This is a genomic window from Colwellia sp. MB3u-41 (assembly GCF_014076845.1).
In the GTDB taxonomy this organism is placed as follows: Bacteria; Pseudomonadota; Gammaproteobacteria; order Enterobacterales; family Alteromonadaceae; genus Colwellia_A.
In genome coordinates, this window is the sequence record NZ_JACGUT010000048.1 from 1 (window position 1) to 57671 (window position 57671).

Sequence of the window (57671 nt, forward strand, 5' to 3'; positions counted from 1 at the left end):
AAAGAAAGAAAAAAGAGCTAGAGAAAAAGGCTGCAGACTCGGCTGCAAAACAAGCACTTACTAAAGCTAATGCAGCAGAAAAAATACGCAAGAAAAAAGAAGAAGAACAAAAAGTGGCTGAGAAAGCCGCGGCCGACGCAAAAGCTAAACGTTTGAAAGAAGAGAGAGCGGCAAAAAAAGCTGAAGACTTACGTAAGAAAAAAGCGGCAGATCGCAAGCGTAAAGAACAAGAAGTTAAAGAGCGAGCACAACGACAAAAGATCATAGAGCAACAAATGGCGGAAGAAATGGCGGTTAGACAACAAGCACGTCATCAACAAACGATGACAGAAGTTGGTCGATTTACTGCCTTAATACGTCAAACCATTCAAGGAAATTTAATGACGGACCGCAGTACTATGGAAGGTAAGTCTTGTAAATTAACCATAAGTCTTGCACCATCAGGTTTTGTGACAAATGTTGTGATAGGTAAGGGGGATAAGGTAGTTTGTAGTGCTTCAAAAACAGCTATTTATAAAGCAGGGACATTACCTGTTTCGAAAGACCCAGAAGTCTTTAAAAAGATGCGCACGATTAGTCTAACTGTAGTACCTGAATTTTAATCGTAATGGCTTATATTTAATAAAAACAACCCATGACTGAGAAAATAGTAAATATATGAATAAATTTAAAGTAGCATTCATTTTCTTTATCGTACTGATATCAAATAGTGCATTTGCAACGCTTGAAATTGTGATCACCGAGGGAATTGATAGTGCCAGACCTATCGCTGTCTTGCCTTTTAAGTGGACAGGTGCAGAGCCACTTCCTGAAAATATTTCGAGTATCATTAGTGAAGACTTATTACGTAGTGGTAAATTTAACCCTATAAAAAGTGATCGTTTTCCTCAAAGCCCTTATTCAGATCAAGAGATTGACTATTCCGCATGGGCGAACGAGGGGGTAGAAGCTGTCGTTGTTGGGAATATAAATCAAATAGGTCTTGGTCGTTACAAAATTAGTTACCAACTTGTGGATGTTATTCGTGGACAGATCACGGGTGGGCAATCACAAATGCTAAGTAATGGAGAATTAGTTAAAACCTCTGATCATGTCTATGCCGAAGGTGCATTCGAAATTAGTGCAAATCAATTTCGTCGTTACGGGCATCATATCAGTAATGTTATTTATGAAAAATTAACAGGAAGTAAAGGCGCATTCCTAACAAAAATTGCTTACGTTATCGTTCGAGATAAAGGGGAGTTTCCTTTTCAATTGGTTATGGCTGATTATGATGGTGTTAATGAACATGTTTTATTAAGTTCTAAAGAACCTTTAATGTCGCCATCATGGCACCCAAGTGGTAATCAATTAGCGTATTCAACATTTGAGAATAACCAACAAAAAATATATATTATAGATATTTATACAGGTATGCGTACGATGATTAGTGACTCTAAAGGTATAAATAGTGCGCCACGTTGGTCACCCGATGGTAAAAAAATTGCGATGATGTTATCAAAAGATGGCAACTCTGAACTCTATATAATGGAAATTGCAACTAAAAAGTTACGTCGGATCACACGTCACCGTGCCATTGACGCAGAGCCAAGTTGGAGTCCTGATGGAAAATCCTTGGTATTTAGTTCAGAACGGGGTGGTAAACCTCAGCTTTATCGCGTAAATTTAGTCGATGGTCGAGTAAAACGACTAACATTTGATGGTGAAATGAACCTTGGCGGTTCGATTACACCAGACGGTCGACAGTTAATTATGGTGAATAGAACGCGAGGAAATTATCATTTGGCAAAACAGGAGTTAACGTCAGGGATTTTTCAAGTACTGACCAAAACACGTTTAGATGAGTCACCGAGTATTGCTCCTAATGGTGGCATGATAATCTACAGTACATTACACAATAACAGGCAAGTGCTTAGTTTAGTTTCTGTAGATGGAAGATTTAAAGCGCGTTTACCCGCGGTTGATGGTGAAGTTAAAGCACCTGCTTGGTCACCATTTTTGTAAAAAATTAAACATTAATTTAAAACATAACTTTAGAATAATAAGGACAAATATAATGCGTTTGAATAAAACTGTGAAAGCTCTTGCGATTGTTTTGCCAATTTTGGCTTTATCTGCTTGTAGTTCAAATTCAGAAACTGATGAACAAAGCAACGTCGCTACTAATGCTCAAGAATCTTCAGTAACTGATAATACTACCAGTGCTGATGTTCAAGTAAGTGCGGTACAACGTGCTGCTGAAATTGAAGAACAGCAACGTCAAGAATTAGAAAAACTTCGTGCAGAGCACATTGTTTATTTTGATTTTGATACCTCTACAGTGAGTCGCGATTTTTCGGCTATTCTAGACGCACATGCTAAATTTTTAAATAATAGCGCAAACACTAAGGTACTTGTTGAAGGTCATGCCGATGAACGCGGTACACCTGAATACAACATTGCCTTAGGTGAGCGTCGCGCGAAAGCCGTAGTGACTTACTTAGAAAACATGGGTGTTTCATCTATGCAGTTAAGTGTTGTTAGTTATGGTGAAGAAAAGCCGATGATTAAAGATCGCAGTGATAATGCATTCGCCAAAAACCGTCGTGCGGTATTAGTTTACTAATCAGGGATATAAATGAAACTGAATAAAGTTTTATTCGGGATGTCCTTTGCTGTTACTACCTTTGCGGTAGTAGCGGCAGAATCTGCTCCCGTTATCGATATAACCAAGTCCGGTTCAAATAATAATAACCCTTTGCAATATGCCTCAGCGCCACCACAAACTATTGCCGAGCAGTTAACTAACCTTGAACGTAAACTTGATGCTCGTAATCGCGCCCAAGTTAATGTACAACGTCAACTTGACGAACTTCAAAATGAAGTGAATGAACTACGTGGTGTTACCGAGCTACATACTCATCAGTTAAGCCAAGTTTTGAATCGACAGCGAGAGTTGTACCAAGAACTTGACCGTAGGGTAACAGAAGCATTAAAACTTGAAAATAACGTTCCTGCGGCGATTACAGCCCCAGCAACATCAATTTCAGATGTTTCTATAAATTACTCAACTAATTTAACTGAAAATCAAGCTTATGATCGTGCTGTAAATTTAGTATTAAAAGATAAGCAATACGACAAAGCCATACCTGAATTCCAAGCGTTTAACCAAAATTTCCCAAATTCTAGCTACGCACCTAATGCACATTATTGGTTGGGGCAGTTATTATTTAATAAAACTGAATATCTACAAGCAAAAAATGAATTTAATTTAGTGGTTGAACAATATATTGATTCAAATAAGCGAAGTGACGCAATGTTAAAGTTAGCAATGGTTGAACAAAAGCTAAATAACAGCGCAGCAGCAAAAATTTGGTATCAAAAAATAATCACTCAATACCCAGAATCAAGTGCTGCACAACTTGCAAAACCTAGGTTAGAAAATTTATAACCTATAAAAGCGACGACAAGTTACACGAACTGCTTTTTTTTTATGCAAACAGTCAGTTATTAAGAAATAAGTTGAATTTATGGTTGCACTAAAAAAATTAATGAGTATTATATGCGTCGCGTTGAGGCACTACTGCAACGCAGTGTGAATTAGCACTTATGTCGGCCGTTAGCTCAGTTGGTAGAGCAGTTGGCTTTTAACCAATTTGTCGAAGGTTCAAATCCTTCACGGCCGACCACTTCTTTATAATGAATTTTTATAAAGAAAAAGAAGTACCTTGTAAGAATCGAAATTTATTTCGAAAAAGAAATTATGGCGGCCGTTAGCTCAGTTGGTAGAGCAGTTGGCTTTTAACCAATTTGTCGAAGGTTCAAATCCTTCACGGCCGACCAATTTCTTTCTCATTACAAGTATAATGTAATTTTATTTTGCATTCGTTGATGACCAACATCAACATTAAAATCTATATGTCGGCCGTTAGCTCAGTTGGTAGAGCAGTTGGCTTTTAACCAATTTGTCGAAGGTTCAAATCCTTCACGGCCGACCACTTCTTATAATATTCAAATAATACAATCATATTAAAGCAAAGGCTTTTAACCGTGTATTTTGAAGCTTTATATCTTTTGTTAACGACCACTTTCTTTTATTATAAGTATAATGCAATTTAATTGTGCATTCGTTGATGACCAACATCAACATTAAAATCTATATGTCGGCCGTTAGCTCAGTTGGTAGAGCAGTTGGCTTTTAACCAATTTGTCGAAGGTTCAAATCCTTCACGGCCGACCACTTCTTGAATATTTTGATAGTCAGTTCATATTAAAGCCAAGGCTTTTAACCGTTAAACCGTTTATCTCGAAGGTTCAAATTCTTCACGGACGACCACTTCTTGAATATTTTGATAGTCAGTTCATATTAAAGCCAAGGCTTTTAACCGTTAAACCGTTTATCTCGAAGGTTCAAACCTTTCACGGCCGACCACTTCTTAAATATTTCAATAGTCAGTTCATATTAAAGCCAAGGCTTTAAACGTTATTAATTTTATTTCTTTTTTATCACTATTTTTACTCACTAATATCAAAAAGTCTTATACACATCTTTTCATCTATACCGTATAATTACTGTGTTTTTAAAAGAGATCAACAGAGATAAATAATGTCGCAAAGCAATTTAGCCGTAGAATTTGATTTTCAATTTCCTGCCAAACCAGCACCACTTTCAGTCGATGAACGAAGCCAATATAAAGATCGCATTAAACTTTTATTAAAAGAAAAAAATGCGGTACTTATTGCGCATTATTACACCGACCCTGAAATTCAGGCGTTAGCTGAAGAAACGGGTGGCTGTGTCGCCGACTCTCTAGAAATGGCGCGCTTTGGTAACAATCATCCAGCAACAACGCTAATTATCGCTGGTGTTCGTTTTATGGGTGAAACCGCAAAAGTACTAACGCCAGAAAAAACAGTGGTTATGCCAACACTCGAAGCAACCTGTTCTTTAGATTTAGGCTGTCCTATTGAAGAGTTCTCTGCTTTTTGTGATGAAAACCCCGACCGTACTGTTGTTGTCTATGCAAATACTTCTACAGCTGTAAAAGCAAGAGCAGACTGGATCGTCACTTCTTCTTGTGCGTTAGAGATTATTGAACATCTTGACGAACAAGGTGAAAAAATTCTTTGGGGACCTGACCGACATTTAGGCGCATACATTCAAAAGCAAACGAGTGCTGATATGTTAATGTGGCAGGGCGCTTGTATCGTTCATGACGAGTTTAAAAGTAAAGCGTTAAAGGATATGAAGGCTTTGCATCCTGATGCGGCTATATTGGTGCACCCAGAGTCTCCTGCAGAGATTATTGATCTTGCTGATGCTGTTGGTTCAACCAGCCAGTTAATTAAAGCCGCACAAGATATGCCAAATATGAAATTTATTGTGGCAACAGACCGTGGCATATTTTATAAAATGCAACAGCTTTGTCCTGGTAAAGAATTCTTCGAAGCGCCAACCGCAGGTGAGGGAGCAACGTGTAAAAGTTGTGCTCATTGCCCTTGGATGGCGATGAATGGTCTTAAAGAGATTGAAGACGCATTAATTAATCCTATAGGTAAAGAAGTGTTTGTTGATATGAAACTTCGTGAGGGTGCCTTAAAATCACTAGATCGGATGTTAACGTTTAACGCAGCTTTAGCTGAAAAATAACGCGCAAGTAGATTTTTTGCCGATAAAGTAAGCAGTTGATCGTTTTATATTAAAATTAAGTTGTGTTGGCAATTAAATTTACCTAACATAGCATGACTTCAACGTCCGCATTGTGTGTAAGTTTAAAGACTTAATAAGAATATATTTTATAGTATTAAATGATGGTATAGCGTTTATACATTCGTCCTATAAATGTCCTTAATAGATAAAATTACTTTATACATTAATTTTTAAATAAAAATGTTAGCGTGTTGATTAACAAATTGGTGAGCTGGCCGAGTGGCTGAAGGCGCACGCCTGGAAAGCGTGTAAAGGTTTATCCCTTTCGAGAGTTCGAATCTCTCGCTCACCGCCACATTTATTCTTTTAAACCAATGGGTTGCAAGGTTTTTTTGGCCCTTTGGTTTAAAAGGTAACTATCTGATCTATATCGCTTATATATTTGCCACTTGCACGTAGAACCGCTATATCTGGTAACTATTTGCTTGAACAAGCAGATATCACTCTCCTGAACGTATTTATTGATTAGTTTTTAAGTATTGATGATAAAGTTATGCACCTCTCTATATTCTAAATTACTTGTAATGTCCCTTAGATTTTCACTCTGTTGAGTGCATGATTCTACGTCGATTCTGTTTGCGTTCATGATCTTTAATGATTTTAGTGTTTTTTTATACAGACTGTGTAGGTCGCTGTGACCAAGCTGCTAAGCAAATCCTATGTGATACAAACGTATGACACATTTGATAGGGGTAACGGTACTTGAAAGCAACATCATCTAACGTTTCTTTCCCAGAACAGCGAAAGGTTAAATGTTCACTGGCCCACAGCTCATGTGTATAAGGATTATGATAAATAAAAGGGCTTTGTAGCTCTTAGGACTTTAATTGATTTTTCAATGCGACAATGGCTTGTGTGGTTAAATTGATCATTAACTTCAGTTTTCGTTTCCTTATTCTGCCCACAGCATCAGACACGTTGAACGTGAAATGTACCCTAGTCAAAGTTAATATCTGTCCATTTTAATACGATTAACTCTTCTAATCGCTCTCCTGTTAAAAATCTTACTGTGAACATGTTATGTAACTGCGAAAATTTATATGTGTCGAGAACTACCTAATTTCTATCACTCATGGCAATGAAAAAAAGGCAAATATCTAAAATCTGAGCTAAAGTCTATTTTAGATATTACGAAAAAGACGTTTATTTCACCTATACCCCTCGCAGTTAAATTGATGGGGGCCACTTATATGTTGCTAGGTAATAAACAAAAGTCCAAGCAGATTATGACGTGAGTAGATAGGCTATGTATAAGTCCAAAAATAAAATCCAGTGAATTATTCGTATCATTGATTCTAAGTGCTATGTTGATTAATGAGTTATATGTATGGGGGTATATATGGCTGTTGAAAAAAATTCAGGTTGGGTAGAACAGGTCTTTAGTTTATTTAGACTTTTTCACCGAAAGTTGAGTGTAAGACAGATCTTTATCCTCGGGCTGTTGTCGCTGTTTGGCTTGTTAGGCAATGTCTTGTATTACGAACTTTTTTTTAGCGTTGATTTAATTTTCGGAAGCATCGCAACGATTATTGCTGTAAGACTTGCAGGGGTGCTGTGGGGCTGCGTAGTTGCGGCACTGGTAAGTTACTACACCATTGTTATATGGGGTCACAGTTACGCCTTATATATTTTTATTGCTGAGGCTTTATGGATTGGCTTCAGTATTCATGGGCTCAGAAAATATAATATCATTATTGCTGATCTAACATTCTGGTTGTTCTTGGGGATGCCGATGGTCTTTTTGTTCTATGGCGAATTCATCGGTTTAGAAAGGGTAGCGACCGAATTAATCGCTTTTAAACAGGCAATTAACGGATTGCTTAACGCTGCTGTCGCATATTTGTTGTTGTATACCTTTCGTCTTAACTCGCGGTTTAAAGGGGAAAGTGCTTTATTACACTCCACTGTAAATATAGAGCAAACGTTAAGCATTCTTCTGGCATTATTTATTTTGACTCCGGCAGTGATAGTCACCGGTATAATAGCCAACCAAGAGCAAGATCGTACAAAAAAGATGATTGCAAGCCGAGTTAAAGGTGAGGCTTTAGATTTGTCGTCCGGTCTGCAATTTATATTTGAACGTCAAGCTATATCAATTAATAGCGTGATACAAACGTATGTTGGCAAGGCGGTCTTAATTAAAGATTGGGAAGGGGGAATTAAAGTGTTGTCAAGCCTTCTGCCGAATATGATCAATATACAGATACTTGACACTGATGCTCATATTATCTACGGGAGCGGTTCTGTTCCCGATGACATTCAACAATTGATTCAGTTGGCAGTGGGGGGCGAACTAGTCCTATTTGCGGGAGGCAAAGATTCGCCAACGGGTAGTATGTTTTTTCTTTACCGAGTAGGTGATCAGTTCATACACTATGAATCTAGTATGACTATGGTACAAGAATATTTAAAAAAAATGTCTTATGAGGGAAAACGATCAATGTTACTAATTGATGCCCTAGGGCAACTAATAAGCGCAAATAATCCTGACCGCTTTTCTGAAACGTTCATTTCGCTTTCTGATGGTGAAAATCTAATAGCAGCTGAAAAAAACAAGCTTTCTGCAATGCAGGTTTGGAGTGAGTCAAACTGGGTCGAACTCGATAAACACACTGGCTGGGCGGTAGCGGTTGTCGAACCTATAAAAGAATATGTTGCTAACGTACAGAAAACCTATCGAGACAATATGATAATCATGTTAAGTGTTGTTTTTATTGCGTTATTGTCTGTCAGTCGAGTGGCCAGGGGGTTGATGGCCCCATTAAAAGCGTTAGCTACCAGCATAAAAACGTTGAATATCGATAATAATAAAAATTTAAATGAACATCACTTTGATGTACAGAGTAATTCCAAAAATTGGTTGTATTGGGGCTATCAAGAAATTGACTTGATAAACGAACAGTTCAATCAAATGCTTGAGACTATTGATACTGCAATAGCTCATTCTTCCCTTGCTGCTCGAGAATTAGAACAACTAATCGACACAGCTAACGTGCCTATTTTTGGCATCGACGAGAAGGGCATAGTCAATATTTGGAATCAGACTACGGAGCGGCTCACTGGTTTCAACAAAGCCAATGTTATTGGCAATGATTTTGTCAGCAATTTTATTACTGATGATTTTAAGTTATCAGTAAAGATTGTTTTGGACAAAGCGTTGCGGGGCGAGCAGACAGCTAACTTCGAATTTCCACTGTTTACCAAAACGGGTAACCGAGCAGACGTATTGTTAAACACAACCACTCGGCGTGATATTGAGGGGCGAGTTATCGGCGTGATCGTTATAAGCCAAGATATTTCTGAGTTGAAAAATGTTCAGGAACAGGTCATTCAATCATCCAAACTAGCAACTTTAGGAGAAATGGCAACCAGTGCTGCACATGAGTTAAATCAACCTCTGAATGTTATTCGTATGGCTGCAGGGAATATACGGCGAAAAATCACCCATGAACCGATAGAAAAAGCATACATAGAAGTTAAGCTTGCTCGTATTGATGAACAAACAACACGTGCGGCCGCAATTATCGATCATATGCGGATGTTTGGTAAGAAAGTAACGGGGCCAGCTGGACAGTTCAATCCTAGTGAGATAATTGATAACGCTCTGGAGTTGGTAGGAGAGCAACTCAAAATAGATGAAATTGATGTTACTACTGCGTGCGAAGACTTTAGTGGATGTGGCAAGGTACAAGGTCATGGTATCCAGATGGAGCAGGTGATTATCAATCTTTTGACTAACAGTCGTGATGCCGTATTAAATAACATCGGTTCTAAATGGATTCGACTGTCAATAGCTTTTAAGGATAAACACGCAGAAATCAGCATTCAGGATAACGGCCACGGTATTCCACTAGAATTGATAAACCGGATCTTTGAGCCGTTTTACACGACCAAAGAGGTGGGTAAGGGCACTGGGCTAGGTTTATCGGCAAGCTATGGTATCGTGCATGAAATGAATGGGACTATTACTGCGTCAAATACAACTGATGGCGCTTGTTTTACTATTAGACTTCCCTTAATAGAGTCTTACGATCACTGTCAGCGGCTGAACTAATTATTAATAAGCGGTGAAATATGGGGCTCTCTTAGTCTTTCTAAACCTAACAACTATTTGAGCAAACCTGAGATTGCTGATCTATAATTAAAATGTTTTAATGCGACTATAGTGTCAGGCCAAAATATGTGGATATATTATTTTATAAGTCAAGCACGTGAGAATGGATTCTATAGATAGATATGATAGAGGACAATTCATGATAAATGATGCTGATGTGATGAAGAAACAGAGTAATATAATTGTATTTATTACAATTATGGGCGTGTTCATTTCGTTTGCTTTGTTTATTTTTGTCAATAGCTTAGCGTTTCAAAAACAAGAAATTACTCTAGCTCAAGTCACTGAACGTCAATTAAACGCGATACAAGAAAAGTTTAACAATGCAGTAAAATCAATTAATGCGATCTCGGCACTTTTTGCAGCATCTAACGAGGTCAGCAGAAAAGAATTCTCTATATTTGCATCCATTGAGTTAATTGATTCTCCTAATGTTTTAGCCCTTGAATGGATACCCAAAGTTAAGCATTCAGAGCGCGCCAGTTTTGAAAGTGCGGCTCAAAAAGATCGAGTCACTAATTTCACTTTTACAGAAGAGAATCTCCAAGGTGAGCTGGTTGCAGCGAGTGAACGCGATGTATACTATCCCGTTTATTTTGTTGAACCGCTTAAAGGTAATGAGACACTTTTAGGTTTTGATCTGTCAACCCATCCGCAAAGACTTCAAGCAATACAAGAGGCGCGCGATACAGGTGCTTTTATCGCTAGTGGTATCGTCGAACTCGTTCAAACTCAGCAGCATGATGCTGGTCTTTTGGTAGTAAAGGCAATCTATTCGAATGGTTTGGTACCAGAGTCGTTAGCTGAAAAAAGAGCGTTACTCAAAGGCTACAGTCTCGGGGTCTTGAAACTACAAGACCTCTTTAAGACTCAAATCTTATCAGGCAATAATCATCTTCAATCAAAAATATTTGTTTTTGACAATAATGCAGCAGTTGGTCAAAAAATTCTTTATCCACTCATGTCACCCTACCAAAATTTAGAGGAAGCAAAAGAAGCACAGAATGGACTGTGTCTATTAAAGCCTTTGTTATTGGCCAATCAAGAGTGGACGCTATATCAATGTGTGTCCAATAATATAATGGATTACTTAGGTAATATTGAGGCCCTGATCGTTTTATTCTTTTCTTTGATATTGACGTTTGTAACGACGAAATACTTGATAGTGCAGCAAAAACAAAGAATGCACGCAAACAAACTTTTACTTGAACTAAGCAACAATGAATTTTATCTGAATGAGATTTTCAACAATGTCGATGATGCGATTGTCTCGACTGATATGTCCGGGCGAATTAGTTCAGTAAACCATTCACTTATTAAGTTATTTGGATATACAGAGCAAGAATTGATTGGTCAATCGGTTGAACTCATTGTGCATAATTACACTTCCAAAGATCTAGTTGTTGGTTTTTCTATTTTTTCTAACATTGAGCAATATCAAGCTTTAGGAAAAAAGCGGGTTGAGCTGCGAGCGAAACACAAAAATAGCAAAGAGTTTCCAATTGAAATTTCTATTAGGCAGATAAAATATCACGGAAGAGATATCGTTATTGGTATGTTAAAGGATTTGTCGATGGTCGCTGAGCGTGAACAGGCACAACTGGAGATCAGCAAAAATGCCACTGAATTGAGGCAGTTAATCGATACGGCCAATGCCCCTATTTTTGGGATTGATGCCGCGGGTCTGGTGAACGAATGGAACCAGCGCGCCGAGCAACTCACTGGCTTTGCTAAGATTGATGTCATGGGAAAAGATCTGGTGGCCGGGTTTATCACCGATGATTACAAGGCCTCGGTTAAAGGGATATTGGATAAAGCCCTGCAAGGTGAAGAGTCGGCTAACTATGAATTTCCGTTGTTTACCAAAACGGGCGACCGGGTGGATGTGCTGTTGAACTCAACTTCACGCCGAGATGCCGCAGGTCATATTGTGGGGGTTGTGGGGGTTGGACAAGATATCACCGAGCTCAATAAGATCCGTAAGGAGCAAGAAAGTGTCGCCCATGATTTAACCCAGTTAATCGATACGGCCAATGCCCCTATTTTTGGGATTGATGCCGCAGGTCTGGTGAACGAATGGAACCAGCGCGCCGAGCAACTCACTGGCTTTGCTAAGATTGATGTCATGGGCAAAGATCTGGTGGCCGGGTTTATCACCGATGATTACAAGGCCTCGGTTAAAGGGATATTGGATAAAGCCCTGCAAGGTGAAGAGTCCGCTAATTATGAATTTCCGCTGTATACCAAAACAGGCGATCGGGTGGATGTGCTGTTGAACTCCACTTCACGCCGGGATGCCGCCGGTCATATTATGGGGGTTGTGGGGGTTGGACAAGATATCACCGAGCTCAATAAGATCCGCCTTGAGCAGGAAAGTGTCGCCAATGATTTAACCCAGTTAATCGATACGGCCAATGCCCCTATTTTTGGGATTGATGCCGCGGGTCTGGTGAACGAATGGAACCAGCGCGCCGAGCAAATCACCGGCTTTGCTAAGATTGATGTCATGGGAAAAGATCTGGTGGCGGGGTTTATCACCGATGATTACAAGGCCTCGGTTAAAGAGGTACTAGATAAGGCTCTGCAAGGTGAAGAGTCGGCTAACTATGAATTCCCGCTGTATACCAAAACGGGCGATCGGGTGGATGTGCTGTTGAACTCCACTTCACGCCGGGATGCCTATGGCCAAATTATTGGGGTCGTGGGCGTAGGACAAGATATTACAGAAGCTAAGAAATCACAGGCTCAGGTAGTTCAGGCTTCAAAACTGGCCACGCTTGGCGAAATGGCAACCTCTGTTGCTCATGAGTTAAATCAACCTCTTAATGTGATACGAATGGCTGCAGGTAATAGTCGTCGAAGAATTAAAAGCCAGAAAAGTAACAAAGACACTGAGTATATACTTGAAAAATTAGTGCGTATTGAAGGGCAAACGTCTCGCGCAGCTGCAATTATTGATCATATGAGAATGTTCGGTCGTAAGGCCGAGGAAAAATCAGAAATGGTGGATCCTCGCGAGGTTGTTTCTAATGCCCTCGATTTACTGGGAGCACAACTCAAACTAGCGGGTATTCAAGTAGTCACTAATTTCCCTGAAAAATGCAGCAAAGTGATGGGACATACTATACAGATGGAGCAAGTTATTCTGAATCTTTTGGCCAATGCAAGAGATGCGATGAAAGACAATATATCGGGTTCAAGGATCACGCTTAGTATTACTGAAAAGGATGAGATAATTACCATTTCTTCTCAAGATACTGGTGGCGGAATTCCTGAACATATACTTTCTCGAATTTTTGAACCTTTTTTTACAACAAAGGAAATGGGCAAAGGAACCGGCTTAGGCTTATCTGTGAGCTACGGAATTATATTGGAAATGGGCGGCGCTATCATTGCGGAAAATATTACTGATGGCGCAAAATTTTCTATCACACTTCCGACAACAAATAACATCATTCAAAAAATAGATCTGATGGGGATTTAAATGAAAAGAATAAAAATGTTAATTGTGGATGATGAACCCTTCATACTTGAAGAGGCCTCAGAAGCATTGGAATTTGAAGGCTATGATTCTCTAACTGCAAGCAATGTATCGGATGCACTAAAAATAGTGCGTGACAATCCTGATATTGCCCTAATATTAACAGACTTGAGAATGCCTGGACAGTCGGGGTTAGATCTAGTCGACATTCTAAAGGAAGAGTTTAATAACAAGCTTTGTTTTATAGTCATGTCTGGGCATGGCAGCTCTGACGTTGAAGATAGTGTCATAAAGCAAGGTTTTGCTTTTATACGTAAACCATTAGATATTGATGAACTGATAGATACTATTAAATTAAGGCTTGAAAATTAAATCTAAGGAAAATTCACCTTGATAACAAAAATTTTAATAGTCGACGACGAAGCATATATTCGTGAAGAACTACTCGAAACGATCAGCGCGGAAGGATATGAATGTTGTGAAGCAGCCAATGGAGAAGAAGCGCTCAATATTCTTCGAAGTGATAATGAGATTGCTATTGTCCTTACAGATATTCAAATGCCGGGGAAGGACGGTATTCAAATGATCCGCGAGGCTAAAGAAGAAAACTGCAAAAATCGTAATGTGGAGTTTATCATTATGACGGGACACGGTGGGTCAGCAGAAGCTATTTCTGCATTGAAATTGGGTGTTTTGGATTTTATTGAAAAACCGATTGATATTGAACACCTTTGCCATGTCGTCCGTCGAGCAGAAGAACTGGTCATTTTGAGGCGCACAAAAGAGTATTACCAAGCTAGTCTTGAAGCTGATGTACATGCAAAAACGATTAAGGTTCGCAACCTTCTAAAGGATGTTGAAGATGCGTATGACGAAGCGTTGACATGCCTTGCTGTGGCAGCCGAATTCAAAGATCCTGAAACGGGTTATCATATAAAGCGAATTGGTGAGTATTCCAAATTTATGGCTCAACAACTTGGCTGGTCAGAAGAGCGTCAACATATGATGTTGTTAGCCGCCCCACTGCATGACATAGGCAAGATCGGCACGCCCGAAATTATTTTATTGAAACCCGGAAAACTCGACGCTGATGAAGTCGCAATTATGAAAGAGCATTCACAAAATGGTTATAATATTTTGTCTCATGCAGAACATTCAGTCATGAAAATGGCAGCAACGATTGCAAAAAATCATCATGAACGTTGGAATGGAGGAGGTTACCCTAGAGGTCTCAAAGGAACAGAAATCCCCATTGAAGCTCGTATTGTCGCTGTGGTTGACGTTTATGACGCGCTTAGGTCAAAACGTCCTTACAAACCGGAGTTTGATCAAGAAAAAGCGTTGTCAATCATGCTTGATGGTGACGGTCGAACTGATCCGTCGCATTTTGACCCACAAATGTTGGACATTTTACGTAATAATTCTGAACAGTTCGATGCAATTTATAAAGGTCTTGCTGATTGAAAACAGGGTAAAACATTTATCAGGTCTTAAAGATAAGAGGATATATTATGTACGGAATGGTTAATAAAGCAGTGGAAGATATGGTCTGCACGCAATTTGGCGAGCCGGTATGGGAAGATATTAAGTCCTGTGCAGGGGTCGACATAGACGTATTCATGAGCAACTAAGCGTACCCAGACGAAACGACTTTCTAGTTGGTGAGCGCGAGCGCGGCAAGTAAGGTACTGAAGATGACCGCAGAGGCTGCAACGAAAGACACCCATTGTAAAACTGAGTGCTATTTTTCAATTGAACTACGCTTATAGGGTGTTTCATTTCTAATCAGGTAGATGGCTTATGCCCCAGCCTCGAAAAAGCCAAGTCAGTTTAATTGATACTCCTTATTATCATTGTGTTTCTCGTTGTGTTCGCCGTTCCTTCCTGTGCGGTGTGGATAAGTATTCTGGCCAAAGTTACGAGCACCGCCGTGGTCGGGTAGAAGAGCGATTGCTGTTCTTAGCCACGTTTTTTGCCATTGATATCTGTGCCTATGCGGTGATGAGTAACCATACGCATGTGGTGGTGTATGTGGATAAAGCGCTAGCTGACAGCTGGGATATCAAAACGGTGTTAAGCCGTTACCATCAGTTACACAAAGGCACATTGCTCACTCATAAATACCTCAAGGGCGAGATACTTAGTCCGGGAGAGTTAATCACCTTTGATGAAACCGTTGAGCGATATCGGCAACGCTTATACGACATCAGCTGGTTTATGCGTAATCTGAACGAGTACATTGTAAGCCCCTAACCAACCGCCTTATTGATATTCCAAGGTAGTAATGCTTCAACCTCTTCTACGGTTTTTGCCTGAGGAAATAACGTGAAGACGGTTTTTAAATAAGCTGACGGCTCTAGGTTGTTCGCTTTTGCGCTTTCCACCAAGCTGTATAAATTAGCACTCGCCTTGACTCCCTCTACGCTCACAGAGAATAGCCAGTTTTTTCGACCTACCACAAAAGGCCTAATGCAATTTTTAGCATGATTATTATCCATCGGCCACGCGCCATTCTCCGTATACTGGCTCAGTTTGTACCACTGATTGCTTAAATAGGTGAGTGCCTTGGTTAACTTCGCTGATTTTACCGGATGCTTTAACGATTTATCGAGCTACTTCTTTAACGCCGCTAATATAGGGACGCTTTCTTTTTGCCGAACGGCATATTTTTCATCGGTTGTGACTGCTTTTATTCCTGCTTCAATACGAAAGAGTTTTTGAATGTAAGACAGCGCTTCCTCAGGTTTCCCCGAGGTACCTTTAGGTTGTGCATCACTCGCTTCCTTAAAATAACGCCTAGCATGTGCCCAACAACCTAAATGCGTTAAGCCATTGGTTTTAGCAACCGCGTCGTAAACGGCATAACCATCTGTCATTAACGTACCACTAAAGTCACCTAACATCAGTGCAGCTACGCTGGTTTCTCTGGTGGGGCTGTAATGAAACAAGACCATCCGCTGCTCGGTATTATTGGTCATTATCCACATGCGACTTTGTTGGCTCGCGCGACGCTCTTCTTCTTTGAGTACTTGAGTCACGGTTTCATCCATGAAAAGCACGTCTTGCGCCCTTAATACATCAAGTCCTAAATTAATCAGGGGTTGCACTAATTGGCCACACTTAATCATCCAGTTCGCCATACTGGTTGAGTCTAGCTCGACGCCTAGGCGTTTAAAAATGAGGTTGCTTTGACGATAAAGTGGTAAGCCGTCACAATATTTATGCGTGGCGATTTGCGATAATAATCCTGGACTGGCAATAGATTTTTCAATCGGTTGCGCGGGCTTTTTAGCGGTAACAAAATAATCATTACAACACGGACACCTATATTTACGGCGTACGTGGTTTAAAACGGTTACCTTAGCAGGGGTATAATCGAGCTGCTTATGGCATTCATCACCAAAATGTCTTAGCACTTGATTATCATGCGGACAAAACTTTTCATCTTCCGCTAAGTCATGAATAATATCGGTAACGGGCAAATCATCAGGGATTGATAGGCGTTTCTTTTTACGCTGGTGAGCAGGCACAAGCGTTGTACTTTCTTGTGCGTCATCTTCATCACTTAATATTTCAGCTTCGTCGAATAAACCTAGTTGGTCGGGAGACCACTTTTCATTCGACGCACCAAAACGTTGCTGAGTCATGTAACGAATGTATTCTTCTAAGGTGGCGATTTTATCTGATTTCTTAGTAAGCTGGGCGTCTTTTTTGTTAAGTTGAGCGTCTTTTTTTAAGAGTGATTTTTCATTATCATCAAGCACACTTTTCTGCTCAGACAACTGAGCTTCTAGCGATAAAATACGCTGAGTTAATTGCTCGTTATTGAACGTAAGCGGTTTATTTGAATGGAAATATTATAAAAAACACCTGGAAAGCCGAGTCAAGCTCGATGTTTTTATGGGGTTTTATCGCACTTAATATCAACGCCTCGCAGCAACCAATGCAACTGTTCTTCATCAATGTTAATCGTCGCTAAATCATGTTTTTTAGGCCACTTGAACTTATCTTTTTCAAGGCATTTGTACCACAAACAAAACCCCGTTTTATCCCAGTAAAGTAGCTTCAATTTATTGCGTTGTTTCGAGCAGAAAACAAATAGAGCGCCCGAGCCTAATGACTCCTTCATCGTTAATTCAACAATGGCGGCAAGGCCATCAATTTGTTTTCTAAAATCAACGGGATCACGACGTAAATAAACGGCAGAAGGCTGAATAAACATCTTCATGCGAGTTGCCCCATTAAATTGACGAGCCAATTCACCTCAGTTTGACTGTCGAGTGTCAGCTCAATGTTACCGATGTTTAGTTTAATATCACGTAGGGGGTTGGTATTTTTCAGCACAGGCTCGGCCAAGTGAACTTGAGAACAAGGTGATGTCATGACTGTTGCCTCTCTTGCAGCTATTGATGTTACAGGTGTTGCCACTGCTTTTTGTTTGTAAAAGCTAGAGGTCGGTATACCTTGCTCAAGGCAAAATTGTTTTATTGATAAATGGCTTTCCCTTTGGGTTTCAAAAAGTGTAAGCCATTGCTGTGGTGTTCGTCGCATGATGATCTCTTTAAATAATTAAAGTGATCATAAGTGAATGTTATTGATGGGGGAATAATGCGGTTTATAAGGGGCTTACGATTAATAGACGAAAATAGCCGACTTTCACTCCTTTAAAAATATAAAATAGATGTCAATATGGAAAGTATGAGGCATCCTGTATTTTGATTTTATGAAAAATGAGGTTTTATTTTACTTATACTCCGAACACCCGGCAGAAGGATCTTAAAGCGGGCACCATTATCGATGTTTTCAACGACAATGGTGCCGTTCATATCACGAATAATCCCATAACCTACAGACAGTCCTAAGCCCGTACCCTTGCCCATCTCTTTTGTTGTGAAGAATGGCTCGAAGATGCGCGGCAGAATCTCTTCGGGAATACCCCCGCCGGTATCCTCAGTGCAAATATGGACACCTTCATCGTCGAAAAATACCCGTAATGTAATCTTCGCCTCGCCCTCTCTTTGAACAATGGCATCTCTGGCATTAGTGAGAAGGTTCAAGAGCACTTGTTCCAACTGAATAGTATGACCCAAAACAAAGGGACAGTCTTCGGCAAGCTCGGTCACCAGCTTAATTCCAGCCAACCTCAATTGCTCTCCCATGAGGTTAAGCGAATTCGTTACCACCTTTCGAGGATCAACTGGCGCTGGGTCTTCCTCTGCCTTGCGCCCGAACATCCGCATGTGATCGATGATTGCAGCTGCTCGAGCAGTCTGCTGCTCAATGCGGCTCAGTTTACCGTATAGGTATTCGGTGTCAGCGGTGCCGGTAGAAACTTTGCGGCGGCAATTCTCAGCAGCCATGCGAATGATGTTTAGTGGTTGGTTTAGTTCATGCGCGACTGATGTCGCCATTTCACCGAGTGTAGCTAATTTTGATGCTTGAATGATTTTGGCTGAGGAGGCTTTGCGTTCGTTCTCATGGAGTTCCATGGTGTTTAGCATGGTATTAACCCATGCTATGATGTCGCCGAATTCGTTGTTTTGATCTGTAGCAAGTCGCTTATGGTATCTTTTATGCTTTGTGACATAGTGGACCAAACTAATCAAGTCTCTGATCGGGGTGTTCAGTCTTTTTTGCAGTGTCCAGTTCAGTAAAGAGGCCAATATAAAACTACCTAAAAGAGTCAAAACTGAGATCAGGAGGAGATGGTCTTTTTGAGCAGCTAAACCCTCTGTGCTTGCAGACATCACAATAAGACCGAGATATTCTCCGTTCTTCATTATTTTATAGTTTAGATAAATATTATTATTTTTGAACTCTACAGCCTTATCAAAATGCTCAATAACCGTGTCATTAATCATTTCAGGATGTCTATATTGAGCAAATAATTGATTGTCGGCATTATAAATTTGTGTGTACTGGATAGTTTCATTCAGCTCGAGTGTTGATAGCACTCTTTCCCCAGCTTCAGCATCATCAAACAATAATGCGGACTCGCTAGTTGTTGCCAATAACATGATCTGGTTGTTCATCAACGCTATTAAATTACTTTTGTAATCACTCATAATATATGAGTATAACAGTCCAGAAAGGACGAGAAGCGGGAGAACATTAATTGCAAGCACAGCGATAAGTCGTCTATAAAAAAATCCAATCCTATTTTTTTTCGGAGGACTCATCACTTGATCCTTGCCAGCTTTAATAATTCCGAGCTAATATCAACATTCAAAGAATCGATTTTCTTTAGATTAACTTCAAAGCGTAGTTTTTTATTTTCTATGTAAAAAATTATGGATGCATCGGGAAAATAAATACTGGATGTATCGGCTACGATGACAGTACTGCCACTCAGACTCTGGGCATCAATAAGCTTCAATGCTGTTTTTTTGTTCGCATACCTAACGTAAATTAACTCACATTTTCTTGCGGTATTGAGTTGCAATACTACGATTGACCGTTCCAAGTCTCCAGCTTGCCTGCTTCCAACTACTTGGCGAAAAAATGCCAAAAAATTATTCGGTCCGTCTATACAAACTCGTATTTCATAAGGCCGCTTGACCGACTCTAATTCTCGCCAATTAATAAAACTGATGAAGTGCCATATATAGGCCATTTTTAATTTATCTTCCTTACTTAAGGAATCCTCGGCGTTGATTGAAAAACATAATAAAAGGCAGAATATGCCTACGAAGAGCTGTCTGAATAGCGCTTTCAAAGGTTGGCTAAATAGGTTCAACACAGCTAATAACATCACAGTACGCTTGAAATATTAATAGTCATTTGCCAATTCTCTTTTGGCTGTGGCCCATTGAGTTTTTTATAAAGAGGCGCGCCAATTTCTACTGTGAGTCGATAGTCCTTGGCCAGACGCCATAAAAGGCCAAGCTTAAGATGAATTGTTTTGCCGCCAAAAAGTTTTGGGTTTGTGATTGAGGCAGGATAAGGAGAAACAGGCAGTCCAAGCATTATTAGAGAATCATCCTGCCCATGAATTTTTTCGCTGTACTCAAAGTCCGCCCCGATAAAGGGTTGGAGTCTTGGAGATAGGTCAAATTGATAACGGCCATTCAGACTATAATTGTTACCCAGACGATAGTCCCTATCATTCGTGCCGGTCCGTATTCTAGCCGACAGACCGACGCTGATGTCATGTGCACCACCATATTGATAATTTATTGCAAACGGGAAATCATAGGTGCCTGAGCCCAGTTGCATGGTATATGGAAGCGGCTCCTTATCATCCTCGGTCGGGCGTGGCGTATCTCCCTCCTCATCGATAGAACCGGTTGGCAGGGACACGCCAAACGAAAATCCCCAAACTCCCTCATTGGAACTGTACCAGCGGTAGAGCGCTACAGCCGCAACATCCCCTATTCCGCTGGTTTTAATTTTGAAATTACTGTAGCCGGGAACACTGCTGATGTGGTCAGTTTCTTGATTAATATAGGGGACCGATATACTCCCCTGCCATTGAGAACTTAACTTATAACCCAGTGATAAAACAGTGGCATTTTGAGTGATGACAGTGGGTACAACGGGGAAGTTTTGAGCCGTTCGCGGTTCAACACCCATCGGTCCATCCCATAGCACCTCGTCATTGCCTACCGGTCGGGTACCATCAAGATAGCCTTGAAATCCCACGGCTTTGAATTGAGCGGCCAATGTCCATGGTGAAGTCGCACCGACCTCATAAATATTTTCAAAAAAAAGCTCCTGGAGGCTCATTTCAGCCATTTCAGACGGTGTACTTTGTGCAAAACAATTAGCACTAAAAATAATTAACATCAGCTGTATATATTTCATTTTAAATACCTCATAGACTACTCAATACGCTAATGGATACATTAGCCCTCCAGAGTATTACTTGAGGATACGAAAGGCATATTAGCCAGTGTCAATTTCAAATTAAAGGAACTGAAGCCTATACCCCACACGGCGCGTATAAAATACCTCCAAGTAATGCTCTTACTATGCTATGGCTCAATAAGCCACCTATCCTTAGTCAACACAATAAGTTTATTATAGGCAGCAATTTAAGAAATTGACATTCTGGTTCAGAAATGTAGAGACAAAAAAGCGGCGAATCGATTCTTTAGAAAATTTCTCAAAGGCCAGCGGATCGCGCCAATCAAGATAGTCACCGGTAAATTGCGCAGTTATTCAGCGATGCCAGAACAGAGGGGATGGTAAAGTATGAACGTCATGAACCAGAGAAACCTGTGAGAAATGCGGTGATGGGAGGTTATTGCGAGCATTGACAAATCGGCAAATAAGCCGATTTGCACAGCGAATGCTGCCCCGCAGGAGTTAGATACTGGGAAGTGTTTAATGAACATTCATTGGTGATCCAAAAGATATTCAGTCACCTGAATACAAACAATGACGAAGTCGTCGAATTATTGCCCCACAAAGTCGAGCACCGCCTCAGGTAGATTGGTTTGAATAGAAGCCGTTCATCATCATAAGCAAAACTGGTTTGCACAACAGCCCGAGACGCTTGTCTTGAATTCTGAAATACGTGAAAACGGTTGATTAATAGACGTAAAATAGCCAATTTTCACTCCCTCAAAGATATAATAAACTGGTAAATGAGAGGAAAACTAAGCAAGGTGTATTTTTATTTCATAAAAAATGACGTTTTATTTTACCTGTTCAGCAAACCTGAGATTGCTGATCTATAATTAAAAGGTTTTAATGCGACTATAGTGTCAGGCCAAAATATGCGGATATATTATTTTATAAGTCAAGCACGTGAGAATGGATTCTATAGATAGATATGATGAAGGACAATTAATGATAAATGATGCTGATGTGATGAAGAAACAGAGCAATATAATTGTATTTATTACAATATTCTTTTCTTTGATATTGACGTTTGTAACGACGAAATACTTGAAGAGGCCTCAGAAGCATTGGAATTTGAAGGCTATGATTCTCTAACTGCAAGCAATGTATCGGATGCACTAAAAATAGTGCGTGACAATCCTGATATTGCCCTAATATTAACAGACTTGAGAATGCCTGGACAGTCGGGGTTAGATCTAGTCGACATTCTAAAGGAAGAGTTTAATAACAAGCTTTGTTTTATAGTCATGTCTGGGCATGGCAGCTCTGACGTTGAAGATAGTGTCATAAAGCAAGGTTTTGCTTTTATACGTAAACCATTAGATATTGATGAACTGATAGATACTATTAAATTAAGGCTTGAAAATTAAATCTAAGGAAAATTCACCTTGATAACAAAAATTTTAATAGTCGACGACGAAGCATATATTCGTGAAGAACTACTCGAAACGATCAGCGCGGAAGGATATGAATGTTGTGAAGCAGCCAATGGAGAAGAAGCGCTCAATATTCTTCGAAGTGATAATGAGATTGCTATTGTCCTTACAGATATTCAAATGCCGGGGAAGGACGGTATTCAAATGATCCGCGAGGCTAAAGAAGAAAACTGCAAAAATCGTAATGTGGAGTTTATCATTATGACGGGACACGGTGGGTCAGCAGAAGCTATTTCTGCATTGAAATTGGGTGTTTTGGATTTTATTGAAAAACCGATTGATATTGAACACCTTTGCCATGTCGTCCGTCGAGCAGAAGAACTGGTCATTTTGAGGCGCACAAAAGAGTATTACCAAGCTAGTCTTGAAGCTGATGTACATGCAAAAACGATTAAGGTTCGCAACCTTCTAAAGGATGTTGAAGATGCGTATGACGAAGCGTTGACATGCCTTGCTGTGGCAGCCGAATTCAAAGATCCTGAAACGGGTTATCATATAAAGCGAATTGGTGAGTATTCCAAATTTATGGCTCAACAACTTGGCTGGTCAGAAGAGCGTCAACATATGATGTTGTTAGCCGCCCCACTGCATGACATAGGCAAGATCGGCACGCCCGAAATTATTTTATTGAAACCCGGAAAACTCGACGCTGATGAAGTCGCAATTATGAAAGAGCATTCACAAAATGGTTATAATATTTTGTCTCATGCAGAACATTCAGTCATGAAAATGGCAGCAACGATTGCAAAAAATCATCATGAACGTTGGAATGGAGGAGGTTACCCTAGAGGTCTCAAAGGAACAGAAATCCCCATTGAAGCTCGTATTGTCGCTGTGGTTGACGTTTATGACGCGCTTAGGTCAAAACGTCCTTACAAACCGGAGTTTGATCAAGAAAAAGCGTTGTCAATCATGCTTGATGGTGACGGTCGAACTGATCCGTCGCATTTTGACCCACAAATGTTGGACATTTTACGTAATAATTCTGAACAGTTCGATGCAATTTATAAAGGTCTTGCTGATTGAAAACAGGGTAAAACATTTATCAGGTCTTAAAGATAAGAGGATATATTATGTACGGAATGGTTAATAAAGCAGTGGAAGATATGGTCTGCATGAAATTTGGCGAGCCGGTATGGGAAGATATTAAGTCCTGTGCAGGGGTCGACATAGACGTATTCATGAGCAACGAAGCGTACCCAGACAAAATGACTTTCCAGCTGGTGAATGCGGCAAGTGAGGTACTGAATATTCCTGCAGAAACCGTTCTTGAGGCATTCGGTGAACACTGGGTCCTGCATACAGCGCAGAAAGGTTACGGCGGTTTGATGCAGGCCAACGGTAGCTCATTGCCCGAGTTCCTGGCCAACTTGCCGGGCTTTCATTCAAGGGTGAAGATGCTGTTTCCTAACCTGAAACCGCCCGGTTTCGAGTGTACAGATGTAACTGAAAACTCACTAAAGCTGCACTATCGTACGCACCGCGCAGGCTTAGTGCATTTTGTCATTGGTTTGATGCACGGCCTGGGCAAGTTGTTCAATACACCGGTTATTGTTCACCTGGTCGAATCCAAGGAACAAGGTGCAGATCACGATGTTTTTGATGTCAAGTGGTCAAATGAGCAATCGAATGAAAAAAAATAACCCGTGCTCAACATCTCAGTTTGGCCTTCCGCCACAGCAGTTTGCCGCAGCGTTCCCTTTCCACTTAGTGTTGAACATGCAGATGGAAATACTGCAGGTTGGAACAACACTACAACGTATTTGTGCTGATATCCTCCCCAGCGCGAGTATGGATAAGCTATTTGAATCGATCCGACCAGAGGGTGTTTTCTGTGTCAACTGGGTGCTCGAAAATGCCGGATCATTTTTCCTTATTAAACACCTTGCCAGTGATCTCAAGTTGCGTGGCGAGTTCGTATTTTTACCTCGCGAGAGTGTGTTGCTGTTTCTCGGCACACCTTGGTTTATCGACGCTTCCGAGATCGCCATACATAAACTTAGTTTCGCGGATTTTGCCACCCACGATGTGGTCGTTGACATGCTCCAGCTATTCCAGGTAAACAAGATGGCACTCGAGGACGCGAATAAGCTCTCCGGCAAGCTAACCGCCCAGCGAAGTGCACTTCGGTTAGCCAACGAAAACCTGAAAAAGCAGGAAGAACAGATGAACCAGCTGACTGGCGAACTGCTCCGAAATCGCGATGAAATGTCTGAGGTGGTTGATACCATTAACCAGCTTGAGGAGGGAATTGCATTTCTAGACAGTGATGACCGCTTTGTATTCACCAACTCGGAATACCGGCACATGCACGAGAAAGTCATCGATTCGGTACAAACCGGTGTACTGTTTGAGGATTATCTAAGGCGTTTGTTTGACGCTGGCGAGATTATTACGCACATCATAGACTGTGAAGAATGGGTCGCCAAACGCATGGTAGCTCATCGCTCTTTGCCAAGCGAATGTGAGATAGTCATAGCTGGGGGTAAGACACTCAATATTCGTGAGCAGGTGACTCATAGCGGTGGGATCGCTATGGTGATTAGGGATATCAGCGAGCATAAAAAGTTGCAGGCGCAACTGGTAAACTCGAGCAAGCTCGCCAGCCTGGGAGATATGGCCACCGGAGTGGCGCACGAACTCAACCAGCCGCTTAACATAATATCAATGGCGGCAGGCAACGTTGAGAGAACTCTCAAGCGCGGCGAATTTGACCCAGAATACCAGTTGGAGAAGATGCAGCGTATCAGGGAAAGTGTTGTTCGCGCGTCGAAAATCATCGGCCACCTGAGATCGTTCGGCCGCGATTCTAGTGAAGTTGCTCAGCCATTTGACCCTCGTGATGCCGTGAGAGGCGCGATCGGTATGATCGGTGAGCAGTTAAAGTTGTCTAGGATTGAGTTGGTGTTGGCTCTACCCACTGAGGTAGGTGCGAAGGTGTTTGGATATGCGCTTCGGTTCGAGCAGGTGCTACTGAGCCTTATTCGCAACGCGAGTGACGAGCTGATTGCGCATCCTTCTGGGGGGGGACGGAAACGCATCCAGATTGTCGTGGTGTTCGAGCCACAGGGGCAGGTGAGTATTAGCGTTGAAGACAATGGATCAGGTGTTCCTGTGGAATTACTTGAGAATATCTTCGATCCGTTTTTCACCACTAAGGTGGTTGGTAAAGGGGCTGGACTGGGGTTGTCGGTGTCTTACGGTATAGTTAATGAGATGGGTGGTAAGATCGTTGTGTTGAATACCAGCGGCGGCGCCAAGTTCGAAATCATCCTACCCACGATACATCACTAAGGCAATCGGGATTAGGCCAATCAGAGTGAGCCAAGTGGTAGAAAAATCAATCGAAATCCAGACAACCCATAATCGGACTAGAAAGTTGAGTATCCACCTGTTTTTTACGCGAATTCCATTAATCGAAATTGTGGCTAACGCCCGCTTCATGCATTGAGTCATTCAACAAGAGTTTATGTTTTTAAAAGAGGCGAATTTCTTTCTTTTAACACTTTCAAAAATTTTGATTCATCATAAAATGTTCGTGTCTTCCAACACTTATTAAGCAATACAGACCCATTTTTATGCTAATGCTCCGAAGTATATAGAAATAAAAGCGGTATTTTAGGAGGTATAACTACACCATACCTCACTGACATAATGTTAGATACTGACCAATAAGCCCCTATCGACATAATAAAAAATCAATTATCTGCTGTTATAGCTCATGAAGTACATTATGATGTAAGAGCTAAGTCAGGTGTTAAAAATAATGGTAACGGTGCTGTAACTCTTGTTAATATGCCAACAGAGGACTTAGTTGTAATAATAAGTATAATAAGCTATTCAATAATACAAAAATAAGCCTGCCTTTTTGTCCCTAAATATTTTATACAACCAATTCTTCGCGTTATCAGGGTGTTAAGGAGATATAATAACTAATTGAGTCAAAATTACTAAAATTTTGACCTCCCTCTAATTTAGGGGGGATTTATGAAAAGGAGTCATTCTACATGCTAGTTAACAGGCGGTGCTAGATTCATAAAGAAGAAAATATTTAATATGATAAAGCATTAAATTAAGTAGCTTAAGATTTTTAAGTTTCAGTTTACTAACACATTATTAATAATTATTTGCAATGGATTTATATGAAATTATTATCATTCACACTAACGTGTGTATTTACATTTTTGATCGCTTTCCAGTGGTACCAGCAACATAGCAACTTTACACACAACGCTCATCAACTAGTTGATCAAGATGCAGTTTTCAATAGCTTATTAGATTATGGGCAACATAAAAGTGACCAAATACCTACAGGTGTATTTATTGACTCACTAGAATTTACTGGGCCAAATGATGTTCACCTTAGTGGTTATGTATGGCAAGAGTTTAGTGCTGAAATTTTAGAAAAGCACAAACCAGGGGTTATATTCCCTAACTCTATCGGTAATGTAATAATGAAAGAAGCTTATCGTGATGTTATTGCTGGTATAACCGTTGTTGGTTGGTATTTTGAAGTAGATTTACGACAAAGTTTCAGTTATAAAAATTACCCTATTGATCATAAAACAGTATGGTTAAAAATCCTGCCTGATAATTTTAATAGTAATTTGATTCTAGTACCATCACTTAATTCTTACGATAGTACCGCTAAATTATCTACATTTGGTATTTCACAGGATATTGTACTCTCAGGTTGGGCTTTAAATGAGTCTTTCTTTAGCTACATGAGACTTAATTTTGATACTGATTTTGGTTTGCATAATGACCACCCCAAAACGAACTTACCAGAACTCACGTTTAATATTGTCATTGAACGGGACTTTCTTAGCGCATTCATGATTAATATAACTTTACTATTGGTTAGTATTTTTTTGTTATATAGCTTAGTACTTATGATGACTTCAAATAAGCATCTTAGTTCTAAATTTAGTGCTAGCGTTTCATCCTCTATCGGTAGTTGTGCCGCAATTTTCTTTGTTATATTAATTGCGCATATAGATGTTAGAAAACATTTTCCAGGGGAGGGAATTGTCTATATCGAATATTTTTATTTAGTGAGCTATTTTTTCATAGTATCTACTGCATTTACTATTTATACGTTTAACTCTAGAGAAAAGGCTACAACAAAAGGTTTATTTGCTAATGATGGTATTTTACTTAAAGTTAGTTTTTGGCCAATTTACACATTGTTAATCTGTTTAATTACTTGGAACCATTTTTATTAATTGCTATATTATTTAAAACCAAATGTGGCTCTCGATTATATTTATGTAATGACGTAGGCGGTTCGGAACACGATATGATATTGCTTTCATTTCTTGTAGACGTAAAAGGGTTATTTGTATACTTTTTCTAATTTACACTTCTAAGTAGTTCGATTGTAATATTAAGGAGGACGGTAAATAAGAATTTTTTGCTCTTTAAATGATCACTTTTAGCCTGTTAAAGTGGCGTTATCGATATAAAAGCTAATATCTCGAATGTGGCCAAAGAGATCATTAGAAAGCAGTTTATTTACCTGTTGGCAGTCATACGCCGGTATGGTGTACTGCCAGCGGTAAACTTTATTTAAGTTCTCTACCCACAGAGCGTCGTCACCGTATTGTCAGTAAATTATCACTGGATAATTTGGCATGTAATACCTTGATTAACCGTGAGTTATTAGAAAGTGAGCTGTTAAAAATTGGGGGTAATGAGCTAGGAACGGATAACGAAGAATTTGTCGATGGTATGGTTGCTTGTACGGTACCTATTAAAGATGAGGATGGCAGGTTGTTTGCCTGTCTTTTTACCCATGCTCTCGTGATTCGTAAAAGTTTAGATGAGTTACTCGCTTTTGAATCAGTATTACGCCAGGCAACTATCGAATTAGGTGAACTACTCAAAAAGCAATAATTGGCCAGCGATTCAAACATCGTAATACTGACGATGAATTGCTTCCAATTATTGATTAACTATTTTGACTTGCTCACATTTGAACTAAGTCCTCGATGTTATTAAACCAGAATGGATTTTTTTTTCAGGTATATAATGATAGAGAATAACTATTATAATTCATATAGTAATAGAAAAAGGCATGTTGACATGCTTGTACAAAAAAACTATGGCGGTCTGGGGTGAAATGCCATAGAAAATTACTTTTTATATCAGTTATCCCTGAAGATAGCTGACATAAAAATAGAGTTGGTTACTTTAATCATTAGTTTAGCCTTTTAGCCTTTTGGCATTGGTGATTATAAGGGGATTTATTTCAAAGATTAGAGATAATCACAAAACGTAAATAATATGTCAAATTTTCTCATAAGGTGATGCCATTTCATTATTTATGACGATCCACATTTGTTCCTACTATTTTTTCTCTTACGCTATAAATTTTCTATTAGTAGAGTATTACCATTTATTTTACTGCAAGTCTGGTGGTAGCTAAATCATGACTCTTTAGGTGAGTATCTCGTGCGTATACGTAAGTTTTCCTTAAAAATAGTAACAAATAATGGAACATGAACAGCACTTAGCGTTACTTAGTGCGTCAGCCCAAGGTGACAAACAGGCATTTTCTCAACTGTATTAAGCGACCAGTAAATAGCTCTATGCGGTAAGTTTGAAAATGTTAATACGAAGAGAGTTGTCTAAAAACGCCTTGCAGGAAGTTTACGTCCGTATTTGGCATAACGCATTGGAATATCTTACCGTTAAGGGCACAGTGTTGACCTAGATGGTCAGTATTGTACGTTATCGCGCGCTGGACATTTTACGTTATCACAAAATTAGAAAAGCAGATGAACTCGTTGAGAATAAAAGCTTCGATCTCAACACCGATGACAAAATTAGTGACTCAGAACAACTCTTACTCGATAAATGTTTAAGCAGTTAGATCTTCAGCAACGACAAGTTATTTACTTAGCTTACTTTAATGGTTGCTCTCATCAAAAGGTGGTTAAACACCGAAATAATCCATTGGGTACCTTAAACGCTGGATAAGACGTGGTCTTATGAGCTTACAGAGTTGTTTAACGCCATGAATTATCAATCTGAGACCTCAAAAACACGCTTGCTGCAGAATATGTACTCGGTACTTTGCGTGGACCTGCTCGACAGCGCTTTCAAAAACTGATGATGCAATTTCTGCTGATCAGTGACGCAACCCAAACCTAGGAGCAAAATCTCAATGGTTTGGGCCAAAAAATACCACCCGTGACACCTGATGTTTGTGTGTGGCAGCGTATAGAAAGTCAGTTGGGTTTTGTTACTGAGCCAATACAAACCAATGTTGTGGCAATAACTAAGACAAAACCTCGAATTTGGCAAAGCATTGCTGGTTTAGTGTCGGCGGCTGCAATCGTCCTTACAGTGATGTTATTTAGCGTTTAGCCACTACTTCAACCCGAGGTTCAGCAACTCGCTTTGATGAGCAATGAACAAGCTAACTTGCTATGGGCACTAGAAATTGGTGCAGATACTATTAGCGTACAAGCAACAAAGCAATTTGTGGCGAAGGCTAATTACCTGCGGATCAACAGTTACTGAGTATACTCGCCTTTAATTTTGGTGTTGAAATAGGCCAGTTAGCGATACTTGCTATTTTACTGCCTGTATTAACTTTACTAAGTAATACAACATATTATACGAGAGGTGTACTGCCAGTGGGGTCTCTATTAATTGCTATTATGGCCGTGCAATGGGGTGTAGAACGTTGGTAAACTCCAAAAATTACTGTGTGTACAATGGTCTAATTAAGGAGGGATGAATTAAAGTCTTGAAAAGTGATAGGTCACTCTAGCGACTTGACTAAATTTTATAGGTAAAAAAAGTATTGCGGATGCAATACTTTTAAGTCGCTACTCATAGTTAGCTAGGTTAATAACTTACACCGTTGTAAAAAACGGCGTAAGTATTTATTCAAGACTTAGAGAAGATCAAAGCGATCAGCATTCATCACACTTGCCCATGCAGCAACAAAATCAGTGACAAATTTTTCTTGATTATCATCCTGCGCGTAAACCTCAACATATGAACGAAGAATTGAGTTCGAGCCAAAGATAAGATCAACGCGTGTTGCTGTCCATTTGACCTTATCTGAATGACGGTCGCGGACCTCATAGAGGTTATCATCCGTTGACTTCCACGTGTAATTCATATCGGTGAGGTTAACGAAATAGTCGTTTGATAATACGCCTTCGCGTTCAGTGAATACCCCATGCTTTGTGCCACCGTAGTTAGTGCCAAGCATACGCATACCACCAATTAACACTGTCATCTGGTGAGCGGTAAGTCCCATCAATTGTGTACGGTCAAGCATGAGTTCTTCTGCGCTAACAATATAGTCCCCTTTGAGCCAGTTACGATAAGCATCATGGGTTGGCTCTAATACTTCAAAGGAATCTACATCGGTCATCTCATCTGTCGCATCGCCACGCCCTGGTGAGAACGGAACGGTTACGTCAAAGCCAGCCGCCTTTGCAGATTGCTCAATACCAACATTACCTGCTAAAACAATGACATCAGCAATACTTGCACCGCTACCATCTGCAATAGTTTCAAGCGACGCTAACACCTTAGCAAGACGCGAGGGTTCGTTACCTTGCCAATCTTTTTGCGGGGCAAGACGAATACGAGCACCGTTCGCGCCACCGCGTTTGTCAGAACCACGAAATGTTCGCGCGCTGTCCCATGCGGTAGAGACCATTTCGCTGATACTCAAACCACTTGCTGTTATTTTTTTCTTTACTGATTCAACATCATAACCAGTATCACCTGCTGGAACAGGGTCTTGCCAGATAAGATCTTCTTGTGGCACATCGCTGCCAATATAATTCGCTTTTGGCCCCATATCGCGGTGCGTAAGTTTAAACCATGCCCGTGCAAACACGTTAGAAAAGTATGCGGGGTCTTTAGAGAAACGCTCTGAAATCTCTCTATATGCCGGGTCCATTTTCATCGCCATGTCGGCATCAGTCATAATTGGATTTTGACGGATAGATGGATCTTCAACATCAACAGGTTTATGTTCTTCCTTAATATTTATCGGTTGCCACTGCCAAGCACCAGCAGGGCTATTTTTGAGCTCCCATTCGTGGTTGAGTAACATCGAAAAATAGCCATTGTCCCACTGAGTAGGATGTGTGGTCCAAGCGCCTTCAATACCACTTGTTATTGTATCGCGACCAACACCGCGTTTGGTTTTGTTGTTCCAACCTAAACCTTGTTCAGTGATATTGGCCGCTTCGGGCTCTTCACCTATTTGTGAAGCATCGCCATTGCCATGACATTTTCCTACGGTGTGACCACCGGCCGTTAGCGCAACGGTTTCCTCATCGTTCATCGCCATACGTTCAAACGTTACACGAATATCATGCGCTGTTTTAAGGGGATCTGGCTTACCATCAACACCTTCCGGGTTAACATAAATAAGGCCCATCATTACTGCCGCCAATGGGTTTTCTAAATCACGTTCACCCGAATAACGGCTTCCTTCACTGCCACTAGGAGCAAGCCATTCTTTTTCTGAACCCCAGTAGGTATCTTTTTCTGGATGCCAAATATCTTCACGACCAAAAGCAAATCCAAAGGTTTTTAAGCCCATAGATTCATAGGCAACAGTCCCTGCATAAGCAATTAAATCAGCCCAGCTCAGTTTGTTACCGTATTTCTTTTTAATCGGCCATAGTAAACGGCGCGCTTTATCTAAGTTAGCGTTGTCTGGCCAAGAATTAATGGGGGTAAAACGCTGATTACCTGTAGCTGCTCCGCCTCTGCCATCTGATATACGGTATGTCCCTGCTGCATGCCAAGACATACGGATCATTAGTCCACCATAATGTCCCCAATCAGCAGGCCACCAGTCTTGGCTATCGGTCATGAATGCGTGCATATCTTTCTTAAGGGCCGTGATATCAAGATCTTTTACGGTTTCTCTATAATCAAAATTGGCTCCCATCGGATTCGTTTTATTATCATGTTGATGAAGAATGTCTAGATTAAGCGACTTTGGCCACCAGCCCATATTAGACGTACTGCTTTGTGTGGCACCGCCGTGCATTACTGGGCATTTTCCACTTGTTGTTGTTTTTTTTTCATTCATATTCAATTTCCTTTTGTTAATCGGTACGGAACGGTCTTAGATAATAGTGAGAATAATACGATATGATGACGCTAAGTGATCACTTTGAAATACACCTAATCTTTTTAAAATACATCATAGTACATTCTGTAAAAACCGCATTTTTTCTTAGTGCGAGATGACTTAATAACGTATCTCATTCTGTTCGTTTATTAAACCTTATTTTTTCATAATTAAATGCGTTTATACCGGGTAAACATATGGGGAAAATGTTTCAGTTGTATGAAATGGGTTATTGGTTATAAAAGATAGTACGGCTTCTTCTTTATTATTTTATCTTTGCGGGTTATCCACGCATTAACACTTTTGCTTTGTAACACTTGTGTCATCTTTCTTAAATAAAAACTACATATTACTTCAACATTTCTGTCATTTAACCCCCGTAGGATAGCCGCAACTTTATTCTAATAATTTCTGCGGAGCAGACTAACATGCAAATGAATTCACTCTTTAAAATAAGTACGCTAGCTTGTGCTATTACTTTAGCCGGTTGTGGTGGTGGCGATATTAAACTCTCATCTGAAGTGAATAATTCAGTGGGTGATACGACTATTACTAACCCAACGCCTACCGATCCCGTAGTGACTGAATTACCGGGTAAGTCTAGTTCTGTGTTGGGACAAGATGTTTCAAATGCTTTAGGTTTTGATGTTGCTGTACAAGTACTTGATGGACAAATTAGCAGTGATATGACGTTAGTTGCCAGTGCCGACAGCAAGCCGGTATTTTATGCCATTAGTGGTGCATTAGAAGTGATGGCAGGAACAACGCTAACTGTAGAGCCTGGCGTTGTTCTTTTTGGACAATCAGGTGGTGATTATTTAGTTGTGCACCGCGATGCAAAAATAATGGCAGAAGGCATAAAAACTAAACCTATTATTTTAACTTCATTGCAAGATGTTAAAGGCGAAGAAACAACAGCAGGTCAATGGGGTGGTGTCGTTATTTTAGGTAATGCCCCTTCGAATAAATGTCCTACTGATGGCAGTGCATGTTCTCTTCAAATTGAAGGCGCAGAAGAAGGGGCTGTCTTTGGTGGCACAAACTGGGAAGACAATTCAGGTATTTTAAAATACCTTGTTGTTAAATATGCTGGGTTTGAAATTGCGCCCGACAACGAACTAAATGGTATAACGTTTGGTGGTGTTGGCTCAGGAACAACGGTTGATTATATTCAAGTACATTCAAATGCCGATGACGGCGTAGAATTTTTTGGCGGTGCGGTTAATGTTAAGCATTTAGTGTTAACAGCGAACAAAGATGACAGTATTGATTGGGATAATGGTTATAAAGGTATGCTGCAACATGTTTATGTAGAACATGCTAAAAATGCCGGCGAAGCAAACCGTGGTATTGAAGGTGATAACGATGGATCTTCTCCTGATAAAGAGCCACAGTCAGCGCCAATTATTGCTAATTTAACCATTGTCGGTAATAACTTTGACAGTGCAGATAAAGACTCAGAAGGTATTTACTTACGCGAAGGAACCGCAGCAAAAATATTTAACACGGTTGTAACAGGCACCAGTGAAATGGGTGAATGTTTAGAAATTGAAGGTGGTGCAACGAGCTCTGTAACCGTTAATAATGCTAACAGTGGTAAAATTGTTATGCAAAACAGTGTTATGGCCTGTAATAACAGTGAAAACTTCAAAAATGCTAAAGCGGAAGATGGCAGTGTTTTACTTGACCTTGAAGCATGGTTCAGTCCAGAAACATCTAATAGTATCAGTAGTTCTATTTTAATTAATGAAAACGGTATTCCTGATGCTAACTCGCCACTTGTTGCTGAAAATGCCGGACAAGATGTCGCTAATACACAAAATGCCTTTTTTGACTCCGTTGACTACATTGGCGCGTTTGACAGTGCTAACAACCCGGGTAACGATTGGCGTGAAGGTTGGGCCTTTGGTTACGGTGGTGGTGTAGTAACCGCTCAGGCAGAAACACAAGGTTGTCCTACTGGTACATCGGCAATTTCTTCAGTCAATGGCTCAAACATTACTTGTCAATTAAGCGGTGTTATTGCTAATAACTTAACGTTAACCGCTAATAATGTTTATGCCCTAAACGGCGCTGTTTTTGTTGGTGGCGATAAAATCAACTCAGCAACGTTAACCATTGAAGCGGGTACAACCATTTATGGCCGTTCAGGTAGCGATTACTTAGTGGTGAGTCGTGACTCAGAAATCCAGGCGAATGGTACCGCCTCAAAACCAATCACTTTTACGTCAAGTCAAGATTTGACGGGCGCTGAAACAGGTGCGGGACAATGGGGTGGTATTGTGCTTTTGGGTAATGCGACATCAAATAAATGTCCAACGGATGGCAGTGATTGTGCACTTCAAATTGAAGGTGCTCAAGATGGTGCCGTCTTTGGCGGCACAGACGATGCCGACAGCTCAGGTACATTACGTTATGTCGTGGTTAAGCATGCAGGTTATGAAATAGCACCAGACAACGAATTGAACGGTATCACGTTTGGTGGTGTTGGTTCTGGTACGAAAGTCGAATATATTCAAGTACATGAAAATGCTGATGATGGTATCGAGTTTTTTGGTGGCACCGTTAACCTTAAGTACGTGGTATTAACGTCTAACAAAGATGACAGCGTTGATTGGGATAATGGTTTTCGTGGCAATTTACAATACGTATTAGTTAAGCACGACCCACAAAATGGTGAAGCAAACCGTGGTATCGAAGGTGATAACGACGGTTCAACACCGAACAAGCTACCACAATCAAACCCAAGCATTGCCAACATGACCATTATAGGCAATACATTTGACACAGCCGATAAAGACTCTGAAGGTGTTTATCTTCGAGAAGGCACGAAAGCGCAACTGCATAACTTTGTTGTTACAGGTCCTGCGGGCATGGGCGAATGTCTAGAACTTGAAGCAGGTTTAACTGTAGACCAAGCAAAATCTGGTGGTACGGTAATGAGCAATTCTGTTATAGCTTGTGATGAAGCGTTTAAAGGCACAAAAGACTCTAGCGATACTGCTTTTGACTTAATGAGCTGGTTCATTAACGATAATACTGAAAACAGTACCGCTGCAAATACAAGTGCGGTACTAGAGGGCATTTTCACTATCGATACCACAACACCTAAAGACTTTACCGGTAACAGCTTTTTTGAAAATGCTGACCATGTAGGTGCGGTAACGAAAGCGAAAAACTGGACAGCAGGATGGACAGTAGGTCTTGAAGAATAATTAGACGTTGCAAGGCGAGCACTGTTTATTCCAATAATCAGTGTTCGCATTTTTATACCAGCATAACTAATCAACACTCAATCAACCTACCTGATGCAAGCGATTATCAAAGCAGAAAAAGCGTATCAAAAGCAAGCACAGAGACTCTATCGAGGTTAACGATGAATAAAGAATTAAGGCATAGCGCCAACAAACTAAAAGCAAAAAAAAATAATAATCGTTTTAGTTTAAACTGTTTAGCGCTAGCAATATTAACAAGCTTTTCAGCGACATCAGCAGTAGCAGAGCAAACATCAGCAGAAGATGAGGCTATTGAAGAAGTTGTTGTTAAAGTAAGTCGGTTAAAAGGCACCGCTAGCGCTATTATCGCAGAGCGCCGCAATCAAGCCTTTATTGCTGATATTTTAGGCGCAGAGCAAATTTCACGCACCGGTGACAGTGATGCTGCAGCCGCGTTACGACGTGTTACGGGTGTAACATTAGTCGATGGCAAATTTATCTACGTACGTGGTTTAGGTGAACGCTATTCCAGCACACAATTAAATGGTGCCGCTGTACCTAGCCCAGATCCTACACGAAGTGTTATACCACTTGATTTATTTCCAGCGTCGATTATCGAATCTTTATCGGTACAAAAATCTTATTCACCTTCAATGCCGGCACATTTTGGTGGCGGCAATGTTGATATCCGTTTAAAGAGTATTCCAACAGATTTTCTTTTTAATATGTCGGGTAATGTTGGGGGAAATAGTGAAAACTTTGATGATGGCTACAGCTACAAAGGTGGCAGTGATGACTGGCGTGGCCAAGATGACGGCACTCGCGCAGCACCCAAAACATTACAAAAATTATGGAAAAATTACAGTCCATTAAAAAATCTTAGCCAAGATGAAAACCGTGCAATAGCGGCGCAGCTTAATCGTGATTACGATCCCGTTAAAGAAAATATCGAACCAGATTTTGGCCTTGATATTGCGATCGGTGACAAATTTGAACAGGGTAAATATCGTTGGGGTTATTTAACTTCTTTATCTTATGACAATCAATGGCAAGTAAGTGAATTATACGAAGGTCTAGATTTTCGCAATAACACTGACGATTCATGGAGTTTAGTACGAGGTTTTGACCAAGTTACCTCAACGGAGCATTCGGTGAAATGGTCAGGTCTGTTGAACTTAGGCGTAGAATACGACCGAGATCATCGCCTTGATTATAGTTTAATTGTGCTACGTGATACTGCCAACGAGATAAAAGACAAACTCGGTAATACCAATAACGTGTTACTGAGCGACGGCCTTCGCATTCGAGACAGTGATGTTAGCTACGAAGAGCGTGAGATGATCGCTAACCAGTTTCGTGGCACGCACAACCTGCCATGGCTGTGGAGCATAGGTTTTGATTGGAAATACTCAGACGCTCGTTCAAGTCGCTACGCGCCTGGTAATGTTTCTACGCGCTACATATTGAGTGACGAAAACGAAGATGGTGTGTTTGATCTTGCTAACGAAAGTAGTTTACGTAAGGCTTCAACTGCTACTCGTTATTCCTTTCAGGACTTGGAAGATAAAGTAGCAAACAGCGGTTTTAATCTGTCTTTGCCCGTGACATTTTCGCAATCAGAAGTAGAGCTTAAATTCGGTGGCGACTTTATTGAGAAAACTCGCGACGCTTTTTCGAGACGTATCGATGTAAATACCTTAGCCTTTAAGGAACTTAGTCTTAGTGGTAATAAAATGAATGATATTTTAACTGACGATATTATTCTTAATCATCCATTACAAGGCAGTGAAACGATTATTCGAGACACCTCTGTAATGGGCGATGACTATTATTCAGCACAAATGACTGATGCTTATTACTTTGAGGCTGATTGGTTTATTGACAATACTTGGCGTATCAGTGGTGGTTTTCGCTGGGAAGATTACCGTCAGGTTGTTGCTCCTTTAGACCCTGCAACGGGACGCTTTGATTTACCGTCTGAACCAACAGAAGCTGATTTAAAGAAACTATCCTTTAAAGAAGATGATATCTATTCGGCGTTAGCGCTTACTTACATGATGAGTGATGAGGTTCAGTTTCGCTTGTCTTATGGTGAAACCACGATACGCCCAGATATTCGCGAAGTTGCTCCATCAACCTACCTTGACCCGTTAACCGGGTATCCTATTCGAGGGACTGCGAGGATAGAAACAACCGATATTAAAAACTACGATCTACGTTGGGAGTGGTACTTAAATACGGGAGAAAACTTATCCGTTGGTTTGTTCTACAAAGAGATGATAAATCCTATTGAATCAGTTCAATCACCAGGCCAAGATGGTCCGCCTCTTATTGTTATTGCAAATGCTGATGATGGTGAAGTTTATGGTGTTGAAGTAGAGTTCATGAAAGATTTTGCCTTTTTGGGTGATTTTGCTGGCATGAACGGCAACGATTTTTTCTTGTCGGGTAACGTGACCTTAAGTGACTCTGAAATAAATATCAACACGCAACGGGTTGTTGAACAAACTGGAGTTTCTGCAGCCATTACTAACCCCACACGCAGAATGACAGGTCATTCTGAATATGTGGTAAACATAAACTTAGGTTACGATGCACCCAACGGTAATCATTCAGTGACAGTGGCCTACAATGTCTTTGGTGAACGTATTATTATTCCAGGTATAGAAGGGCAAGACGACAAGTATGAACAACCTTTTCATTCACTTGACATGGTATATACCTACTATCCTACCTATTCAACAACGTTAAAATTCAAAGTACAAAACCTACTGGATGAAAGTAAAGAAATAGAGTTTTCTGACACTTTATTTCGTAGTGAAACGAAAGGCATTGCGTTTGATATTTCATTTAAATGGGATTTCGATTAGTTAACATCCGTTGTTAATGAATAAAAAATGGCTATTAAGGTAATTTGATAGCCATTTTTATTGTTAGACAATAATTTTTTTGATCGTGTAAATATCTGCTCGTCTCCTTAAGTATTACTGAAATCACAATGTAAAATATTGATATTATTTATATTAACAATATAAGCATGAAATATATATGCTTACAATATAGTCATTACAGGCAAGTACCCACCGTATATGATTAGCTCATCAATGGTTTATCGAGAATCACTCGCCAGTTATTAATCAGGCTTTTTCATTAAGGAAGATAAATTGAAAAAAGTTGTAGAGCGAATCAGTACGAGTAGAAGAAGACTTCTAAAAAAAGCGACAGCGCTTGCTACTTTAGCGGTATCAAGCACTATGGTCAGCAATCGTGTTCAAGCAAGCGCACAAGAGAGTTGTGAACGTTCAGATACCAAAGATTTAAGTTACTTACCAAGCCCTAAACAAGTCCAAGCTACTGAAGGTGTATTGCCCTTATCTGGTGGCGCAGGACTTTACTATTGGGACACTGGCGGGGAAGGCCCTGCAGTAGTATTGTCTCATCCCGGTAGAGGAAGTGCGTTAACGTGGCCTTATCAGCAACCTGTTCTTTCTGCTGCGGGCTTTAGAGTTATTGCATACTCTCGACGTGGTTATTATGGTTCCCCAGCCGGTTTAGCCGCTGATACAGGTAACTATGCTGATGACCTTAATGCGTTAATTACTCATCTAAATATCGACAAATTTCATATTCTTGGTCTCGCCGCAGGCGGTTTTGCTGTTTCGGATTATGCGGTGTCATATCCTGAAAAACTGCTTAGCATGGTTATCGTTTGTAGCCTTTTTGGCTTATGGGACAAAAATATTGACGAACGTTTGGATTTTATTCTCCCTAAGAGCTTTGCGGGTTTACCGCCTGAATTTAAAGAACTGGGTGCTTCATATCGTTGGGCAAACCCTGAAGGTGTTCGTCAGTGGATTGATATGGAAGAAAAGTCGAGGGGGAATGGCGAAAGGCATGGTCAGCAAGCTAAAAGTAATATTACGTGGGAGAAAATGAGAGCGGGTAATATTCCTACTTTTTTTATTGCAGGTGGAGCTGACTTATATCAACCCCCTTCAATGATGAGGGCTGCAGCACGCGAAATACCTAACAGCCAGACTCTGGTGGTTGCAGAAGCGGGGCATGCTGTGCAGTGGGAACAACCAGCATTATTTAATCAGGCCGTTATCGCTTTTTTTAGAAAACACCAATAAATTTCAAATGGTTAGCGTGATTTTAGCCAAGACTTGATTTTTTCATCACTATAATATTTACCACCTTCTTTAATTTATTGATTTAAAAGTGGTATTTTTATGGCTTGATTTGTGCTCTCATAAAACAATTATTTTAAAATAAGGATGTTATAAATAATGTATGGCGTTAATAAGAAAAATTTACTGTTAACTTTGCCGATATTGAGTCTTTTATGGTTTACAGCAACGATCGTTATAGGTGGTCTGTTTTATCCTGGCTATAGCCATACCTCGCAGTTTATTAGTGAACTAGGCGCAACAGGCTCGCCGCACGGAAATTATGTTAATTATATAGGGTTCATGCCAACAGAGTTGTTCATGCTTGCTTTTGTATTGATATGCTTTTCTGTTATTCCTAAGACAAAGGTTAATTTTAGCGGATTGTGCTTTATTGGACTTTATGGGGGTACGCTCAGTGTTGCCGCTTTTTTCCCTTGCGATTTTGAATGCCGCCCTACAACACCATCACTGTCACATAATATTCATATGCTATCTGCGTTCCCGGGTTATTTATCTGGAATAGTATCCATGTTTGTTATTTCATCAGGTTCATCATTTTGGGCTAAATCTAAAACGTTTAAAATATTTAGCTATGGTATCGGTTTTTTATGTATCTATGCATTGTTGAATTTAGATCCTAAATTAGCTTTTGTTGGTAGTGTTCAGCGTAGCTTGGATCTCATGATATATTTGTGGTTTATCTATTTTGCTTATCATTTGAGAAAGTTCTTGTCTGAAAAATAACGCTATAGAGAACCGTTTACATTTTTACTTTATATCTAAATAAAAGTTGAGCGTTTATTATTTGCGTCCTTAATGGCACATAGCTATTTTACTGCAGTATGGAGAGAAACCATCAATAAACGTTGGCTTGTTATCGCTGTTATTATCAGTTATTTAATGATGTTATTTGGCGGTGCTGCACTCAAACCTGACTATTCTCACATTAGCCAATTTATTAGTGAACTTAATGCAACAGGTACTCCCTATGCAGGAATAGTCAGTTGGCTTGGCTTCTTTTTATTTGGTGTTCTAGCAAGCCTTTTACTTTTTGTTACTGCCGATAAAGCACCTGTTCGCGGCATTAGTCGCATAGGATACTGGTTACTTATTGCCGAGCCTATTGCTTACATGGGCTCAGCATTTTCTCCATGCGATTTTGGCTGCCCTGTTGATGGAGGTATGAGTCAATTGATGCACAATGCCCTTGCCGTGGCTACCTTCATATCAACATCACTTGGATTGTTCTTGCTTTCATTCACACCAAAAATCTCTGTTTTACAGCGAGTTTTTTGGGTGGTTTTGTCTTGTTTATGGCAAGTTTTATTTGTGTTGATGCTCGATGAAGCGATGCTAGAGATCCGTGGCCTGTTACAACGTATTGGGGAATGTGTTGTTTATAGCGTACTTTGTATTAGCGCTTGGCGACTATTAAGCGCTAATAAAGATTTATCCTAAGTCGATAACGCTAATTTAGGCTTTAAGGTACACGAATTTTAGTGGTTCTTTATGGCTTATAGTGAGTATTATTTAGCCTGATCTTTCTTTAGCTAAGGCACCTAATGTTGGCGAGGTGAGTATTAATTCATCAGCTAATTCACCTAATACTTTTTTTGGCAATTTTTTAATAATCATTTCACCAACATTATTAGCGTTGCTTGCTGCAGCAAAAAATAATATATTTTTACCGTTACAGGTTATATCATCAAAAATAGAGCGTATTTTAATACGTTGTGTTTTTAATAAAGAGCGGAATCGCCTCTTGTCGTCAGCGGCAACAAACTCACAAATGTTTTGAGCAACATTATAGGCCATTGCCTTAGGTGAGTATGATTGTGTTATTAAGAGTAATATTATTATTGAGGTTATACCTGCTGCGTTATATCTCATCATTCATTTATTCCTCAAAATTTGTCATTCACTAATTTTATTTTCTTCTAATAAGTGTAGTCGCTAATTTTTTAATTTCATTTTTATCCATTTTTATTTTCAATAACACTCTTCATTTAATAAATCGGCAATATTACTGAAACTTAATCGTCACATTTAGCCATTAACATAATCGACATTAATTTTAGGGGTAATCAAATAAAAACTGATTAACTCAAACAAAGGTAAAAAGGTTTTACTATGAAACTTTCAAAAATTGCACAAGCTTGTTTAATACTCAGTTTAAGCACAACCAGCTTAATTAGCCATGCAACCCCCTCTGCAGAAAGTAACGACAAACAACTGAGTCAAGTTGTTGATGCGGGAACACAAATCAACCAATCAGCAAGTCAATCTCAACAGCGTGTTAATACCATTAACGAGCAAATACAAACAAAGTTGCAACAATTTAAAACCATTAACAAGGAAATTGACGGCTTAACCGTTTATAACCAACAAATGAATACGCAAGTGGCAAACCAATTAAAAGAGCTTGACCAAATTGCGGTATCGATGGAACAAGTCAGCATCATAGAGCGCCAAATTTCACCGTTAATGGCCCGTATGATTGAAACACTCGAAAACTTTGTTGCTTTAGATGTGCAGTTTTTAACGACTGAGCGTAATCAACGTATCACCGACTTAAAAAGCATGATGGAACGTGCCGACGTTGCTATTTCAGAGAAGTTTCGCCGGGTACTAGAAGCTTATCAAGTTGAAGTTGATTACGGACGAACTATTGAAGCATACACGGGGTTAATTGATATAGAGGGTAGTGAACAAAATGTTGATTTCCTCAGAATTGGTCGGGTGAGTTTAGTGTATCAAACACGTGATGGAAAAAAATTAGGCTTATGGGATAATGCATCAAAGTCATGGAAACCCCTTTCAGCTCAATACCGTTTAGATATTAATAAAGGTTTACGCATCGCTCGTAAACAACTTGCCCCAGACTTAATTATTGTACCTGTTGTACAAAACTCGGCTGAATAAGGAATATCGCTATGAAAAAATTAACAACATTACTCTCGGCAATTACGTTGTCAGTGGTCTCTGTATTCAGTAGCCAAGTTATCGCTCAACAAGCAACAAACTTAGATGATTTATTGTCACAACTAGCGCAAGGTAAAATCGCGCAAAGTAAGCAGAATCAAAGTCGTGAAGCTGAATTTAATGCAAAGAAGAGCCAACAAATTCAATTATTGAATCAAGCCAGTCAGCAGCGTGACCAAGGCATTAATTTAAGTACTCAGCTCGAGAAGAGCTTTCAAGACAATGATGTAAAGCTTGGTGATAATACCGATGCGCTTAATAAACGTATGGGTGAATTAAAAGAGTTGTTTGGTGTTTTACAACAAGTTGCTGGCGATACGCGCAGTAAATTTCAAACGTCGGTTGTTTCAGCTCAAATTGCTGGACGTGGTGAGTTTTTAGATGAATTTGCACAAAGTATGGGCTCTTCTTCTAAGTTAGCTTCTATCGAAGAAATTGAACGTTTGTGGTTTGAATTACAACGAGAGATGACGCAAAGCGGCAAGGTACATAAATTTAGCCGCGAAATTGTTTTAGCGAATGGTCAAAAAAGCCAAGCTGATGTCGTTAGAGTCGGTGGTTTTAACTTGGTTTCACAAGGACAGTACCTTGAGTATATTGATGAAACAGGTGCTGTTGCTCAATTAAAGAGGCAACCCTCAAGCCGTTACTTATCAAGTGCTGATGAACTAACGTCAAGCACTGGCGACGTTGTTCCTTTTGCTTTAGACCCAACGGGTGGTTCAATTTTAGGATTATTAGTCCAGGCACCTGATATACAAGAACGTGTTGAGCAAGGTGGAGCCGTTGGCTACGTTATATTAGCGATTGGCCTTATTGGTTTACTGATCGCAATTGAACGTTTTATTACCCTTTTCTTTATTGGTGGTAAAGTTAGCCGTCAATTAAAAACGAATACCGCATCAAATGATAATCCGCTAGGTCGTGTGATGTTAGTTCAAGATAAAAACCCGAATGACAATGTTGAAACGTTAGAGTTAAAGCTCTCTGAAAGCATTCTAAAAGAAGTACCGGTATTAACAACAAGGCTTACTTTTATCAAAATAATTTCAGTTGTGGCGCCTTTAATTGGTTTATTAGGTACGGTTACCGGCATGATTAATACCTTCCAAGCGATTACGCTCTTTGGTACTGGTGACCCTAAATTAATGGCGGGTGGTATTTCTCAAGCTTTAGTTACCACCGTACTTGGTTTAGTTGTTGCGATACCTATGGTCTTTATTTCAACTTTACTTAATACGCGAAGCCGCGGCATTATTAATATTTTACAACAGCAAAGCGCTGGGATTTTAGCTGAACGCTCAGAAGGCTCAGCTAAAACAGCAACACCAGAGCAAGGAGCATAAATAATGATCCTCTTCATCGAAATGATGAATCGTATCCAAGCGTTCTTGGATACGGGGGGGCTTGTGCTAAGTGTTATTGCAGCTGTTATCTGTTTAATGTGGTTACTTATTTTTGAACGATTATTTTTCTATTTACACAGTTACAAAGCAGTGAAAAAAAATATCATTGGAAGTTGGTTTAAACGTACAGAAAGACATTCATGGAATGCTGAGCACATAAGAATCGCGCATGTTTCAAGAGCCACCGAAATGCTGAAAACGAATGTAACGTTAATTCAATGTTTAGTTGTACTGTGCCCGCTGCTTGGTTTAATGGGAACAGTAACAGGCATGATTGAAGTGTTCGACGTTATGGCTATTTCAGGTAGTGGTAATGCGCGTTCAATGGCTTCAGGTGTTTCACGCGCTACTATCCCAACAATGGCAGGCATGGTTGGTTCATTATCTGGGGTATTTATGGTGACTTGGTTGCAGCGTAAAACAAAACGTAGAACTGAGCAAATGCAAGATAGCCTTCCCATGGCTCACCAATAATTAGCACTTAAATAAGGAGAAGCGCTATGCGTTCTCAATTATCAAATATTTTACAAGAACAAGAAGAAGCCGAAGAAATTAACATGACACCGATGTTAGATGTTGTTTTCATCTTATTGATATTCTTTATCGTTACCGCCTCGTTTGTTAAAGAAGCCGGTATTGAAGTGAATCGCCCTGAAGCGGCTACGGCAGTAAAAAAAGAGCGTGCCAATATTTTAGTGGCGATTAGTGAAAAAGGTGAGATTTGGATTAACAAGCGCCGTATTGATATTCGAGCAGTTCAGGCGAATATAGAACGATTAAAGGCCGAAAACCCACAGGGTACTGTGGTTATTCAAGCGGATCAAAAGTCGACAACTGACACGTTAATCAAAGTCATGGACGCTGCTCGTTCTGCAGGCGTTTATGACGTTTCAATTGCTGCACAAGAGGGGTAGGTCATGGCAACCGTGATGAACACGCCAGCCCGTTATAGCATAGGTTTATTGCTTGCTGTTGTAATGACCTTTTTATTGTTATGGGGTATGCAAGCACTGATTTCGGGGGGAAATAACGCCTTAACAGAAGCACCTCGCGGTAATGTGCTTGACTTTATTCGTCTAAAAAAAGAGCCACAATTAACGACAAAGGAAAGAAAACCACAAAAGCCACCTGCGCCTAAAGCACCACCACCGCAGATGCAGCAACCACAAATGCAACAAGCCAACCCTAATGCCTTAAGTACAAGCTCTGGGTTTGGTGCTGACATTCAAACGGATCTAAGTTTAGCGGGCGGTTTAAGTTTAAGTGGCGGTGATGGCGACTATTTACCCATTGTAAAAGTCGCCCCTATATATCCACGTCGCGCGCAATCTCGTGGTATTGAAGGTTATGTTATTGTCGAATTTATAGTGACCAAGAATGGCTCTGTACGTGACGCTGTAGTGGTAGAAGCTAAACCAGAAAATATTTTTAACCAAGCTGCAATGGCTGCCGCATTAAAATTTAAGTATAAACCACGTGTGGTTGATGGTGTCGCCATGGAAGTTGCTGGCGTACAGAACAAAATTTCTTTCCAAATAGAAGGTTAAGGAGTCTGTAATGACTAAAATGACAACTTTAAAAAGAAAAGCGTTATCGTGCCTTTCAATAGCATTACTCTTTAGTGCCCCAGTAGTACTTAGCGAAAATATCGGTGGTAATATTGCTCAAGCCCAAGATCAAGTTAAAGCACAAGGCGAGTCAGCTAAAAAATCCACGTCAGTGAAAGTACCCGCAATGCGCAATCGTGTTTACACACAACTTGCTCGAGCACAAAAACTGGCTGATGAAGGTAATGGTCTCGAAGGGTTTGATGTACTTGACGAAGTACAAGAGCGTATTGGAAGTTTAAACAGCTATGAGCGAGCAATGCTGTGGAATTTCTATGGCTTTATGTACTACGGTAATGACGATGTGGCTTCAGCCATTGATAGTTTTGAAAAAGTTATCAAAGAACAAGCGATCCCTGAATCATTAAGGCTATCAACACTTTACTCGTTAGCGCAATTATCAATGCAAATGCAAAACTTTCCACAGTCTTTGATGTTTTTAGGATTATGGCAAGCAAGTAACCCGAAAGAAATGACCGATACTCAACAGGTATTATTTGCGCAGGTTTATTACCAAAACAAACAATATCAGCAGTCGCTCAACTATGTTTCAAAGGCGGTTGCACAGAGCTTCGCGGCCGATGAAATACCCAAAGAAAACTGGTTAGTCTTGCAACGTGCGAATTACTTTGAATTAAAGCAACCAATTGAAGTTACGCGTGTTATTGAAAACTTGGTTCGTTATTACAACAAGCCTAAATATTGGTTACAGCTTTCAGCCATGTACGGTGAAATAGGTGAGGAAGGTAAGCAACTTGCGGTGATGGAAAGTGCGTGGCAAGCTGGTTATGTGACTCAACCAACCGACATTATTACCCTCGTACAGCTTTATCGTTATCATCAGGTCCCCATTAAAGCGGCGAACTTACTCGCTGAAGCAATAGACAGTGGTAAAGTGATTGCTGAGGAAAAGTATTTAGATATGCTTGCCAAGGCATATATTGCTGCAAAAGATGATGAGAAATCTATTCCAGTGTTAATAAACGCTGCTAAAATTTCCGATACTGGTAAATTTGATGCCCATTTAGCCCAGGCCTATTTAAATTTAGAAAAATGGCAACTTGCTATAAAATCAGCGGATAAAGCACTTAACCGTGGCGGATTAGATTCAGAGACTAACTTAGGTAATATGTACTTAGTCAAAGGGATGGCAGCATTTAACTTACAACAATTTGAACAATCTTTATCTGCCTTTGAACAAGGAAAAAAAGTTAAAAGTTCGGCTAAAACCGCTAAACAGTGGTTTAAGTATGTAGAAAAAGAGCAAGCAGCAAAGCAAAAGTTAGCAATGCTAAACTAGTTTATCATTAGGTTTAGCTATACTCCATTGACACCATAGAGCCCCTCACAGATGAAAGTTATCTCGCAGTGAGGGGCTCTATATTTATTATAAAAATAACCATTATTATTTTTAGGTGTATGAAATTCATTCAATTGATGGTAAAACATTAGTCATAATAAATATATTATAAAATCCATAAGAAAAATAATATGTTGCAGCTTTACCTTAATTTACGTTGAAGTTTAAGTTGTGATCTTTTAAAAAAGGTGGCTTATGAATATTGGAATACCTAAGGAAACGTTAACGGGGGAAAACCGAGTAGCAGCATCGCCAAGCTCGGTAGTTGCTCTACTCAAACTTGGTTTTACTGTTTATGTACAAAAGGGGGCAGGAACAAAAGCAAGTTTTACTGATGAAGAATTTGCCGATGCAGAAGCTTCTTTAGTCACGAAAAAAATATGTTGGCAGTCAGATATTATTTTTAAAGTGAATGCTCCATCACTTGACGAAGTTGCGCAAATGAAAGATGGCGCACATTTAGTCAGCTTTATTGCCCCAGCACAAAGTCCTGAATTACTTGAAGCTTTACGGGAAAAATCAATCACCACTTTTGCTATGGAAATGGTGCCACGTATGACGCGTTCTCAGTCAATGGACGCCCTTAGCTCAATGGCTAATATTGCTGGTTACCGTGCTGTTATAGAAGCCACTCATCTTTTTGGTCGTTTTCTTACCGGGCAAATTACGGCTGCGGGTAAAATGCCTCCTGCCAAAGTGATGATTATTGGTGCGGGGGTTGCTGGTCTTGCGGCTATTGGCACTGCTGGAAGTTTAGGCGCTGTGGTTCGCGCTTTTGATACACGCCCTGAAGTAAAAGAACAAATTGAAAGTATGGGGGCAGAGTTTCTTGAATTAGATTACGAGGAACCGGAAGATACTGGCTCTGGCGATGGTTACGCAAAAGAAATGAGTAAAGCATTTATCGATGCTGAAATGGCACTTTTTGCTGAACAAGCCAAAGATGTTGATATTATTATTACTACTGCGATGATTCCAGGAAAACCTGCACCCAAATTAATTACAGAAGCTATGGTGCATTCAATGAAACCTGGCTCAATTATTGTCGATCTAGCAGCAGCGGGCGGTGGTAATTGTGCGTTAACGGTGCCGGGTAAAGTCGCTAATGTTAATGGTGTTAAGATTGTTGGTTATACTGATTTAGTGTCACGTTTACCGAATCAATCATCACAGCTTTATTCAAACAATTTGGTTAACTTAACTAAATTAGTTTGTCCAAATAAAGACGGCACCATTACGGTTGATTTTGATGATCAAGTTGTTCGCAACATGATTGTAGTCAAAAATGATGAAATTACCTTTCCACCTCCACCAATACAAGTCAGTGCTGCACCTGTTAAGCCTGCACCAATAAAAATCGAAGCCGTTGTTGAGGAAGTTCAACCAGCCTCACAAACTAAGAAGCATGTTTTTATGGGCTTGGGCGCTATATTATTTGCCTGGGTGGCCAGTGTTGCCCCTGCTGATTTCCTCTCTCATTTTACTGTTTTTGTACTTGCCTGTGTTATTGGTTACAACGTGGTATGGAATGTCAGTCATTCGCTGCATACGCCTTTAATGAGTGTAACCAATGCTATTTCTGGCATTATTATTGTTGGCGCTTTGTTGCAAATAGGGCAAGACAATATCTTAATACAAATACTGGCGGGAATTGCGGTGCTCATTGCCACAATAAATATTGTTGGTGGCTTTGTGGTGACCAAACGTATGTTAAAAATGTTTAGAAGATAAGGGGCGCATTGATGGAATTTTCTCAAGGGTTAATTAGCGCAGCTTATATTGTTGCCGCATTATTATTTATTTTTAGTTTGTCGGGGTTAAGTAAGCAAGAAACGGCTGAAACCGGCAATTGGTATGGCATCAGCGGTATGGCGGTGGCGTTAATTGCAACTATAGCTGATCCGCGTGTCGATAATGTTTTAGTGATATTTATTGCTATGTCAGTGGGCGCATTTATTGGTTTACATTTAGCTAAAAAAGTTGAAATGACACAAATGCCAGAGCTGGTTGCTATTTTACATAGCTTTGTTGGTTTAGCTGCTGTTTTAGTTGGCTATAACAGTTATTTTGAAATGGATCATTCATTAGCGTATAACCTAACCGACACCCAACAAATGGCGACCAACATCCATTTAGTTGAAGTATTCTTAGGTGTTTTTATTGGCGCGGTAACCTTTACGGGGTCAATTGTCGCTTTTGCTAAATTACGCGGTGTTATTAGCTCTTCAGCACTGATGTTGCCACATCGTCATAAGTTAAATTTAATAGCAGGTATTGTTACTTTAGTTTTACTTATTAGCTTTGTTCAAAGTGATGGCGCTATTAATCCACTATACATGATGACCTTTATTGCACTTGTCTTTGGTTGGCATTTAGTTGCTTCAATTGGCGGTGCTGATATGCCTGTTGTTGTCTCTATGCTCAATTCTTATTCTGGCTGGGCAGCCGCAGCCGCAGGTTTTATGCTTAACAACGATTTGTTAATTGTAACCGGCGCTTTGGTGGGGTCATCAGGGGCAATACTGTCATACATTATGTGTAAGGCGATGAATCGTTCTTTTATTAGTGTTATTGCCGGAGGTTTTGGTACCGATGTTGTTATCGATAACGATACTGATTATGGCGATCACATTGAAATAAATGCCGAGGCTGTGGCTGATATGTTATGTGGAGCTAAATCCGTTATTATTACGCCAGGTTATGGTATGGCTGTAGCGCAAGCGCAATATCCTGTTTATGAAATGACTCAAGCGTTAAAAGCGAAAGGGATAGATGTGCGTTTTGCTATTCATCCGGTGGCAGGGCGCTTGCCTGGGCATATGAATGTTTTATTAGCAGAAGCAAAAGTCCCCTATGATATTGTTTTTAGCATGGATGAAATTAACGATGACTTCCCTACAACTGATGTGGTTTTAGTGATTGGCGCAAATGACACGGTAAATCCAGCGGCTGCAGAAGATCCAACCAGCCCTATTGCTGGTATGCCGGTGCTAGAAGTATGGAATGCCAAACAAGTGATTGTCTTTAAACGTTCAATGAGTACCGGTTATGCTGGGGTTCAAAACCCATTATTCTTTAAAGAAAATACTCAGATGTTATTTGGTGACGCAAAAGACTCTGTAAGTGAGATACTTAAGTGTATTTGATGTATTTTTTTTGTTGTATGGAGATAAATTAAGTTACTAAATTAGGTATAAAAAAGCCAACTTAATTGTTGGCTTTTTATTGCTGTGAAGTTGCTTGATATTGCGGTGAGAGAAAGCATTGATTTCTTCAGAGGTTTATTTTATTTATCTAGATTGCATAGCTTAGAATTTCAGACATAAAAAAGACGCTCTAGGTGTCTTCTTATTGATATTAATGTTTCATTGTCTATATAAGCTTCTGGCGAATTCATAACCGCCAATTTCTCTTTATTGTCTAATTGGAAAATATCTAGTATCAGTGCCACCTAGTTGCATTTACCTAAGCTAACCAATTACATTTAACTCTGCCACAATAAGTTGATATTAAAAAAGATGTCATCTTTGGATGTTTTTAACACTGCTAACGCACACTTTTGCCACATTCGAGACATTAGTATTTGGAAATTTATATTGAAATTTTTGGTATGTTTTGATTTACAGTGGATATGGCTGAACAACCGCATTACTCAGGCAGATTCCTTATAGCGGTCGTACCTCATTCATGTATACATGTGTAGTTTGAAACTGATTTTTCACCAAAAATTTCTCAGTCTGAATGTGAACAAAGTGAAGTGGTCAAGTAATATTGGCCACAGTTTTGTAGCTTAACTCGTATCTTCTTTCTGACTCACTTGGACTTTAGCAACAGCATATTAAGAAGGTTTTTTTAGTTTCAAATACGATGTAGCTTAGTAACTTGCTGGTGTTCAAATATCTCTATAAAAACCATTTGTTAAATATCTTCCTGCGACCATTTGAAAAGCAGAGCTGTTCCAGACACACTCTCATCCCGATAACTCAATCAAAAGAACAGTTGTTGGCATTGCAGGCAATACCGACTTGTGGGGCTCTTACATGCGACGCCGGAACGCTACTCCAGCTAAACCAAACAGAAAGATTACGAGTGTTAAAGGTTCGGGGACGACTGTTTGGGCATACCCTTGCGGCACCAAATACTCAAAACGCGAGCCGTCAGACAAATCCTCTACAATCAGCGTACCGATTGTGGCGAGTGCATAGGTACCTAAGTTCATGGAACCAAGCAGGAAGTCACTGGTTTCGCCTGGCTCTATCACTAATTCCGAAATTTCTAGAAACAGATTGTCAACAGGCAGATCGTACATGAAATCTTCGAGCGTAAAATTGGCGAGTGACAAGTCAGTGTAGATCTTGAAGTCGGTCATTAGGTACCGTAAGTTGAGCGAGGCGTCGGTGTTAAACAGTCGAAGGTGGGATTGTGTCAAATCTGAAAAGTCGAAAGCCTCGTCGTTGGTAAAGCCAGTCACTCTTTTTTTAAATTTCTTAGTCTTCGCTCGCTCTTTGGCACTATTATCCGTACCAAGCTCCAATGTCTCGGATTCAATGACCTTCCCATCTTTTGTGAATTCGACTTTGGTTACAATGTTAGACGCCAGCGGAAGGCCCACTGGGTTACCCTGAATCTTTACGTTAAAGTTATCAATTGATCTAGTATTTGCCGGTGCCGCAAAATTCAAGGTGTTGCTATCCACACCAGACACTCCGTCGAACCTGTCAGACGGATTGTTGGTTCGTGTATCTGAAGCGCCGCCGACATCTGTAACTTTATCAAAGAAACTCACATGCATGTCGTTGACACCAAAACTACTAGATGGCATTTGTATATGCATAGTTTTGATTAAACTGGCGGAAACGTTGAAGGATGTAACGGCAAGACCAAGCAAGAACGTGAGACTAATGAACCAATTACTAAACAATGGTTTTATGGGGGCAGCTCCTAGTGTAAATATCGTTGTCATTAAGTTGTTTTCTTTTTCCTTGCGAAGCAAGTTAAGTAAAGTGTCCATCAACGTTACTCTGAATATCTTTTTCTCTTCTAGGTTTGACATAAAATATTCCTTTATAGTTTTATAATGAGTTTAATATCAGTATGACTCCTGCTCAAATATCCGCTCTGACAAATATCAGTTCTGACAATAAAAGTACCCAAGTTGCCAACATGTTTTCAGGAAAGAACTACCCACAATTTCTGTGGTTACTTGGAGTAACTCTTAATCGTGCAATGAATTTTTTAAGTCAATCGCTATTGCTTAGCTAAATTTTTTATTATCCAATCTGCCAACGGTATAAATAAAAAAGCATCAAACTTAAAGAGTAGATAGCTTTGGAACGTCCACTAAACTGAGGGTTATAAAGTTAGCTGTCGATCTGCCTAGGTCAACTAAGGGCGTACAGTCGACCTCGCCCAAGACAAACAATTACAATATTTTTATTTCGCTTTGCGCACAAAGTGATCATTTTTATTAGTGGCAAACCTAATGTTATTAAGTGGTAACAGTAAATGTTATTTGGTGATGCAAAAGACTCTGTTGAAAAAACATTTAAAGCGCTGTAATTAACTTTACATTGAGTAACAAAAAACCAGTGATCGTTCACTGGTTTTTTTTGCTTAGCACTAATAGAGTCTAACGCTACTATTACTTTGTTTGTTATGATAATTAACAACAATATGAAACGATGAGAAAGATACTTTGATAGAACAATGGTTAGGAACAATCAACGGTTATTTATGGGGAAGTATCCTTATCTATTTACTGACTGGTTGCGGTATTTGGTTTACTTGGCGATTAAAATGCCTACAAATAACTCATTTTACACATATGTTCACGTTACTTAGGCTTAGTCGCAAAACTGACAGCCATGGTATCTCTTCTTTTCAAGCCCTATGTACATCCCTTGCTGCTCGTGTGGGTACAGGAAACTTAATGGGGGTTGCGGTTGCTATAACCTTAGGTGGCGCTGGCGCTGTTTTTTGGATGTGGCTTATTGCTTTAGTAGGCATGGCAACTGCTTTTGCAGAAAGTGCACTCGGGCAGCTTTATAAAGAGAAAGATAGTAATGGAAATTTCCGTGGTGGTCCTGCTTATTACATGAGTAAAGGGCTAAAAAATAAAAAGCTTGCCGTGACTTTCTCTCTGTGTTTATTTTTTGGTTATGGGTTTGTTTTTAGTTCAGTGCAAGCACATTCAATTACCAGTGCCTTTGATGGTTCATTTGGTATCAATCCGTTATTTACCGGTATTGCTATTACGATAGCGACCGCTTTTATTGTTTTTGGCGGTTTGAAAAATATCGCACGTTTTGCGGAAATAACCGTACCTTTTATGGGGCTTGCTTATTTATTGGTGTGTCTAGCGGTAATATTTTTAAATATTGAAAAAATTCCTGCCATTATCAGTGACATAATTGCTTCTGCTTTTGGCTTAAAAGAAGCAGGAAGTGGCTTGGTGGGCGCAGCCATTGTGCAAGGGATAAAACGTGGGCTCTATTCTAATGAAGCAGGGATGGGGAGTTCACCTAATGCCGCCGCCGCCGCAGTTCCTTATCCTCCACACCCTGTTTCACAAGGTTATATACAAATGCTTGCTGTGTTTTTTGACACGATTGTTATTTGCTCTTGTACCGCTTTTCTTATTTTATTGTTTAAAGAAACTGGCAGTGATGCACAAGGAATACAATTAACTCAGCAAGCGTTAGCTTATCAAGTGGGCGCATGGGGTAGTGACTTCATAACTATTGCTATTTTACTGTTTGGTTTTACTTCAATTGTTGCCAACTTTGCCTATGCTGAAAATAACTTGAAGTATTTAAAGATGGATAATCCGTTAGGGCATTGGTTTTTACGCTGTGGATTTTTGGCGATGTTGATTTTTGGTTCGGTAGCGAGTTTACCACAAGTTATTGCTTTAGCAGATTTATCAACAGGGCTTATGACAGTTGTTAATGTCACGGCTTTATTACTCTTGTCAAAAGTTGTGGTGAGTATTACTCAAGACTATCACCAGCAACATAACCAAGGAAAATTGCCAAGTTATAAGCCAAGTGAAAGTGAGCATAGTCGATTTAATTTAACGAAAGGTATTTGGCAAAAATAGTCTGATGAATAATCTTTAATCTATGCTAGAATGCGCGCCTTAATTTTTGGTTTCGTTTTTTTTGATAAGTGGTGATATATGAGTGTTGATGCAATAGGGTTGTCGGCTGAACTATTAAAGGCAGTTAAAGCCTGTGGTTATAAAACGTTGACGCCTGTTCAGCAGCAAGCTATACCGCTTATTCGTTCGGGTGTTGACCTGTTAGCGAGTGCGCAAACAGGTACCGGTAAAACCGCGGCTTTTAGCTTACCTATACTAGAAGCTTTAGCTAAGATCCCGAGTGATAATAATTCATCAAAAACCATTCGTGCACTTATTTTAACACCAACGCGAGAGCTTGCTCAGCAAGTCGCTCGTAATATCGAAAGCTACAGCGAATTTTTACCGCTAAGCTGCGGTGCCGTTTATGGTGGTGTAAATATGCCTCCACAAACTAAAATGTTAAAGCAAGGTGTTGATGTACTTGTTGCTACACCCGGTCGTTTACTTGAACACTTAGTGGCGAGAAATGTTGATTTATCACAAGTTAAATTTCTTGTTTTAGATGAAGCTGACCGTATGTTAGATATGGGCTTTTTAAATGATATTCAGCAACTCATTAGTGTTATTAAGCAAAAACATCAAACGCTAATGTTTTCAGCCACTTTTTCAAATAAAGTTAAAACACTGGCTAAACAAGTTTTACATACACCAAAAACGTTGGAAGTATCTCGCCAAAACTCAACGTCAGGTAAAGTTAAACAATCTGTTTATTGGGTTTCAGAAACGCGTAAATGCGAATTACTCTCTGAATTGATTGGTGTGAATAACTGGAAGCAAGTGCTTGTTTTTGCTGGTACTAAAGAAAGTGCCAATATACTCGCTAAAGAACTAAAGCTTGATGGTATCAAATCAGCATTGTGTCATGGTGATAAAACTCAAGGCGCAAGAAACAAAGCCTTAGAACAGTTTACGGAAGGAAAAGTACGTGTTTTAGTTGCTACAGATGTGGCTGCACGTGGTTTAGATATTCCAGACTTACCGTACGTTGTTAACTTTCATCTACCTTACCTTGCAGAAGATTACGTCCATCGTATTGGTCGTACGGGCAGAGCAGGGAAGTCAGGGACGGCAATTTCGTTAGTTAGCCCTAAAGATGAGCAGTTTTTAGAAAATATCGAAGCGTTAATTGGCCGTACTTTTGAGCGTACTATTGTTCCAGGTTATGAACTAGAACGTCCATTACCCGCTCAATATGCTGAGAAAGAAGATAAGCCATTAAAGAAAAGCCGCTATAAAGCGACTCAAGAGAAAAACCAATTAATTGCGCGTAAAAAAGAAGAAAGTAAACCTTCATCTATACGACGTGCAAAAGTGGCAAAAAAAGCCAAACCAGCACCTACGGGCAAACGTAGATAATTCATTAGTTAAGTAGTACTTATGGCATATACCTTAGTTGACATACCTTTTGAGCAACGCCATGAGTGCTGGTTTTGTGGTGAGCCATCAGAATTAACTTTTGGCTTCCCACATCAATACTTTCTCGTCTTTGACTGCTCTCATCCTCCTTTATCGGTACCTAGCTGCCGTGAATGCACTTCTTTAGCAAGAAAGGCAAAGCAACATTCTATTTGGGCTGTTGGTAATAATGTGAAACGCTTTTTAGCGCAAACTTATCAAAAAGATTTAGCGATTGGCAGCAACTGGACTAAAGAAGAGCTAGCCGATAGTGAGTTTGAAACGGGCAACTTTGTTGGTTTTCAAAAAAGTGCTTGGATGATGTATGAAATTGCCAAACAACGCTTGAATTACCAAGGGTGGATATTGTCACTTGAAGGGGTTGAATTAAATGTCGATTACATTGGCACTGAGTTTATCTTTGACGGTGTCACTTATCCAAGTGTTGATATTGCGATTGAACACTTTATTGAGACCTATGATTTATCGGCAGAAATTTTTAAAGCCGCACTCTCAGTTGTCGGTATGCATAAATTTAGCAAGGCGGTAAAGTTTTGCCGCTTACTTATTGGTAGAACGCCAGAACAACAGAAGCTGGCGTTACGCTATTTTAAAGAAGATGAGAAGTTGGGCTAATTTTTCTTTTAACTTATTGCTTCTAAACTAAACTGAGTTTATGGTCTTTAAATATCTTTCTTTGGTAAAGGGCTTTGTCGGCACGTTTAAAGAAGCTTGTTTGTGTATCCATTGTGTTCATAAATGTGTGTCCTAAACTACAGCTCACCTGATAGTTTGATAATAAAGAATCCCGATTCATTGCGCTATATATCCGCTGTTCAATAGCCATTAACGAAACAAGCGTGGCATCTTCAACAATAATTGAAAATTCATCGCCACCAAAACGAAATAAACTATCTGAGTCACGAACACTTTCTTTAAGCGCTAAAGAAAACTGTATTAAGACTTCGTCACCAATATTATGGCCATAAGTGTCGTTAATCAATTTAAATTTATCAAGATCACAGACAATTAAACCCACTTTACTGTGTTGGCGGTTCGCATGGTGCATGGCACGTCTTAACTGTTCATCAAAACACCGGCGGTTATTTAACGAGGTTAACCCATCTTGCATCGCTAACTGCAGTGCCTCTTGATAGCGTAAGGCATTATTTAACGGATGAATTAAATACTGATGTAATTGGTTAAGTATTTTAAAATTGGTAATACTTATCGGCGAATTAATCGCATAAGTTAACGTGCCAACGAAATTTTTGTTCAATTTCAATTCAAATACACGCTCATTTTTACCTTGCCTACTTCCTCTTATTGATGCATTAATGTCACCTTTTTTAAAATATAATCCTGAAAAGTTGACATACTTAGCTACTTCCACCGCAAAAATATTGAGTAAGCGATCAAGCTCTAATGAGGTTTGGAGTTGTTCCATCAACGCTAGCTTTCTATTAGAATTGTCATGGTCAGGACTATCGAACACTTTAAAAGCGTTAAATTTAAAATTCTGATTATCTACTAAATTTAATGTCTGCATATCGTCACCTGATTAATTTATCAATCAGGGTTAAGCAATTTTTATACCTAAAGTTTATTTTATTTGTTTTTTTTTTAGTGTATTGATATTAAATGAATTTATATTAAGAAAATCTGTATCGATTTTTTGACAAATGATTACTGGCAATGAGTTGCC

43 protein-coding genes, 5 tRNA genes and 5 pseudogenes are annotated in these 57671 nt (G+C 39.8%); 42 read left to right on the forward strand and 11 right to left on the reverse strand.

Annotated elements, in window-relative coordinates:
• The 16 genes and pseudogenes from tolA to H4J73_RS04590 all read left to right on the forward strand — a co-directional run.
• Nucleotides 1-602, forward strand: a 602-nt coding sequence (gene tolA, locus H4J73_RS04515; RefSeq protein ID WP_182250268.1) for a cell envelope integrity protein TolA, incomplete at its 5' end; no start/stop codon positions are given.
• 55 nt (nucleotides 603-657) lie between these two features.
• Nucleotides 658-2004 carry a Tol-Pal system beta propeller repeat protein TolB gene (gene tolB / locus H4J73_RS04520; RefSeq protein WP_182178792.1) on the forward strand — a complete coding sequence of 449 codons (1347 nt, stop codon included), beginning with the start codon at nucleotides 658-660 and terminating at the stop codon, nucleotides 2002-2004.
• Between the two features lie 52 nt (nucleotides 2005-2056).
• Nucleotides 2057-2605, forward strand: coding sequence for a peptidoglycan-associated lipoprotein Pal (gene pal, locus H4J73_RS04525; protein ID WP_182178794.1), 549 nt, complete (start codon nucleotides 2057-2059; stop codon nucleotides 2603-2605).
• 12 nt (nucleotides 2606-2617) lie between these two features.
• Entirely contained in the window at nucleotides 2618-3430 is an 813-nt protein-coding gene (gene ybgF, locus H4J73_RS04530) for a tol-pal system protein YbgF (RefSeq protein WP_182178796.1), read from the forward strand.
• A gap of 162 nt (nucleotides 3431-3592) precedes the next feature.
• A tRNA-Lys gene (locus H4J73_RS04535) sits at nucleotides 3593-3668 on the forward strand.
• A gap of 78 nt (nucleotides 3669-3746) precedes the next feature.
• Nucleotides 3747-3822 (forward strand) — tRNA-Lys (locus tag H4J73_RS04540).
• 79 nt (nucleotides 3823-3901) lie between these two features.
• Nucleotides 3902-3977, forward strand: a tRNA-Lys gene (locus H4J73_RS04545).
• 166 nt (nucleotides 3978-4143) lie between these two features.
• Nucleotides 4144-4219: transfer RNA gene (locus tag H4J73_RS04550), tRNA-Lys, on the forward strand.
• A 366-nt stretch (nucleotides 4220-4585) separates the two neighbouring features.
• On the forward strand, nucleotides 4586-5629 hold the full coding sequence (gene nadA, locus H4J73_RS04555) for a quinolinate synthase NadA (RefSeq protein WP_182178798.1): 1044 nt from the start codon (nucleotides 4586-4588) through the stop codon (nucleotides 5627-5629).
• A gap of 265 nt (nucleotides 5630-5894) precedes the next feature.
• A tRNA-Ser gene (locus H4J73_RS04560) sits at nucleotides 5895-5984 on the forward strand.
• 1044 nt (nucleotides 5985-7028) lie between these two features.
• On the forward strand, nucleotides 7029-9743 hold the full coding sequence (locus tag H4J73_RS04565) for an ATP-binding protein (protein ID WP_182178800.1): 2715 nt from the start codon (nucleotides 7029-7031) through the stop codon (nucleotides 9741-9743).
• A gap of 199 nt (nucleotides 9744-9942) precedes the next feature.
• Nucleotides 9943-13287, forward strand: a complete 3345-nt coding sequence (locus tag H4J73_RS04570) for a PAS domain S-box protein (protein WP_182188805.1) — start codon at nucleotides 9943-9945, stop codon at nucleotides 13285-13287.
• A 15-nt stretch (nucleotides 13288-13302) separates the two neighbouring features.
• Nucleotides 13303-13656, forward strand: a complete 354-nt coding sequence (locus H4J73_RS04575; protein WP_259366637.1) for a response regulator — start codon at nucleotides 13303-13305, stop codon at nucleotides 13654-13656.
• A gap of 18 nt (nucleotides 13657-13674) precedes the next feature.
• Nucleotides 13675-14748: an HD domain-containing phosphohydrolase gene (locus H4J73_RS04580; protein ID WP_182250269.1), complete on the forward strand. Its 1074-nt coding sequence runs from the start codon at nucleotides 13675-13677 to the stop codon at nucleotides 14746-14748.
• Nucleotides 14749-14804: 56 nt separating this feature from the next.
• Nucleotides 14805-14915, forward strand: coding sequence for a heme NO-binding domain-containing protein (locus tag H4J73_RS04585; RefSeq protein WP_259366642.1), 111 nt, complete (start codon nucleotides 14805-14807; stop codon nucleotides 14913-14915).
• Between the two features lie 169 nt (nucleotides 14916-15084).
• A pseudogene (locus H4J73_RS04590) lies at nucleotides 15085-15525 on the forward strand (transposase); the annotation flags it as partial.
• A gap of 8 nt (nucleotides 15526-15533) precedes the next feature.
• On the opposite strand, the gene H4J73_RS20390 reads toward H4J73_RS04590, so the two are convergent.
• The 7 genes and pseudogenes from H4J73_RS20390 to H4J73_RS04620 form a co-directional block, all read right to left on the reverse strand.
• The gene (locus tag H4J73_RS20390) at nucleotides 15534-15713 is read right to left on the reverse strand and encodes a transposase domain-containing protein (protein ID WP_310649647.1); all 180 of its coding nucleotides are present in this window, start codon (nucleotides 15711-15713) and stop codon (nucleotides 15534-15536) included.
• A pseudogene (gene tnpC / locus H4J73_RS04595) lies at nucleotides 15705-17048 on the reverse strand (IS66 family transposase); the annotation flags it as partial. The gene H4J73_RS20390 and the pseudogene tnpC, both read right to left, overlap by 9 nt.
• 134 nt (nucleotides 17049-17182) lie before the next feature.
• Nucleotides 17183-17512, reverse strand: coding sequence for an IS66 family insertion sequence element accessory protein TnpB (gene tnpB, locus H4J73_RS04600; protein ID WP_182178808.1), 330 nt, complete (start codon nucleotides 17510-17512; stop codon nucleotides 17183-17185).
• Nucleotides 17509-17835: an IS66 family insertion sequence element accessory protein TnpA gene (tnpA, locus tag H4J73_RS04605; RefSeq protein WP_182178810.1), complete on the reverse strand. Its 327-nt coding sequence runs from the start codon at nucleotides 17833-17835 to the stop codon at nucleotides 17509-17511. Before tnpA ends, tnpB begins: the two co-directional genes overlap by 4 nt.
• A gap of 170 nt (nucleotides 17836-18005) precedes the next feature.
• A complete protein-coding gene (locus tag H4J73_RS04610) occupies nucleotides 18006-19463 on the reverse strand; it encodes an ATP-binding protein (protein ID WP_182223392.1) in 1458 nt (485 codons plus the stop codon).
• Nucleotides 19463-19897 (reverse strand): YfiR family protein, encoded by a 435-nt coding sequence (locus tag H4J73_RS04615; protein ID WP_259366638.1) that lies wholly within the window; start codon nucleotides 19895-19897, stop codon nucleotides 19463-19465. Before H4J73_RS04615 ends, H4J73_RS04610 begins: the two co-directional genes overlap by 1 nt.
• 137 nt (nucleotides 19898-20034) lie before the next feature.
• Entirely contained in the window at nucleotides 20035-21087 is a 1053-nt protein-coding gene (locus tag H4J73_RS04620; protein WP_182178814.1) for a hypothetical protein, read from the reverse strand.
• A gap of 246 nt (nucleotides 21088-21333) precedes the next feature.
• Between H4J73_RS04620 and H4J73_RS04625 the strand changes: the two genes are divergently transcribed.
• The 10 genes and pseudogenes from H4J73_RS04625 to H4J73_RS20910 form a co-directional block, all read left to right on the forward strand.
• The gene (locus tag H4J73_RS04625; RefSeq protein ID WP_259366644.1) at nucleotides 21334-21474 is read left to right on the forward strand and encodes a transposase; all 141 of its coding nucleotides are present in this window, start codon (nucleotides 21334-21336) and stop codon (nucleotides 21472-21474) included.
• 698 nt (nucleotides 21475-22172) lie between these two features.
• On the forward strand, nucleotides 22173-22499 hold the full coding sequence (locus H4J73_RS04630; protein WP_310649648.1) for a response regulator: 327 nt from the start codon (nucleotides 22173-22175) through the stop codon (nucleotides 22497-22499).
• Nucleotides 22500-22517: 18 nt separating this feature from the next.
• Nucleotides 22518-23591, forward strand: coding sequence for an HD domain-containing phosphohydrolase (locus tag H4J73_RS04635; RefSeq protein ID WP_182250269.1), 1074 nt, complete (start codon nucleotides 22518-22520; stop codon nucleotides 23589-23591).
• A 56-nt stretch (nucleotides 23592-23647) separates the two neighbouring features.
• Nucleotides 23648-24208, forward strand: a complete 561-nt coding sequence (locus H4J73_RS04640; protein ID WP_259367875.1) for a heme NO-binding domain-containing protein — start codon at nucleotides 23648-23650, stop codon at nucleotides 24206-24208.
• Nucleotides 24195-25859, forward strand: coding sequence for an ATP-binding protein (locus H4J73_RS04645; protein ID WP_182223393.1), 1665 nt, complete (start codon nucleotides 24195-24197; stop codon nucleotides 25857-25859). Before H4J73_RS04640 ends, H4J73_RS04645 begins: the two co-directional genes overlap by 14 nt.
• Nucleotides 25860-26707: 848 nt before the next feature.
• The gene (locus H4J73_RS04650) at nucleotides 26708-27790 is read left to right on the forward strand and encodes a hypothetical protein (RefSeq protein WP_182178822.1); all 1083 of its coding nucleotides are present in this window, start codon (nucleotides 26708-26710) and stop codon (nucleotides 27788-27790) included.
• A gap of 295 nt (nucleotides 27791-28085) precedes the next feature.
• Nucleotides 28086-28460, forward strand: a pseudogene (locus H4J73_RS04655) (IclR family transcriptional regulator C-terminal domain-containing protein); the annotation flags it as partial.
• A 598-nt stretch (nucleotides 28461-29058) separates the two neighbouring features.
• Nucleotides 29059-29587, forward strand: a pseudogene (locus H4J73_RS04660) (sigma-70 family RNA polymerase sigma factor).
• Between the two features lie 151 nt (nucleotides 29588-29738).
• A complete protein-coding gene (locus H4J73_RS04665) occupies nucleotides 29739-29936 on the forward strand; it encodes a hypothetical protein (protein WP_182178824.1) in 198 nt (65 codons plus the stop codon).
• Between the two features lie 146 nt (nucleotides 29937-30082).
• Nucleotides 30083-30265 (forward strand): annotated as a pseudogene (locus H4J73_RS20910) (HupE/UreJ family protein); the annotation flags it as partial.
• A 206-nt stretch (nucleotides 30266-30471) separates the two neighbouring features.
• Here H4J73_RS20910 and katG read toward each other — a convergent pair.
• The gene (gene katG, locus H4J73_RS04675) at nucleotides 30472-32646 is read right to left on the reverse strand and encodes a catalase/peroxidase HPI (protein ID WP_182178826.1); all 2175 of its coding nucleotides are present in this window, start codon (nucleotides 32644-32646) and stop codon (nucleotides 30472-30474) included.
• Nucleotides 32647-33116: 470 nt separating this feature from the next.
• Between katG and H4J73_RS04680 the strand changes: the two genes are divergently transcribed.
• From H4J73_RS04680 to H4J73_RS04700, 5 genes are all read left to right on the forward strand, one after another.
• Nucleotides 33117-35903 carry a hypothetical protein gene (locus tag H4J73_RS04680; RefSeq protein ID WP_182223394.1) on the forward strand — a complete coding sequence of 929 codons (2787 nt, stop codon included), beginning with the start codon at nucleotides 33117-33119 and terminating at the stop codon, nucleotides 35901-35903.
• Nucleotides 35904-36064: 161 nt separating this feature from the next.
• The gene (locus tag H4J73_RS04685) at nucleotides 36065-38773 is read left to right on the forward strand and encodes a TonB-dependent receptor domain-containing protein (protein ID WP_182178830.1); all 2709 of its coding nucleotides are present in this window, start codon (nucleotides 36065-36067) and stop codon (nucleotides 38771-38773) included.
• A 294-nt stretch (nucleotides 38774-39067) separates the two neighbouring features.
• A complete protein-coding gene (locus tag H4J73_RS04690) occupies nucleotides 39068-40036 on the forward strand; it encodes an alpha/beta fold hydrolase (RefSeq protein ID WP_220460019.1) in 969 nt (322 codons plus the stop codon).
• Between the two features lie 156 nt (nucleotides 40037-40192).
• The gene (locus H4J73_RS04695) at nucleotides 40193-40819 is read left to right on the forward strand and encodes a DUF998 domain-containing protein (RefSeq protein WP_182178833.1); all 627 of its coding nucleotides are present in this window, start codon (nucleotides 40193-40195) and stop codon (nucleotides 40817-40819) included.
• Between the two features lie 72 nt (nucleotides 40820-40891).
• Nucleotides 40892-41533, forward strand: a complete 642-nt coding sequence (locus H4J73_RS04700) for a DUF998 domain-containing protein (protein ID WP_182178835.1) — start codon at nucleotides 40892-40894, stop codon at nucleotides 41531-41533.
• A gap of 72 nt (nucleotides 41534-41605) precedes the next feature.
• Here H4J73_RS04700 and H4J73_RS04705 read toward each other — a convergent pair whose 3' ends face one another.
• Complete coding sequence (locus tag H4J73_RS04705; protein WP_182178837.1) at nucleotides 41606-41968, reverse strand: DUF3718 domain-containing protein; 363 nt, start codon at nucleotides 41966-41968, stop codon at nucleotides 41606-41608.
• 237 nt (nucleotides 41969-42205) lie between these two features.
• Between H4J73_RS04705 and H4J73_RS04710 the strand changes: the two genes are divergently transcribed.
• From H4J73_RS04710 to pntB, 8 genes are all read left to right on the forward strand, one after another.
• Nucleotides 42206-42997 (forward strand): DUF3450 domain-containing protein, encoded by a 792-nt coding sequence (locus H4J73_RS04710; RefSeq protein WP_182178839.1) that lies wholly within the window; start codon nucleotides 42206-42208, stop codon nucleotides 42995-42997.
• A gap of 11 nt (nucleotides 42998-43008) precedes the next feature.
• Nucleotides 43009-44403 (forward strand): MotA/TolQ/ExbB proton channel family protein, encoded by a 1395-nt coding sequence (locus tag H4J73_RS04715; RefSeq protein ID WP_182178841.1) that lies wholly within the window; start codon nucleotides 43009-43011, stop codon nucleotides 44401-44403.
• 3 nt (nucleotides 44404-44406) lie between these two features.
• On the forward strand, nucleotides 44407-44937 hold the full coding sequence (locus H4J73_RS04720; RefSeq protein WP_182178843.1) for a MotA/TolQ/ExbB proton channel family protein: 531 nt from the start codon (nucleotides 44407-44409) through the stop codon (nucleotides 44935-44937).
• Nucleotides 44938-44963: 26 nt separating this feature from the next.
• Nucleotides 44964-45377 (forward strand): biopolymer transporter ExbD, encoded by a 414-nt coding sequence (locus H4J73_RS04725; protein ID WP_182178845.1) that lies wholly within the window; start codon nucleotides 44964-44966, stop codon nucleotides 45375-45377.
• 3 nt (nucleotides 45378-45380) lie between these two features.
• A complete protein-coding gene (locus H4J73_RS04730) occupies nucleotides 45381-46010 on the forward strand; it encodes an energy transducer TonB (RefSeq protein ID WP_259366639.1) in 630 nt (209 codons plus the stop codon).
• 10 nt (nucleotides 46011-46020) lie between these two features.
• The gene (locus H4J73_RS04735; protein WP_182178847.1) at nucleotides 46021-47370 is read left to right on the forward strand and encodes a lipopolysaccharide assembly protein LapB; all 1350 of its coding nucleotides are present in this window, start codon (nucleotides 46021-46023) and stop codon (nucleotides 47368-47370) included.
• 255 nt (nucleotides 47371-47625) lie between these two features.
• Nucleotides 47626-49161 (forward strand): Re/Si-specific NAD(P)(+) transhydrogenase subunit alpha, encoded by a 1536-nt coding sequence (locus H4J73_RS04740; RefSeq protein WP_182178849.1) that lies wholly within the window; start codon nucleotides 47626-47628, stop codon nucleotides 49159-49161.
• A gap of 11 nt (nucleotides 49162-49172) precedes the next feature.
• A complete protein-coding gene (gene pntB / locus H4J73_RS04745) occupies nucleotides 49173-50576 on the forward strand; it encodes a Re/Si-specific NAD(P)(+) transhydrogenase subunit beta (protein ID WP_182178851.1) in 1404 nt (467 codons plus the stop codon).
• Nucleotides 50577-51466: 890 nt separating this feature from the next.
• On the opposite strand, the gene H4J73_RS04750 is transcribed toward pntB, so the two are convergent.
• Nucleotides 51467-52483 carry a PEP-CTERM sorting domain-containing protein gene (locus H4J73_RS04750; RefSeq protein ID WP_182178853.1) on the reverse strand — a complete coding sequence of 339 codons (1017 nt, stop codon included), beginning with the start codon at nucleotides 52481-52483 and terminating at the stop codon, nucleotides 51467-51469.
• A gap of 642 nt (nucleotides 52484-53125) precedes the next feature.
• Between H4J73_RS04750 and H4J73_RS04755 the strand changes: the two genes are divergently transcribed.
• The 3 genes from H4J73_RS04755 (at nucleotide 53126) to H4J73_RS04765 (ending at nucleotide 56602) form a co-directional block, all read left to right on the forward strand.
• Complete coding sequence (locus H4J73_RS04755; RefSeq protein WP_220460020.1) at nucleotides 53126-54529, forward strand: sodium:alanine symporter family protein; 1404 nt, start codon at nucleotides 53126-53128, stop codon at nucleotides 54527-54529.
• 78 nt (nucleotides 54530-54607) lie between these two features.
• A complete protein-coding gene (locus H4J73_RS04760) occupies nucleotides 54608-55927 on the forward strand; it encodes a DEAD/DEAH box helicase (RefSeq protein ID WP_182178855.1) in 1320 nt (439 codons plus the stop codon).
• A 21-nt stretch (nucleotides 55928-55948) separates the two neighbouring features.
• Nucleotides 55949-56602: a hypothetical protein gene (locus H4J73_RS04765; RefSeq protein ID WP_182178857.1), complete on the forward strand. Its 654-nt coding sequence runs from the start codon at nucleotides 55949-55951 to the stop codon at nucleotides 56600-56602.
• A gap of 22 nt (nucleotides 56603-56624) precedes the next feature.
• Here H4J73_RS04765 and H4J73_RS04770 read toward each other — a convergent pair whose 3' ends face one another.
• Entirely contained in the window at nucleotides 56625-57515 is an 891-nt protein-coding gene (locus H4J73_RS04770) for a GGDEF domain-containing protein (protein WP_182178859.1), read from the reverse strand.
• Between the last annotated feature and the right edge of the window lie 156 nt (nucleotides 57516-57671).

Coding starts and splice junctions, on each gene's coding strand:
- tolB (WP_182178792.1), top strand. CDS start 658: ATGAATAAATTTAAAGTAGCATTCATTTTCTTTATCGTACTGATATCA.
- pal (WP_182178794.1), top strand. CDS start 2,057: ATGCGTTTGAATAAAACTGTGAAAGCTCTTGCGATTGTTTTGCCAATT.
- ybgF (WP_182178796.1), top strand. CDS start 2,618: ATGAAACTGAATAAAGTTTTATTCGGGATGTCCTTTGCTGTTACTACC.
- nadA (WP_182178798.1), top strand. CDS start 4,586: ATGTCGCAAAGCAATTTAGCCGTAGAATTTGATTTTCAATTTCCTGCC.
- H4J73_RS04565 (WP_182178800.1), top strand. CDS start 7,029: ATGGCTGTTGAAAAAAATTCAGGTTGGGTAGAACAGGTCTTTAGTTTA.
- H4J73_RS04570 (WP_182188805.1), top strand. CDS start 9,943: ATGATAAATGATGCTGATGTGATGAAGAAACAGAGTAATATAATTGTA.
- H4J73_RS04575 (WP_259366637.1), top strand. CDS start 13,303: ATGTTAATTGTGGATGATGAACCCTTCATACTTGAAGAGGCCTCAGAA.
- H4J73_RS04585 (WP_259366642.1), top strand. CDS start 14,805: ATGGTTAATAAAGCAGTGGAAGATATGGTCTGCACGCAATTTGGCGAG.
- tnpB (WP_182178808.1), bottom strand. CDS start 17,512: ATGAAGATGTTTATTCAGCCTTCTGCCGTTTATTTACGTCGTGATCCC.
- tnpA (WP_182178810.1), bottom strand. CDS start 17,835: ATGCGACGAACACCACAGCAATGGCTTACACTTTTTGAAACCCAAAGG.
- H4J73_RS04610 (WP_182223392.1), bottom strand. CDS start 19,463: ATGAGTCCTCCGAAAAAAAATAGGATTGGATTTTTTTATAGACGACTT.
- H4J73_RS04615 (WP_259366638.1), bottom strand. CDS start 19,897: ATGGCCTATATATGGCACTTCATCAGTTTTATTAATTGGCGAGAATTA.
- H4J73_RS04620 (WP_182178814.1), bottom strand. CDS start 21,087: ATGAAATATATACAGCTGATGTTAATTATTTTTAGTGCTAATTGTTTT.
- H4J73_RS04640 (WP_259367875.1), top strand. CDS start 23,648: ATGGTTAATAAAGCAGTGGAAGATATGGTCTGCATGAAATTTGGCGAG.
- H4J73_RS04645 (WP_182223393.1), top strand. CDS start 24,195: ATGAAAAAAAATAACCCGTGCTCAACATCTCAGTTTGGCCTTCCGCCA.
- H4J73_RS04650 (WP_182178822.1), top strand. CDS start 26,708: ATGAAATTATTATCATTCACACTAACGTGTGTATTTACATTTTTGATC.
- katG (WP_182178826.1), bottom strand. CDS start 32,646: ATGAATGAAAAAAAAACAACAACAAGTGGAAAATGCCCAGTAATGCAC.
- H4J73_RS04680 (WP_182223394.1), top strand. CDS start 33,117: ATGCAAATGAATTCACTCTTTAAAATAAGTACGCTAGCTTGTGCTATT.
- H4J73_RS04685 (WP_182178830.1), top strand. CDS start 36,065: ATGAATAAAGAATTAAGGCATAGCGCCAACAAACTAAAAGCAAAAAAA.
- H4J73_RS04695 (WP_182178833.1), top strand. CDS start 40,193: ATGTATGGCGTTAATAAGAAAAATTTACTGTTAACTTTGCCGATATTG.
- H4J73_RS04700 (WP_182178835.1), top strand. CDS start 40,892: ATGGCACATAGCTATTTTACTGCAGTATGGAGAGAAACCATCAATAAA.
- H4J73_RS04705 (WP_182178837.1), bottom strand. CDS start 41,968: ATGATGAGATATAACGCAGCAGGTATAACCTCAATAATAATATTACTC.
- H4J73_RS04710 (WP_182178839.1), top strand. CDS start 42,206: ATGAAACTTTCAAAAATTGCACAAGCTTGTTTAATACTCAGTTTAAGC.
- H4J73_RS04715 (WP_182178841.1), top strand. CDS start 43,009: ATGAAAAAATTAACAACATTACTCTCGGCAATTACGTTGTCAGTGGTC.
- H4J73_RS04720 (WP_182178843.1), top strand. CDS start 44,407: ATGATCCTCTTCATCGAAATGATGAATCGTATCCAAGCGTTCTTGGAT.
- H4J73_RS04725 (WP_182178845.1), top strand. CDS start 44,964: ATGCGTTCTCAATTATCAAATATTTTACAAGAACAAGAAGAAGCCGAA.
- H4J73_RS04730 (WP_259366639.1), top strand. CDS start 45,381: ATGGCAACCGTGATGAACACGCCAGCCCGTTATAGCATAGGTTTATTG.
- H4J73_RS04735 (WP_182178847.1), top strand. CDS start 46,021: ATGACTAAAATGACAACTTTAAAAAGAAAAGCGTTATCGTGCCTTTCA.
- H4J73_RS04740 (WP_182178849.1), top strand. CDS start 47,626: ATGAATATTGGAATACCTAAGGAAACGTTAACGGGGGAAAACCGAGTA.
- pntB (WP_182178851.1), top strand. CDS start 49,173: ATGGAATTTTCTCAAGGGTTAATTAGCGCAGCTTATATTGTTGCCGCA.
- H4J73_RS04750 (WP_182178853.1), bottom strand. CDS start 52,483: ATGTCAAACCTAGAAGAGAAAAAGATATTCAGAGTAACGTTGATGGAC.
- H4J73_RS04760 (WP_182178855.1), top strand. CDS start 54,608: ATGAGTGTTGATGCAATAGGGTTGTCGGCTGAACTATTAAAGGCAGTT.
- H4J73_RS04765 (WP_182178857.1), top strand. CDS start 55,949: ATGGCATATACCTTAGTTGACATACCTTTTGAGCAACGCCATGAGTGC.
- H4J73_RS04770 (WP_182178859.1), bottom strand. CDS start 57,515: ATGCAGACATTAAATTTAGTAGATAATCAGAATTTTAAATTTAACGCT.